The following is a 56026-nucleotide window of genomic DNA, read 5'->3' as shown; positions in this document are numbered from 1 at the left end:
CGTGCACGGCACTCCCTTCGCACTGCGCCGACGGTACGGGTCCGAGCAGGCGCGAGGGTGTCCCCGTCGGGGACACCTGGCGCATCCCGGGACCGGGACTGCGCCAGGATGGAGGAACCACGGCGCCGGACGCGCCGGCAGGGAGGGAGGACGGGTCGTGATCGCGACAGGGACACCGCTCGGCGACTACCTCCGAGCGCGTCGAGCGGCGACCCGCCCCGAGGACGTCGACGTACGGTCGCACACGCGCCGCCGGGTCCCGGGGCTCCGTCGCGACGAGGTCGCCGGGCTCGCGGGGATCAGCCAGGAGTACTACATGCGGCTGGAGCAGGGTCGCGACCGCGCACCGTCCGAACAGGTCCTCCACGCGTTGGCCCGGGCACTGCTGCTCGACGATGCCGGCGTCCAGCACCTGCTGCGGCTCAGCACGGTGCAGCCGCTGGACGTGGCGGCGGCCGAGGCCGCGGTCTCGATCGAGGCGATGTCCGCCATCCTCGACTCCTGGCCGAACACACCCGCGTACATCATCAACTCCCGCCACGAGGTCGTGCTCTCGAACGCCCTCGCGCGGTGGGTGGTCCCGCTCGGGCTCGAGGTCGGCAGGAGCATCCCCGAGGTGGTCTTCACCTTCCCGGAGGTCCGAGCGCTGCCGACCTGGCCGGCGCTCGCCGACCGGACCGCACGCCGCATGCGGTTCTACGGGCACCCGTACGACCCCCGGCTCCACGAGACCGCGGCGAGGCTCGCCGAGGCGGACCCGGTGTTCCGCCGGCTCTGGGAGCGCCACGAGGTCGACCCGTACTACGACGGGGATGTCCGGCCCTCGGTCGACGGGTACGGACAGATCACGCTCCGCCACCAGACGTTCGTGGTCCCGAACACACCGGGGTACCTGCTCTGCGCGTACCACGCCGTGCCGGGGTCCGACAGCGCCGCCGCGCTCGCGGACCTCGCGGACCGCATCGCGGGCGCCGTCGCCCTCAGCTGAGCTCCGCCGATGTCCGCGACACGTCGAAGTTCTGGTCGAACAGGTCGTCGGGGTCCCACCGGGCCTTGAGGTCCCGCAGCCGCGCGAGCGTCGCCGGCGGGAACGCCTCGGCCACGGCGCTCGGTGCGTGATCGGTCTCGAAGCTCAGGTACATGCCGTCCATCCGAGGGTGCACGGACTCCCACGCGTCGTGGAACGCGTCGCCGCCCCGGACCGACACCGCAGTCACCGAGAAGTTCTGGTGCCGGTGCGCGTAGGCGGTCGCCGCCGGGTCGACGTCGTTGATCGCGCCGCCGACCGAGCGGATCTGGACCATGTCCACGCCGGCGCTGCGGAGCAACACCGCGATCCGGTCGGACAGGTCTTGGTCGAGGTGCACGGCCAGCCCGGTGTGGGTGGCAGCACGCTGCTGCCCGGTGTGCGGCGCACCGCTCGTCAGCGGTACCGCCGCGTACGGCGTCACGGCGGCCCGCTGCCCGGCCAGGCCCGGGATCCGCAGGAAGCGTTCGATCTCCGGGGCCGCCGCCGCCAGGTCGTCGCCGGCGTACACGATGGTCGCCTGCGCGAACGGCGTCGGCCCCGCCCCCAGGTAGAGGAAGGCTGACACCGGACGCGCCGCGGTCTCCACCGTCCGGCCCCAGGCTTGCAGGAACGCAGCGAGGTCGATCGGCTGGTACACCGCGGTGGTCTGCACGACGTCGGCGGTCTCCGAGGCCTCGAAGTCGAACGCCGTGACGATCCCGAAGTTCGCGCCGGCGCCACGGATCGCCCAGAACAGGTCTGGTTCCTCGTCGCCGGAGACGCGCCGTGCGGTCCCGTCCGCCGTGACGATCTCCGCGCCTCGCAGGCGGTCGATGGTGAGGCCGTGCGCACGGCCCATCAGGCCGATGCCACCGGTCGTGGCGAGGCCGCCGACCCCGACGTCACCGGAATCGCCGGAGCTGATCGCGAGGCCGTGCGGGGCGAGCGCCCACGCCACGGCGCCCCAGCGCGCGCCGGGCCCGACGCGGACCGACCGGCCGCCCCGGGGCTCGACGGACGCGAGGGCACGGAGGTCGATCACGTCGCCACCGGTGTTGGTGGCGATGCTGCTGATGCCGTGCCCGCCGCTGCGCACCGCGAACGGGCGCCCCGACGCGCGCACGATCGCGAGCGCCTCGGCGACCTCGGTCGTCGTGCGCGGGAGCAGGATCGATCCCGGTCGGCCGGTGCTCGAGTAGACGTGCTGCAGTGCGGCGTACCCGGTGTCGCTGGGTCGGACGATGTCCATGGTTCCTCGGTTCAGCGCACGGTGGACCCGGGACGCGGGCCCTCGGCTCGATCGGTGAAGTACTGCAGGGCGGTGCGGGCGAGCGGGCTGCTCCCGGCGACCAGGTGCGCGACGTGGTCGCCGACCTGGGTCGCGTCGATCCACCGCGGGTCGTCGATCCCGGCGGCCTGCCGGGCGCGGGTCCGGACCACCCCGAGCACGAGCTGCGCGACGCGTGGACCGCGTCCGCCGAGCTCGGCGTCCAGCGTCAGGGAGAGGGACTTCGTCGCCGCGGCGCTCAGCGCGACCCCGGCACTCCCGGGGAACGGGATGTCCGCGCTCATGCCGTTCAACTGCATGAGCACTCCGGTCCCGGTGATCCGCGGCAGGAACGCCCGGAAGACCCGGAAGACACTCGTCAGGTTGCCGTCCAGCAGGCGCTGCCACTCGTCGTCGTCGAGCGCCAGCGCCGGCTTCCGGCCCTGGTCGCCCCAGGATGCGAGCGACACGACCACGCCGTCGAACGCCCCGAACTCCTGCGCCATCGCGGTCACGTCGTCGTCCAGCCCGGGGTTCATCGCGTCGAGCACCCTCGTGTGCAGGGTGCCGGGGAGCCCGGCCGTCGCGAGCCGTGCCGCGACGGCAGCGAGTCGCGCGCCGTCCCGTCCGGTCGCGATCACGGTCGCGCCCGCGGCGAGCATCGACCGGACCACGCCCTCCCCCACGCCGCCGCTGCCGCCGACCACGACGACCGTCCGTCCTGTCAGGTCCGCAGTGGGTGTCGTCCATGTGTCGATGGTGCTCATCGTCCGTGCTCCTCGTGTTCGTCTGCTTCCGGACGTCCGTCGTCCGGTCCGTCGCCGTCCAATCGGCGCATGTGCTCCTCGAGCGCGCGCAGTGCGCCGTCGAGCCCTGCCAGTGCTGCGTCGTCGAGCGCGTCGCCGAACCACGTCGCCGCAGCACGGAGGTGCGACCCGACGGCGGCCCGGTGGGCGGACCGCCCGGAGTCGGTGATCACGATCGACGATCCGCGCGCGTCCCGGAGGCCTCCGCGCCGTTCGACCAGTCCTCGTCGCTCGAGCCGGCGCAGCTGGTGGGCGAGGCGACTGGAGTCCCAGCCGATCGCCGCGGCGCACGTCGTCGGCCGGGCGTCGCCGCCCATGTCGACCAGGTGCGCGAGCACCGTGAACTCCGCCTCCGACAGGTCGGCTCCGTCGCGCAGGTCGGCGCCGACACGGCGGCGCAGCCGCTCCGTCACCACCTGGAGCCGTTGCCACGTGGCCAGTTGTCGCTCGCTCAGTCGCTGTTGCACAGCGGCTACAACTACCTGACGCGTCAGGTATTCCCGTCGCGACCGCAGATCGGACGGGAGGCGCGGGTCGGGCCCGCACCGCGCCTCCCGTCCGCCGTCTCACGCGTCGGCGACCCGACGTCGAGCGGCCGCTCCGATGAACTCACCGAGTTCGAGTTCCAGGGCGAGCAGCTGGTCGTCATCGAGACGCGCAGCACCGGCCGCCGCCCGTGCGCGGTACGACGGGCTCGCCATGCGTTCCTCGAAGGTGCGGTAGGCGGACTCGAGGTCGGCCTTCGGCGGGAGGGTGGCACGGTTGACCATCGCCTTCGCGGTCGCGAGCGCGTCGCCGTCGAAGGAAGCGAGGCGCCCGATGACGCCGGCCACGTACTCGTCGAGCTGGTCGTCGTCGAGCGCACGCGTCACCCACCCCCAGCGCTCGGCGGTGTCTGCGTCGTAGTCCGCGCTGGTCAGGATGACCTCCAGCGCTCGGTCACGTCCGATCTGTCGGGGTAGTCGCTCCGTCCCGCCACCACCAGGGACGACCGCCGTGCCGACCTCGGGCTGTCCGAAGCGGGCGCGCTGCCGGCTCGCGTACCGCAGATCCAGTGCGAGCGCGAGCTCGTTGCCGCCGCCGCGCGTGCGCCCACGGATCACCGCGATCGTGATGTACCGGGCCTCCGACAGCGCGACGACGAGATCGAGCCAGGCCGCACCTCCGGGGAAGTCGTCGATCCGCGCGAGGTCGAAGTGGTTGAGGAAGAAGTCGTCGGTGCTGCTCTCGAAGACGAGCACCTTGAGGTCCGAGTCGCCCGCGAGCCCCGCGACGACGTCGGCCAGGCCGTGAACGGTCGCCCCCGTCATCAGGCCGACGGGTGGATCGGAGACGACCACGCGTCCGACCTCGGGTGACTCGCGGGTGAACTGCACAGCGGGCATCGGATCTCCGTTCGGTTGGTGCCAGCGACCGTACGGAGGCGACGGCCCGGGAGCGTGTCCCGGTCGGGGGCAGGCTGCCGGGCCGCGCGACCGGCGAAGATCTGGTCAGCGGAACGCAGAGGGCGCACCGCGGAGAGGAACACCCATGTCGACCGCCGAGAACACCGAGACCGTCGTGGGCTTCTACACGCAGTCGTTCAACGACGGCGAGCCCGAGGCCGCGGCATCGCGCGCCCTCGGCACGAGCTACGTGCAGCACAACCCCTCGGCCCCTGACGGTGCGGAGGCATTCATCGCCTACGTGCACTCCATGCGCACACGGTTCCCCGGACTCCACGTGGACGTCAAGCGGACCGTCGCCGAGGGCGACCTCGTCGTCACCCACAGTGCGTTCCACCTCGCACCGGGCGACCGCGGCATGGCCGTCGCGGACTTGTGGCGGCTCGAGGACGGACGCATCGTCGAGCACTGGGACGTGATGCAGCAGGTACCGGAGCAAGCGGCCAACGCGAACACGATGTTCTGATCGAGCCGAGCTCCGCCTCCAGGATTCGAACCCGGACCTAACGGCACCAAAGGCCGTCGTGCTGCCATTACACCAAGGCGGAACGCGCACGGAGGCGCCCGGCCATCCTCCCACGACCGACGAGTCCGACGGCGCACTCCTGGGCAGGGTGTCCGCGCCATGGACACGCTCGGCCTCCCGAGAACTGCCTACGGTGCAGGGACGGGGAAGCAGTCCTCGCCGGCCACAGGAACGGAAGCACCATGTCGAACGCGATCGTGATCTCAGCCTTCGGAGGTCCGGAGGTCCTGCAGTGGCGCTCAGTGCAGCCGCCGGTGGTCCGGCCGGGCGAGGTCCTCCTCCGTGTCCGGACGGCGGCGGTCGGCCCGACCGACCTGCACATCCGCGCCGGCAACCTCACGTCGGTCTTCCCGCAGCGCCCCGGCGACGTCCTGGGATTCGAGGCGGCCGGTGTCGTGGAGGAGGTCGGAGCCGGGGCCGATGCGCGCGTCGGGGACGAGGTCGCCGCGCTGTTGCCGGCCCAGGGCGGGTACGGCGAGCTCGTCGCCACCCCGGTCTGGTACCCGAAGCCCGCTTCGGTGCCGTGGGACGCCGCGGCCGCCTTGCCCGCCTCGGCCGACGCCGCCGTCGGCACGATGCGCGCCGTCGGGATCGAGCCCGGAGGGACGCTCGTCGTGCTCGGTGCCGCCGGCGCGGTCGGGAGCATGGTCGTGCAACTGGCGCGGACCCGGGGCATCCGGGTGATCGGCGTCGCGAGGGAACACGACGCCGCGCTCGTCCGCGACCTCGGCGGCGAGTTCGTCGCGTCCGGTCCCGGTGTCTTCGACCACGTCGACACGACGGTGGACGCGGTCATCGACGCGGCCGGTCGCGGCGGCCTGGCCGAGGCGGTGTCCGTGGTCGGTGACCCCGGCAGGGTCGTCACCCTCGTCGGGGGCCCGGAGGTCGCCTCGTCCGGAGCGCTCCTGTCCCACCCGAGCCCCGACCGTGCGCCGGACGCGCTGGCGGTCACGATGCCGTTGCTCGCGTCCGGAGCGCTCCGCCTCAAGCGACGCCTGACGCTGCCGGTCCGGGAAGCCCGCGAGGCGCACCGGCTCCTCGAGTCGGGCGAGACCCGGGACAAGATCGTGCTCGCGTTCGACTGATCCCCGGGCACGGGCCGCGGCGGCTGGCCGTGTAGCCCCTGCTTCCGCCAAGATGGTGGGATGCCGCAGGAGGACGAGGTCGACCGCATCGTCGCGGCGTGGGGTCGCGAGCGCGCCGACCTGGACTTCGGCCCGCTCGAGGTCCTGTCCCGCGTCGACCGGCTCGCCCGACACCTCGACCGTGCACGGCGTGCGGCGTTCGACGCGAGCGACGTCGAGCCGTGGGAGTTCGACGTCCTGTCGGCACTGCGGCGGGCGGGTGAGCCGTACGAGCTGAGCCCGAAGACGCTCCTCCAGCAGACGCTCGTGTCGAGCGGCACGATGACGAACCGGGTGGACCGGTTGGCTGCCCGAGGGCTCGTCGCGCGTCGGACCGACCCGAAGGACGGCCGGGGCATCCTCGTGTCGTTGACCGCCGACGGGCGCACAGCGGTCGACGCCGCGATCGCGGACCTGCTCGCCGCCGAGCGGGCCATCCTCGCGGGGGTGTCCGACACCGAGCAGGACCAGCTGTCGGGGTTGCTCCGACGACTCATCCTCGGGCTCGGCGACTGACCCGACCGCCGAGCGGCTTCATCCGTTCGGCCGAGTCCACGGGCCGGGCTTCGGTCGTCGGGTCGATGTGCGACGAAGCCGGCTCCGGCCACGATGATCGACGTGCCCAGACTCCGCGCCCTCATCCGTCGCCGCCGCTCCACCCTGCTCTTCGTGCTGGTGCTCCTGCTGCTGGCGGCGGGCATCACGGCCACGACCTCGGCCATCGGTGCGCAGCGCCAGGCGAAGGCGGCGGGCGAGCTCTGCACCGCGGACGGCCTGGCCGCCCGCTGGCACCACGGTGCGCTGTTCCTCGACGCGCGATCGGCCCGGACTGGGAAGACGGTCCTGACGCACCGGGGTGACGAGCCGACGCAGACCGGCAGCACGATGAAGGTCGTCACGGCAGCCGCGGCGGTGTCCGCGCTGGGACCCGACCACCGGTTCACGACCCGGGTCGTCGCGGGCACCGATCCGGGCGCGGTCGTGCTGGTCGGCGGCGGTGACCCGACCCTGAGCCGACTGCCGTCCGGTCAGGACAGCGTCTACCCGCACGCACCGCACCTCGACGACCTGGCGCGGCAGGTGCTCGAGGCTCGTGCAGGGCGGCCGGTGACCTCGGTGCAGGTCGACACCAGCCTGTTCGACGGGCCGGCGTGGCACCCGAGCTGGCCGGAGAGCGCCCGGACCAGCGGCAGCGTCTCGAACATCACGTCGCTCATGGTCGACGGCGACCGCGACGACCCGACCGAGTCGTACTCGCTGCGGAGCGCCGGGGCGGTCGCGCGCGCTGCGACGGCGTTCGCGGCACTCCTCGGGCCGGACGTCCGGGTGGACACGACCTCGGTGCCGGCGCCGTCCGGCGCGCAGGTGCTCGGGACCGTGCGGTCGGCGACGGTGTCGGAACTGGTCGGGATGCTGCTCACGGACTCCGACGACACCCTCGCCGAGGTGCTCGCCCGCCACGTCGCCATCGCCGAGGGTGCCGGCCGCTCCTTCGACGCCGTGCAGGCCGGGAGCACGAAGGCCCTGGTGCGCTACGGGGTGCCGACCGGAGGCCTGCGCCTCGTCGACGGCTCGGGCCTCAGCCCGGACAACCGGGTACCCGCCTCGGCACTCACCACGCTGATGCGCGCCGTCGCTGCGAAGCAGGACGGCCTCGGCCCGGTCGACGCCGGACTCGCGGTCGCGGGACGGACGGGCACGCTCGGCGACGACGGCCGCTTCACCGGCGCCGCAGCGGACGCCCGCGGGCACGTCCGCGGCAAGACCGGGACGCTCGACGACATGTACGGCCTGACCGGGGTGACCGACGAGGTCGGCGGGGACCGCATCGTGTTCACGGTCTTCGCCGAGGGCACGAGCGACCCGGGCGCGCGGAAGGAGATCGACGCCCTGGCAGCGGCGTTGTGGCGGTGCGGCGGACACGCTCCGGCGCTGCAGGGGTAGCCTCCGGCCCATGCACGCGATCACCCTGGCCGTCGCCGACGTCGCACGCTCGGCGGAGTTCTACCGCGCCCTGCTCGGGATCGACGGCAGCGGGGTGATCGGCACCGAGTACCCCGCGACCGACACCGAGGCGGGCGGCACCACGGCGATGTTCACGCTCGACGACGGACTCATCGTCAGCGTGTACGGCCGCGACGACATGGCGAAGGACTCCGGGGTCTCCCTGGCGACCGCGCCGAGCAGCGCGATCGGGCACTTCGTGGACAGCCAGGCCGACGCCGAGGCGTTCCTCGACCGCGCGCGGGCCGCCGGCGCGACGATGCTCGCGCCGCCGTACACGCGGCCGTGGGGCATGTGGTCCGGGTTCTTCCAAGACCCAGACGGACACCTGTGGGAGGTCGTCGCGAACCCCGGCGGCGGGGCCCCCGAGGACGCGAAGCCAGCGGAGTAGACCCGCTCAGACCCCGAGCTGCTCCGCGACCTCGAGCCAGCGCTCCTCGAGCTGCTCGACCTCGGATTCCAGACCGGCCAGGCGAGACTGCAGCTCCCCGAGACCCGCGTAGTCCGACTGGTCGTGCGTCGCGAACTGGTCGAGCAGCTGCTTCCGGTCGGCACCGACCTTCGCGATCTTGCGGTCGAGCGCCGACATCTCCTTCTCGGCCGTCCGACGCTCCGCGCCCGACAAGCCCGAGGCGGCCCCGGCCGACGCGCCGGGACCGGCCGCGGCGGTGGACCCGGCCACGGCACCGGCCGAGCCGGTCCCGCCAGCCGTGTCGGGCCTCCCGGCAGACGCGGCGGCAGCCGCTGACGCGGTCCCGCCACCGGTGCCGGCCGCACGGAGCCGCATGTACTCGTCGACGCCGCCCGGCAGGTGCCGCAGGTGCCCGCCGAGCACGGCGTACTGCTGGTCGGTCACGCGCTCGAGCAGGTACCGGTCGTGGCTCACGACGAGGAGGGTGCCGGGCCAGGTGTCGAGCAGGTCCTCCATGGCGGCGAGCATGTCGGTGTCGAGGTCGTTCGTGGGCTCGTCGAGGATCAGCACGTTCGGCTCGTCGAGCAGGATGAGCATGAGCTGCAGGCGACGCTTCTGGCCACCGCTGAGGTCCTTCACCGGCGTGGAGAGCTGCGCCGAGGTGAAGCCGAGCCGCTCGAGCAGCTGGGACGGCGTCATCTCCTTGCCGTCGGCGACGTAGCTCGTCTTCTTGCGGGCGACGACCTCGCGGACGCGGTCGTCGGCGAACTGCGCGAGATCGGCGAGCTGCTGGTCGAGGACGGCGACCTGAACGGTCTTGCCGGTCTTCACGCGGCCGCTCGTCGGCTGCAGGCGTCCGGAAACGAGGCTGAGGAGCGTCGACTTGCCGGCGCCGTTCGGGCCGAGGATGCCGGTGCGCTCCCCCGGCGCGATCCGCCACTCGATGCGGTCGAGGATCTCGGTGCCGTCGAACGAGACGCTCACGTCGAGCAGGTCGACGACGTCCTTGCCGAGGCGCGCGGTCGCGGTCTTCGCGAGGGCGACCGTGTCGCGGATCGGCGGCACGTCGTCGATGAGGGCGTTCGCCGCGTCGATGCGGAACTTCGGCTTGCTCGTGCGGGCCGGGGCGCCGCGGCGGAGCCATGCGAGCTCCTTGCGGGCCAGGTTCTGCCGGCGCTGCTCGCTCGCGGCGGCCTGCCGGTCACGCTCGACGCGCTGGAGGATGTACGCCGCGTAGCCGCCCTCGAACGGGTCGACGACGCCGTCGTGGACCTCCCACGTGTCGGTCGACACCGCGTCGAGGAACCACCGGTCGTGCGTCACGACCACCATGCCGCCCTGGTTCGCGGACCACCGGCGGTTGATGTGCTCGGCGAGCCACTGGATGCCCTCGACGTCGAGGTGGTTCGTCGGCTCGTCGAGGAACAGGACGTCCCAGTCGCCGACGAGCAGGCGCGCGAGGGCGACACGGCGGCGCTGGCCACCGCTCAGCTCGTCCACCGACACGTCCCACGGGATGTCCGACACGAGGCCGCCGATGATGTCGCGGATCTTCGGGTCACCGGCCCACTCGTGCTCTGCGAGGTCCCCCACGACGACGGTGCCGACGGTCTCGCCCGCGGGCAGGATGTCGCGCTGGTCGAGGTACCCGACGGTCAGGCCACGGCGGTGCGTGACGCGGCCGCCGTCCGGTTCGAGGCGCTGGGACAGCAGGGCGAGGAGGGTCGACTTGCCGTCGCCGTTCCGGCCGACCACGCCGATGCGGTCGCCCTCGTCGATGCCGAGGGTGACGTTGTCGAAGACGACCTTGGTGGGGAACTCGAGATGCAGGTTCTCGGCGCCGAGGAGATGAGCCACCTGTCAAGGGTAGGCGGCGTGACCGGGTGGTCGGTGCGGGGGGCGTTCCGCAGCGTGCGAGGTTCCTCGCTCCGTGCGACGGGCTGAGGGTCGCACGGAGGGCGGGACTTCGCACCGTGCGTCCGTCAGCGGTGCGGCGCGGGTCGGGAGGCGCGGGTCAGGTCCCGGTGGTCGGCTCGCCCTCGCCGGCGGCTTCCTTCGCCCGCTTGAGGCGCGCCTGCGCCTCCCAGTACTCGATCTCGCGCTCGAGCTCGGCGAGCTCCTGCTCCGTGCCGCTCACCCGCTTGTCGCCGTGTGCGTTGCGGGCATCGCCGAGCGTGGCGTACCGGTCTTCGTGGCGAGCCGGCTCGAGGTACCGGCCGTGGTTCCGCTCGCCCGGCGCCCAGTCGTGTCCGACGGCGAACCAGACGATGCTGCCGACGACGGGGACGAGGACCACGAGGAGCACCCAGGCGAACTTCGGGAGCCCACGGATCTGGTCGTCGGTCTTCGTCAGGATGTCGATCAGGGCGAAGACCAGCAGGACCACGCCGGCCCCGTACAACAGCACGCTCGTGGTCTCGGATTCTATGGATCGGCTAGGAACCGGCGCTACGCCCCGAACGCGTGCCGCGATTGCGATCCGGCAACGGTCCGCTGCGGGGATCCACAGGGTCGCCGGCGAGGTACCGACGTGCGACGACGACGTCGCGGAACCCGAACCCGACCGCGACGGCGGCGGCGATCGCGGCGGCGAGGTAGAGCGGCCAGAAGAGGATGTTCGAGACCGCGACCGAGGTCAGGAGGACGAGCCCGCCGCCGGTGGACAGCAGGGCGCGGCCGCTGCTCGACTGCACCGCGGTCGCGCGCACCACGTCCACCCGTTCCTCGGGAGCGTCCACACGTCCCCGGATCGCCCGGTCGACGGCGTGCCGCTCACGGCCGGACAGCGACCGGGTCACGGGGAGTCGCTCGGGGTGTCGGCTCGATCGGAACGTCCGGCTCGAGTCGAGGATGACGACCGCGAAGCCGACGCCGACGCCGACGGTCGCCGCCACCCAGCGTCCGTCTGAGTCCGGTGCGAACACGAGTGCAGCGGCGATCAGCGCGAGGACCGCTGCTGCGAACGCGACGGTCAGCGTGGCGATGGGCAGGCGGCGCGGCGGCTGCGAGTCGAGCACGAGCCGTGCGCGTTCCTCGGCCAGCGCCCACCGGGACGCGGCCCGTGCTGCGGTGTCGGTCATCGCCCCCGATGCAACCAGATCGACTGAGGATCCGTCAGAGGGCGGCGACCCACTCGTCGGAGCCGTCGGTGAACCGCTGGTGCTTCCAGATCGGCACCCGCTCCTTCACGAGGTCGACGAGCGCACCGCAGGCAGCGAACGCCTCGGCCCGGTGCGGGGACGACACGGCTGCGGCGAGCGCCACGTCCCCGATGCCGAGCGCGCCCACGCGGTGCAGCACGGCGATGCGGACCTCGGGGTGGGCGTCGGCGATGGTCCGGGCCACCTCGGCGATGACGTCGCCGGCGCTCGGGTGCCGTTCGTACTCGAGCGCGGTCACGCCCTTGCCGCCGTCGTGGTCGCGGACGACCCCGGCGAAGGTGACGACGGCGCCGTCCTGATCGGTGGCGACGACGGCCGAGACCTCGTCGACGGTGATCGAGCGGTCCACGACGTCGGCCACCACGACCCGGTCGCCGACCGTCGCAGCGTCCGTCACGAGGCGCTCCGCGGGGCGTGGCCCTCGCCCGAGACCTGGGCGAGGACGTGGTCGAGCAGGCCGTCGAGGACCGCGAGTCCGTCGGCGACACCGCCGCGGGACCCGGGGAGCGTGACGATCAGGGTGCCGCCGCCGGCGATCCCCGCGATGCCACGACTGAGCAGCGCGGTCGGTCCTGCTCCGGCGAGTCCGCGGCGCCGGATCTCCTCGGTGATGCCGGGGAGCTCGAGGTCGATGAGCGGTGCGATCGCCTCGGGCGTGCGGTCGGTGGGGGTGACGCCGGTCCCGCCCGTGGTGATCACGACCCGGGCGTCCGACAGGAGCTCGGCGGAGACCGTCTCGGCGATCGGGCCGCCGTCGGGCACGATGACCGGCTCGGCCACGGTGAAGGCTCGCTCGCGGAGCCAGCCTGCGATGACGGGACCGGTCCGGTCGAGCGCGGGGTCGACGGACGCCTGGGTCGACACCACCACGACGGCCGCCCGGCCCTTGGTCGGCTGCGAGGTCATCGGTTGCTCCAGTCCCCCGAGCGTCCGCCGTGCTTCTCGAGCACCCGGACGTCCGTGATCGTGGCCGTGCGGTCGACGGCCTTCACCATGTCGTACACGGTCAGGGCCGCGATGCTCGCGCCGGTCAGCGCTTCCATCTCGACGCCGGTCCGTGAGGTCGTCCGCACGGACACCTCGACGAGGACGCGGTCGTCGTCGCCGGTGATGTCAACCTCGACCCCGGCGATCGGCAGCGGGTGGCAGAGCGGGATGAGGTCGGAGGTCTTCTTCACCGCCATGATCGCCGCGATGCGGGCGGTGCCGATCACCTCGCCCTTGGGCAGCGAGCCGTCGAGGATGCGGGCGACGACGTCGGGGCGGGTGACGAGGGTCGCGGTCGCGGTGGCGGACCGCGCGGTGACGTCCTTCTCGGAGACGTCGACCATGTGGGCGGTGCCGTCGGCGCGGACGTGCGAGAGTTCGTTGGCGGCGGGTGCTGGTTCGGTCAACGGAGACTCCAGACGGTCAGCGGGTCACCGGGCGCCACCGTGGCGGTGCCGATCGGGACGTGGACGAGGTGCGTGGCGGTGGCGTAGTGCGCGAGCAGGTGCGAGCTGGGACCCCCGACGAAGTGCACGCGGCCGTCCTCGACCCGGCCGCGCCGGACCTGGTGCTTGCCCTCCGGCGAGGTCGCGGTGTCCGCCGCGGGCAGCACCGCGGCGACGCGGTCGTCGGGGATCCCGGCGTCCGCCGCCAGGAGCGGGCGGAGGAAGACCTCGAACGAGACGAGCGCCGACACGGGGTTGCCGGGGAAGGACACCACGGGGACCGGACGCCCGGCGAGTTCGACGGTACCGAACGCCTGGGGGCCGCCGGGCTGCATCGCGACGGGGGTGACGGCGAGACCCCGCGGTTCGAGGGCCTGCCGCACGACCTCGTACGCCCCGGCGCTGATGCCCCCCGTGGTGACCACGAGGTCGGCCCAGTCCCCCACCGCATCGTCGAGGGCCGCGACGAAGGTCGATTCGTCGTCCGGCACCCGCACCGACCGCGAGGCCACTCCGACCTCGGCGAGCGCCGCCCGCAGTGCGATCCCGTTGGCGTCGCCGATCGTGGCGTCACCGGCGCCCTGGAGTTCGGAGCCGGTGGACACGACGAGGACCCGGAGCTGCCGGACGACGTCGACCGTCGAGACCCCGGCCGCGGCGAGCGTCCCGAGCACCGCGGGTGTCACGGCAGCACCGGCAGGAGCCAGCTCGCCCCCGCTCGACAGGTCGGTGCCCGTCGCCCGGACGAAGGTCCCGGGGGCGAGGTCGTCCGGCACCGTGACCTCGGCCAAGGCCAGCGCCGCGGGGAACGCCCCGAGGTCGGTGGCCTCGACCGGGAACACCGCGTCGGCGCCGAGCGGGATGCGCGCCCCCGTCATGATCGGCGCAGCGGTCCCGGGGTCCAGCGACGGGGGCATCGTCCCCGCCGGGATCGGGGCGACCACCCGCAGCACGCGACCGGCGTCGGCGGCACGGACGGCGAAGCCGTCCATCTGGCTGTTGTCGAACGGTGGGAGCGGCACGGGTGCGACGACGGCACGTGCGAGCACGCGGTGCCCCCGTCCGCCGCCGGCACCGGTGGCGAGGTCGTCGATGTCCCGTGCCTCCGGGACCGCGGAGCGCCTGGCGGACAGGACCGGCGCGACCAGGGCCGTGATCTCGTCACGGTGCTGACCGATCGTTCGCACGTGCGCCTCCGAACAGGTGAGAAGTGTGCCCGCTCCCGGTCCGGCCGGGGGCGGTCCCAGTAGCGTAACGAGCGCGCAGAACGCGCCGAGGACCATTCGGAGGACCTGTGGAGAACGACGTGACCACGACCGGGGCTGTGGACGAGACGCGCATCGGGGTGATCGGCGGTTCGGGCCTCTACGAGCTGTTCGAACCCGGCACCGCGGACGAGATCGACGTCGACACCCCGTTCGGCGCCACGTCGAGCCCGATCAGCATCGGCACGATGGCCGGCAAGCGCGTCGCGTTCCTCACCCGGCACGGCCGCGCGCACTCCGTCGCCCCGCACCGGATCAACCACCGCGCGAACCTGTGGGCACTGCGGTCGCTCGGGGTCCGCGCTGTGGTGTCGTCGAGCGCCGTCGGCGGGCTGCACCCCGACTACGCACCGGGGACCTTCGTCGTGACCGACCAGCTCATCGACCGCACGTGGGGCCGCGCGGACACGTTCTTCGAGGACGCCGTGCAGCACCTCTCCTTCGCAGACCCGTTCGACCCGGTGCTCCGACGCGTCGCGATCGGTGCGATCGAGCGCCTCGACGTGCCGTTCCGCCCGACGGGCACGTGCGTGGTGATCCAGGGGCCGCGGTTCTCGACGCGTGCGGAGTCCGTCTGGATGCGCGAGGCCGGCGGCCACACGATCAACATGACGATGACGCCGGAGGTGCCCCTCGCGGCCGAGCTCGGCATCGGGACGGTGAACCTCTCGTTCGTGACCGACGCCGACGCCGGCCTGGCCCCGTCCGAGGCCGAGGCGGAAGCGCAGGCAGCCGCCGGAACCGGCGAGGCCCCGGTCACGCACGGCATGGTGATGGAGCGCCTGGCCCGTGCGAACGAGGTGATCGTCCGCGCGATCGGCTCGATCGTGGCGGCGATCCCGGACGACTACACCCCGCGCGAGCTCGTCCCGGCCGAGGCGAGCGCGAGCGCCATGACGAGCGCACGGCCTGCAGCAGCGACCACGGGAGCCACCGCGTGACCCGCCTGCTCGTGACCGGCGGCGCCGGCTTCATCGGCTCCGCCATCGTCCGCCGCGCCCGGGCCGAGGGCCACGAGGTGCGCGTGCTCGACTCCCTCCGCGACGACGTGCACGGCGACCCCGCCGAGGTCGTCACCGCCCACCAGCAGCAGGGCATCGAGTTCGTGCACGGCGACGTCCGCGACCGGGTCGCCCTCGACGCGGCCCTCGACGGCGTGGACGTGGTGTGCCACCAGGCCGCCAAGGTCGGCCTCGGCGTCGACTTCCAGGACGCCCCGGACTACGTCTCGACGAACGACGCAGGCACGGCCCACGTCCTCGCCGGCATGGACCGCCACGGCATCGGCCGGCTCGTGGTCGCGAGCTCGATGGTCGTCTACGGCGAGGGGGCGTACACGACCGCCGCCGGCGAGCCCGTGCGCCCACCCGCACGTCGCCGCGCCGACCTCGACGCCGGTGAGTTCGACCCGATCGGGCCGGACGGCACGCCGCTCCTGCCCGGCCTGATCGACGAGTCCGCCGCGCTCGACCCCCGCAACGTGTACGCGCAGACGAAGGTCGCGCAAGAGCACCTCGCGTCGTCGTGGGCGCGCGCCACCGGAGGCCGCGCGATCGCCCTGCGGTACCACAACGTCTACGGGCCGGGCATGCCCGCGAACACGCCGTACGCCGGGGTCGCCTCGCTGTTCCGCTCGGCGCTCGCTCGTGGCGAGGCCCCCCGCGTCTTCGAGGACGGCCGCCAGCGTCGCGACTTCGTGCACGTCGACGACGTCGCCGGCGCGAACGCCGCGTCGATCGCCGCGACGGCGGAGCTCCCGGTGGAGACCTTCCGTGCGTACAACGTCGGCTCCGGCGTCGTGCACACCATCGGCGAGATGGCGGCCGCGATCGCCGGTCCCGAGGGGCCGCGACCGATCGTCACGGGCGAGTACCGCCTCGGGGACGTCCGGCACGTGACGGCGTCGTCGGACCGGATCGCCGCCGAGCTCGGGTGGCGTGCCGAGGTCGACTTCGAGCGCGGTATGCGGGAGTTCGCGACGGCGCCGCTGCGCGCCGCGGTGCAGTAGGCCGCGCCGCCGCCAGCGGGCGCGGCCGCGATCGGGCGCGCCCGCGAGCGGGCGGAATGCGTCGCCCGGGCTGAGCGGTCGAGCGGGCACGACTCGCCGCTCGCGTTCGGCGAGCGGGCGGAACCGGCCGCACAGCGGCCGCGAACGCGACGTTTCGTGCCCGCTCGGCGACCAGGCGGGCGGGCAGGCGACCGGGCGGGCAGGCAGGCGGGCACGCAGGCACGCGGGCCAACGGGCAGGAGCGCGACCGCCTGGAGGCGGGGGGGCCGGGGCCCCCCCCCCCCCCCCCCCCCCCCCCGCCCGCCCCCCCCCCCCCCCCCCCGCCCCCCCCCCCCCCCCCCCCCCCGCCCCCCCCCCCCCGGGGGGCCCCCCCCCCCCCGCGGGGGCGGGCCCCCCCCGGGGGGGGCGGGCGGGCGCCCCCCCCGCCGGGCGGCCACCGGGGCCCCCCCCCCCCCGGGGGGGGGGGGGGGGCGGCCCCCCCCCCCCCCCCCCGCGCCTCCAGGCCGGCACCCCCACCGCGTGACGCGTCCGCCCGACGCCCCACCTGCGTGTCCCCCGATCAGGGGTGGCCCGCCACCGAGAGTGCGCGGAACGTCCATCGGGGGACGCCGATCCTGTACCCCGACCGCTCGTAACGTGTTGTGTCGTAGGCATGGAACGACAGCCGGCCCACGAGACCGACCGCCCCGCCCCGCCGACGCGCGCGGCGGGAGCCGACACCAGTCGTTCCGACGCTCCGCACCGAATGGGCGACATGAACGTCGACGTCATCCTCCCCTGTCTCGACGAGGCCGATGCCCTCCCCGAGGTCCTGGGCCGACTCCCGCGCGGCTACCGCGCGATCGTCGTCGACAACGGCTCGACCGACGGCTCCGCCGACGTCGCCCGGGCCCACGGCGCCCTGGTCGTGACCGAACCGGTGAAGGGCTTCGGCTCGGCCTGCGCCGCCGGGGTCGCCGCCGCCACGGCCGAGTACGTCGCCTTCTGCGACGCCGACGCCTCGATGGACCCGGCCGAGCTCGTCCCGCTCGTCGCCCGCGTGGCCACGGGACACACCGACCTCGCCCTCGGACGCCGCGTGCCGACCACGCCCGGCGCCTGGGCACCGCACGCCCGGTTCGCGAACCGCGTCCTCGCGGTCCTCATGCGTCGCGCGACCGGGTACCGGCTGCGCGACCTCGGCCCGATGCGCGTGATGCGCCGCGCGGACCTGGTCTCCCTCGACCTGCGGGATCGCCGCAGCGGCTACCCGCTCGAGATGGTCCTCGCGGCGCACGCCGCCGGATGGCGCGTCGACGAGTCCGACATCGGGTACGCGCAGCGCATCGGCGACAGCAAGGTCACCGGCACGCTCCGCGGCACCGTCAACGCCGTCAAGGACATGTCGCGTCTGCTGCGCGAGTACCGCCGGGAGGCGCGACCCACCGTCGTCGCACCCGCTCCGGTCCGCCACGTGGCCGGTCCCACCCACTCCGAGGAGGTCCACTCATGACGACCGACATCACCGTCGCGGTGGTCGCGAAGGAGTGCCTGCCCGGCCGGGTCAAGACCCGCCTGACGCCGGCGCTCACCCCCGAGGGTGCCGCGCGGGTCGCCGCCGCGAGCCTCGCGGACACGATGGCGACCGTCCGTGCGCTGCCCGCCGCCCGACGGGTGCTGTTCTACGACGGCACGGTGCTGCCGACCGGCGCCGAGGGCTTCGACGTCATCCACCAGACCACGGGCGGCCTCGACGAGCGGCTCGGTGCACTGTTCGACACCGTCGACGGCCCGACGCTGCTCGTCGGCATGGACACGCCGCAGTTCGGCCCGGCCGACGTCGCGCCGGTGTTCGACGAGCCGCAGCGCGACGCGTGGTTCGGCCCGGCCGAGGACGGCGGCTTCTGGTCCCTCTACCTGCGCGACCCGGACGGCGACCTGCTCCGCGGCGTGCCGATGTCGCAGGACGACACCGGTGCGGTCCAGTTCGCCCGCCTGACCGACGCCGGGCTCGACGCGGGCACTCTCGGGGTCCTGCTCGACGTCGACACCGTGCCGGATGCCGAGCGCGTCGCCGATCTCGTGCCCGACTCCGCGTTCGCCGCCGCACTGCAGGCCGAGACCACGGGGGCACTCCGATGACCATGGAAGCACCCGTCTCCTTCGGGGCCGGCGGTGGCGAACCGTACGCGCGTGCGCTCCGCACCGACGGTCGCATCCGGCTGACGGACACCTCCCGACCGGACCGGGCGGTCACGCTCGACGTCGGCCGCTGGAGCGCCGCGGCGGACCGCATCGACCGGTCGCTCCTCGACGGTGCGGACGGGCCGGTGATCGACATCGGCTGCGGGCCGGGGCGGATGCTCGTCGCCGCGAGCACCCTCGGCATCCCGTCGCTCGGCGTGGACGTCTCCGCCGACGCCGTGGCGATCGCCCGACGCTCCGGCGGGACGGCGATCCAGGGCTCGGTCTTCGACCCGGTCCCCGACGAGGGGCACTGGGACACGGCGCTCGTGATCGACGGGAACATCGGCATCGGCGGCGACCCGGCGGCCCTGCTCGCCCGGTGCCGCGAGATCGTGCGCGTCGGCGGCCGCGTGGTCGTCGAGACCCACGTCGACCGCACCGCCGACCGGGTGTACACCGCCCGCGTGGTGGACGCCGACGGCCACCAGAGCGCGGGCTTCCCGTGGGCCGAGGTGGGCGTCGACGCCCTGCTCGACCACGCCGAGACGGTCGGCCTCGTGGCGAAGCAGAGCTGGACCGCCGAGGGCCGGACCTTCTGCGAGCTGCTCGCCTGAGCATACCTTCTTTTGTGTCATGCAAAAGAAGGAGGTAGTGTGGTGGTCATCAAGCCGACGGCGTCGCGGTCGCCGGCCCGGTGACCGACGACCCTCGGCACGACGACGAGGAGCATCCATGCAGAACCGTCAGAACCCCCTGGGCGGCGCGTACGTGACCGGCCTCGAGAACCGTGACGAACTCGGCGCCTACGCGGTGGACGCCGCCTGGCGACCGATCGGCACCTACACCGGAACCGGGATCGGGCGTGCGCTCGGCCGCTTCGTCGACACGCAGTCCCGTCGGCCCGGCACCGCGACGTCCTCGACGCGCACGGCCACCGGTTCGCTGCGGACCGCGACGGGCTCGTTCCGCACGGCCTGACGCCGTCCCCGTACCGCGAGCGGTCGTCCACCCGGGGTGTCCCCCTTTCTCCCCGGTGCGGACGGCCGCTCGCTCCTCGTCCACAGGCGCGCTCGTCGTCCACAGGCGCGACGTTCCTGGGCGTGCCGACCCGCGCGATGCCAGGATGGACGCATGAACGACCGCGCCGGCACCCCTGCCACTGCAGACGACCTCGTCGACCTCGACGCCCTCATCGCCGCGTACCACGAGCGCGTCCCGGACGTCTCCGTCCCCGAGCAGAAGGTCGTCTTCGGCACCTCGGGCCACCGCGGCTCCTCGCTGGACTCCGCGTTCAACGACACCCACATCGCCGCGATCACGCAGGCGATCGTCGAGTACCGCACGTCGCAGGGCACCGACGGCCCGCTCTTCATCGGCCGTGACACGCACGCGCTGTCCGGCCCCGCCGAACGCACCGCGCTCGAGGTCCTCGCCGCCAACGGCGTGCACGTGCTCGCCGACAGCGAGAACGGCTACGTCCCCACCCCGGCGCTCAGCCACGCGATCATCGCGTACAACCGTGCCGGCAACGCGGACACGGCGGACGGCATCGTCATCACGCCCAGCCACAACCCGCCCCGCGACGGCGGCTTCAAGTACAACCCGCCGCACGGTGGCCCGGCCGACAGCGATGCGACGAGCTGGATCGCCGAGCGCGCGAACGCGATCATCGCCGGCGGCAACGCCGAGGTCCAGCGCACCGAGCATGCCTCGCCCGACCGCTACGACTTCCTCGGCGCCTACGTCGCCGACCTCGAGAACATCATCGACATCGACGCGATCAAGCGTGCCGGCGTGAAGATCGGCGCCGACCCGCTCGGTGGTGCGTCGCTCCCCTACTGGAACCGCATCCGCGACCACTACGGGCTCGACCTCACGGTGGTCAACCCCGACGTCGACCCCACCTGGTCGTTCATGACGCTCGACTGGGACGGCAAGATCCGGATGGACCCGTCGAGCCCGAGCGCGATGGCCTCGGTCGTCGCGCGCAAGGACGACTACGACGTCCTCACCGGCAACGACGCCGACTCCGACCGGCACGGCATCGTCACGCCCGACGGCGGCCTGATGAACCCGAACCACTACCTCGCCGTGGCGATCGAGTACCTCTACGCGCACCGTCCCGCCTGGCGCGACGACGCCGCGATCGGCAAGACCCTCGTGTCGTCGAGCATCATCGACCGCGTGGCCGAGTCCCTCGGTCGTCGCCTGTGGGAGGTCCCGGTCGGCTTCAAGTGGTTCGTCCCGGGCCTGATCGACGGTTCCGTGGCCTTCGGCGGCGAGGAGTCGGCGGGCGCGTCGTTCCTCCGCAAGGACGGCACCGCGTGGACCACCGACAAGGACGGCATCATCCTGGCTCTCCTGGCGTCGGAGATCATCGCGGTCACCGGCAAGACCCCGTCGCAGCTCTACGACGAGCTGACCGAACGCTTCGGCGCCCCGGTCTACCAGCGTGTCGACGCCGCCGCGAGCAAGGAGCAGAAGGCCCGCCTGTCGAAGCTCGACGGTGACGCCATCACCGCCGAGACCCTCGCGGGCGACCCGATCACGGCGAAGCTGTCGAAGGCTCCGGGCAACGACGCAGCCGTCGGCGGCGTGAAGGTCGTCACCGACAAGGCGTGGTTCGCGGCCCGCCCGTCCGGCACCGAGGACGTCTACAAGATCTACGCCGAGAGCTTCGTCGGGCAGGAGCACCTCGAACAGGTGCAGCGCGAAGCCAAGGAGATCGTCGACGCCGCACTCGGGGCCTGAGGTCCCGCGCGGATGGGGTGGTTCGGCCGGAAGCAGGACGATCGGCACGACGAGCCCGCCCCGACGCTCGTGGTGCTCGCGCAACGAGCCTTCGCCGAGCGCGGCATGGAGACCACGGTCGAGGTGCCGGCCGGTGAGCAGGCTCGCCTGGTCGGTACCGACGGCCGGGTCTTCCTGCTCGAGAACCTCGCGGCGCAGGTGCACGGCGAGACCCCGGACGTGCAGGCCGACATGGTCGCCGAGCACTTCGACCGGATGATCCAGGCGTACAGCGAGCCGGCACCCGAGGAGCTCGGCGCCGACGAGCTGCGGCAGCGCATCCGACTGCGGATCCTGCCGGACCCCAGCGCGGACGGCGGCACGGGCCTCGGCGCCGGCCCGTCCGACCCCACCGACCTCGACTACGCCCGACCGTTCGCTCCCGGGTTGGTGCTCGGGCTGTGCGTCGACTACCCGACGATGGTGAGCACGCTGTCGGGTCCGACCCTGCCGCGGCTCGCCCTCGGCATCGACGAACTCTTCGCCTTCGGGCAGCTGGGCACCGACGACGAACCGGTGGACGAGCACGCCGAGATCGCCCCCGGGGTGTTCATCGTGGAGGGCGAGTCCCTGTTCGTCGCGTCGAAGGCGGTCAACCTCCCGGCGCTCTTCGGTGCCGCCGGGTTCGGCACGGTGTTCGCGATCCCGCACCGGCACCTCCTGCTCGCCGCCCCGATCCGTGACGCGTCGAGCATCACCTCGGTGCAGATGCTCGCCGGCCTGGTCGTGCAGGTGCTCACGGACGGCGAGCACGGCCTGCCCGGCGGGGTGCTGAGCCCCCTGCTGTACTTCTCGCGCCACGGCCGGGTCAGCGCGGTGTCCGGCTTCGACGACGAGACGGGCGCGATGCGCATCGAGGTGGACGAGCGGTTCCAAGAAGCCCTCGAACAGGCCGCCGCAGCGTCCTGACGCACCGCTCGCCACGCTCGGGCGTACTGTGACGGCGTCGGGAGCGCTCACGAGGGCGTTCCGACAGGCACCACCGAAACCGGTGCCGGTGCTGCCGATCCACTCAGGAACCCACTCCGGCGCGACCCTTCACCTTGCGGCAGATGTAACTTTGCAGCCAGCGCAAAGTTTCCGGGAGACCCTGCACATGACCCAGACCGCGACCGCACCCGCGGCACCCACCACCTCGTCCAACGCCGTGATGAACCACCGGCAGATCCTGCTGGTCATCTACGGCCTGATGGCGGGGATGTTCCTCGGCGCCCTCGACCAGACGATCGTCGGTACCGCGATCCGCACGATCGGCGACGACCTGCACGGCCTCGACCAGCAGGCCTGGGTGACGACCGGCTACCTCATCGCGTCGACGATCACGACGCCGATCTACGGCAAGCTGTCCGACATCTTCGGCCGGCGGCCGCTGTTCCTCACGGCGATCGGCATCTTCATCGTCGGGTCGTTCGCCGCGTCGTTCTCGACCTCGATGCTCATGCTCGCCGGCTTCCGCGCGCTGCAGGGCCTCGGCGCCGGCGGCCTGATGTCCCTGCCGCTCGCCATCATGGGCGACATGCTCGCCCCGCGCGAGCGCGCCAAGTACCAGGGCTACTTCCTGGCGGTCTTCGGCATCTCGAGCGTCATCGGCCCGCTCGTCGGCGGTGTCTTCGCCGGGGCGGACCAGCTGCTGTTCATCGCCGGGTGGCGCTGGGTGTTCCTGATCAACGTGCCGATCGGCATCATCGCGCTCTTCATGGTGCTGACCTTCCTGCACCTGCCGAAGTTCGGCGACCGCGGCAAGCCCCGGATCGACTGGTGGGGCGCGACGCTCGTCATCGTGACCCTGGTGCCGCTGCTCCTCATCGCCGAGCAGGGCCGCGAGTGGGGCTGGGACTCCCCCGGCGCCTTCGCCTGCTACGCGATCGGTGCGCTCGGGCTCATCGCGTTCATCATCGTCGAACGCGCGATGGGCGACGACGCGATCCTGCCGCTGAAGCTGTTCGGCTCGCGGGTGTTCTCGATGTCGGCGATCCTGTCGGTCCTCGTCGGCTTCGGCATGTTCGGCGCGATGCTCACCATCCCGCTGTACCTGCAGATCGTGAAGGGCGTCACGCCGACCGAGTCCGGGTTCGCGATGCTCCCGATGGTGCTCGGTCTGATGATCTCGTCGATCGCCTCGGGCCAGATCATCTCGCGGACCGGCAACTACCAGGTCTTCCCGATCACCGGCACGGCGTTCACGGCCATCGGGTTCACCGTCCTGACGTTCCTCACCGCCGATCGCCCGCTCTGGTTCCTGATGCTCGGCATGTTCGGCATCGGCCTCGGGCTCGGGCAGCTCATGCAGACCCTGACCCTGGCGGCGCAGAACTCGGTCAGCCCGCGGGACATCGGCGTCGCGACGAGCGCCGCCACGTTCTTCCGCCAGATCGGCGGCACCATGGGCACCGCCGTGCTGCTGTCCGTCCTGTTCACGCTCATGCCGACGAACATCACGACGGCGATGCAGAACGAGGGCGACCTGAAGAGCGCCCTGAACGCCGCACTCACCCCGTCGGTCGCGAACGCGTCGGACAACAAGGGCGTGATGGACCAGATCTGGAACAAGATCGTCGACCCGGTGCAGCAGAACGTCCAGGACAGTCTCGACAAGGGTGCCGCCCAGGCCAAGGAGGCCGCGGACGCCGCCGTCACGAAGCAGGTCACCGCTGCCGTCCAGCAGCAGGTCGCGGCCGGCACGGTCCCCGAGGCCTCGGCGGACACGGTCATCGCCCAGCAGGTCGCCGCCGCGAAGCCCGCCGCCGAGCAGCAGGCACTCGAGACCGCCGCGTCGAAGGCGAACGCCGAGGTCGTGGACGGCACGCTGCAGGTGGACTACTCGAACGCCGACCAGCGCCAGAACGTCGTCGACGAGGTTGCTCCGACGCTCGTCAAGCAGCTCAAGAGCGGTGACTCGAGCGCGAGTTCCTCGACCAGCTCGTCGACGAGCGACACGTCGTTCCTGAACGGCGCGGACAAGCGCCTCACCCGGCCGTTCCTCGTCGGGTTCAGCGACTCCGCCGTGGTCGTCTACTACGTCGGCCTCGCCGTGATCCTGCTCGCCTTCGTGCTCACCTGGTTCTTCCGCGTGCCGCCGCTCCGCAAGGTCTCGGCACTGCAGGAGCAGGCGAACACCGAGCGCGCGGACAACGAGCGGGCGACCGCCGACGCGGACCGCCTGACCGTGGACGCCCAGCACGCAGCCGCCCGGACGGGATCGCTCGTCTCGCCGGACACCGGCTCGATGGCGGTCGTGCCGACCTCGCCGGACGTGGTCTCGCAGCCGCGCTCGGCCGGTTCCGCGGTCGGTGTCGGTGTCGGTGTCGGGCAGTCGACGACCCGGTCGGGCGGAGCAGCCGGCGGTGCCTCCACCGTCTCCCTCGACGGCACCCGCGCACCGCTGCCCGACGCGACCACGCACGGCGCGCACTCCGCCGCCGCGCCGGTCGACGAGCCGCCCACCACCACGGGCGCGATCCGTACCCGAGCCGCGCACGCCGCAACGGACGCGACCACGGACACCACCGGCGGCGACGCTGCGGAGGCGAGCCGCGCCTCCAGGCCCGACGAGCACGGGCACGGGCGTCACTCAGCCGAGTAGCGACGTGGTCAGCCCGTCGATGCGTCCGACGGGCTGACCACGTCGAACGACGCCCCCGGCAGTCGTCGGCGCATCACGTCGACCGCGACCGGGTTGTCGTCCACGAGCACGAACCGCCGGCCGAGCGCGCGGGCCACCGCGCCTGTCGTCCCGCTGCCGGCGAAGAAGTCGAGGATCCAGTCACCCTCGCGGGAGGACGCCTGCACGATGCGGCGGAGCACGCCCTCGGGCTTCTGCGTCGGGTAGCCGGTCTTCTCCTTGCCGGTCGGGGACACGATCGTGTGCCACCACACGTCCGTCGGGAGCTTGCCGCGCTCGCGCTTCTCGGGTGTGACGAGTCCCGGCGCCATGTAGGGCTCACGGTCGACCGCCTCGGAGTCGAACCAGTACCGTGACGGGTCCTTCACGTAGACGAGGATCGTGTCGTGCTTCGTCGGCCACCGTGACCGGGACTTCGCACCGAAGTCGTACGCCCAGACGATCTCGTTGAGGAAGGACTCCCGGCCGAACAGGGCGTCGAGCAGGACCTTGGCGTAGTGCGACTCGCGGTAGTCGAGGTGGAGGTAGAGGGTGCCGTCCTCGGCGAGGAGCCGCCACGCCTCGAGCAGCCGCGGTTCGAGGAACGACCAGTAGTCCTCGAACCGGTCGTCGAAGCGCATGAGGTCGCCGCGGACGCGCTCGTAGGAGCTCCCCCGGAAGCCCGTCACCCGCTCACGTCGGCGATCGGCAGCTGTGGCCTCGTCGCCGACCGTCGGCTCGCGGACCGCGGCGCTCGCGTGCCGACGCTGGTAGCGGCCGGTGTTGAACGGCGGGTCGAGGTACACGAGCGTGAACGAGCCGTCCGCCAGGGTCGGCAGGACGTCGAGGTTGTCGCCGAGGACCACCCGGTCCGGTCCTCGATCGTCGCCGCTGTGCACGGGACCATTCTGGTCCACGCGGCGTCCCGTCCCCGCGGAGCCCGCGGTCCGGGCTCAGCCGCAGGTCACCTGGGAGATCGTCGCGTCGTCCTCCGGCAGCCACGCGCCGCCCGCCCAGACGTCCACCGGTTCACCCGCGCGCAGTGGCGTCGCCACCACGAGGTCGTGCGGACCGGGCAGCGTCGCGACCTCCTCATCCACGGAGAACTGCACGGTCGCCGAGTCGCAGGACGCCTCGGGGGTGACCTCCCACCCGGCGCAACCGTAGTCGACGCAGCCGTCCGGCCACGAGCCGTCGGCGTCCTCGGCGTCGGAGTCGAGCGGGCTCCGGGTCAGCGCCACGGCGTGCTCCGGTGCGGTGGAGCAGGTGACGTCGCGGATGCCGCCCCACTCCTCGGACCCCTGCTCGGTGAGGACGAGCGGTCGCCCGGAGGTCAGCACGACCGTGCGGGTGTCGGTGCGCACGTCGTCACCGCCCTCGGTGGCGGAGAACCCGACCGTGACCCGGGCCGGCCCGTCGCACTCGCTGTCGATCTGCCACGACCAGCAGCCGTCCGCGAAGTCGATCGCTCCGCAGGTCGCATCCCACGTCTCGTCGTCGCCGATGAACGACGCGGTGACCGTGCCGTCGTCCGAGGTCCACGGTGCCTGGTCCCCCGCGTCCGGTGCGTCCTGGTCCGGTGCGTCGTCGTCCGGGCTGCTGTCGTCCGGGACGCTGCCGTCGGGTGCGGTGTCCTGGAGCCCGTACGCGAGCGTCTGTCCGTCGCTCTGCAGCGCACGGACGACCGGGTCGACGGCCGTCGTCGCGCCGACGACGAGCAGGAGCGCGGCGGCACCGGCCGTCACGGCGACGACCGTACGGGTGCGGTGGCGCAACGGCGAACGCTTCGGTGCTGTGTCCGCCACGGCGAACGGCCGCACGGTGGGCAGCCCCCACGCCGCCGCCTCCCAGGCAGCCACGGCTGCGTCCTCGTCGAGCTCCGGGAACGCCGCCCGTGCCCGCGCCGGGACCTCCGTCCGCCGCCACACCGCCGCATCGTCCCGGATCGAGGCCGCGGTCCGGTCAGCGAGCTCGCCCGCCCGCGCGGAGCACACCACCAGCACCGCGATCCCGGCCACGAGCGGCAGGAGTCCGACCACGGCCAGACCACCGAGCGCCGCGACGACGATGACCGCGGCGAGCGCGAGGAGCGCCACCACGAGGCCGATCCACTGGGCGACGCGGAGGCGGCGGGCTGTGGCCGGCACGAAGCCCCGGAACGACCGCGGGACCGGGGCCCAGAAGCGCCAGTCCTCGGGTGCGGGCGGGATCCCCGGTGCGGGCGACCACCCCGGTGCGGGCTCGGCGGCCTGGTGCAGTTCCACCCACTCATCGAAGGGTGTCGGCCACCCGGGAGGCGTCCGGAAGCGGAACGGCGGGGTCGTCTCGTGCTGCACGATCAGACCCTAGCCCGGCGTCCAGCGCGCACACAGGCCCTTCTTCGGGAGGGGCGTAGCGTCTGCTCCATGGCGACACCCGAGGTCCGGAACGACACCGACAAGCAGCAGTACTCCCTCGTCGAGGACGGCGAGGTGATCGGCTTCGCGGCGTACGAGGTCGACGGCGACGAGATCCGCTTCGTCCACACCGAGGTGGACCCCGCGCACCGCGGCGGTGGTCACGCCTCGATCCTCGTCGAGCACGCGCTGGACGACGTCCGCTCGGGGTCCTCGCGTCGGGTCGTCCCGCAGTGCAGCTACGTCGCGGCTTGGATCGAGCGGCACCCGGACTACCAGGAGCTCACGACCCGCTGACGCGGCCCGCGCGTTGCCGGCTCCCGCCAGGACGAGTCGTCAGTACGACCGGTCGTGCGTCCCGGCCCGCACCGCGTGTCGACCGGCGCTGCGCACCGCCGGCACCTTGATGAGGACACTCCCGCTGAGCAGGTCGTGGTCGTCGTCCGCCGGCGTCGGTGCCTCCTTCGGGAGGCGCGACTGCCGTTCGTACTCCGCTTGCGTCTCGTGACGGGTCGGCGCGAACACCTCGTCCATCATCGAGACCACACCGCCGGATCCGCCGCTGCGCGTGGCCTTGTTCGACAGGTCGATCCACCCCACGCGATCGGCGATCCACATCACGACGGCCGCGGCGGCCACCGCCCCCAGGAGGATCAACCAGTTCACGCACACGACGCTACGTCGGCGATCGGACGGGGACATCCGCCGCGCGGAGGATTCTCACGATCCACATGGCTCGTTCTTCAGGACGACACCCACACTGGTCCTGCGGCCGCCCGGAACCCCCCTCTCCGGGCGGCCGACCACGTGCGGCAGGAACCCCACAGTGCCCCCGACCGCCCGGGCGGCCGACCACGTGCGGACCGGGCGGCCGGACGCGTTCCAGCGCTGCGTGCCAGGATGGCTACGTGCTCGACGACGCAGACCGGGACCTCATGCGGGCGTTCGCCCGCTACATCGAGAAGGCGAACGAACTCGCCGCCGCCGAACAGCAGGCGGTGACCACACCGATCGGTGAACGGATCGGCGCCCACCTCGGCGTCGACCCGCAGTCCGTCCCCGTGGTGACCGAGGAGTTCCCCGACCACCGCCTCGTCGACGCCGACATCGCCCTCGAGGAGCTCGCCGGCACCGACCCCGACGCCCTCGTCGGCATCGCGGGCGACGACAGCCGGTTCCACAGCTCGGTCAGCGAGTTCATCGCGAACCCCCACATGCGGTGGGCGCCCGGCCCCGTGAGCTACGCCACCCGGGCCACCGGTGCCGACACCACCCGTCGGGTCGTGTCGTTCGGCCTCCGGTTCCTCACCTTCGACGGCGCTCCGGTCGCGGTCGTGCAGCGGTCCGCCAAACAGGAGTACGGCCGTGGCCGCGCCAGCCTCGAGATCCTCTCCCCCGACCAGGACGCCGCCACCGCGTTCCTCCTCCGCCTCCGTGCCCTGATGATCGAGCGGAGCGTCCTGCGCGGGCAGGTCCTCTCGTTCGTGCAGTCCGAGTACGGGTCCGATGCCGGGGCGACGTTCCTCCGCCGACCCGAGGTCGACGCCGACGACGTCGTCCTCGGCGCGGGCGTGCTCGACGAGGTGGTCGACCACGTCGTGGGGATCGGCGAGCAGCGTGCGGCCCTCCTCGCGGCCGGACAGCACCTCAAGCGCGGTGTGCTCCTCTACGGCCCTCCCGGGACGGGCAAGACGCTCACGATCCGGCACCTCCTCACTCGGACGACCGGGGTCACCGCGATCCTGCTCACCGGCTCGAGCATCGCGGCGATCGGTGCCGCGGCCGAGATCGCCCGGACGTTCCAGCCGTCACTCGTCGTGATGGAGGACATCGACCTCGTCGCGATGGAACGCCACAGCTCCCCGCAGCCGCTGCTGTTCGAGGTGCTCGACGCCCTCGACGGGCTCGACGGCGACGCGGACGTCGCCTTCGTGATGACCACGAACCGGGTGTCCGTGCTCGAACGCGCCCTCGCGGACCGTCCCGGCCGGGTCGACCTCGCCGTGGAGATCCCGCTCCCCGCCCTGCCCGAGCGCGTCCGGCTCTTCCGCCGGTACGCCGGTTCACTGCCCTTCTCCGAGGCCGCCCTCGCCGAGGCGGCCGAGCGTGCCGAGGGCACGACGGGCTCCTTCGCCAAGGAGCTCATGCGTCGGAGCGTCCTCGGTGCGGCCCTGCGCGGTGCCGAGCCCGCCGACGTCGACCTGCGTGCAGCGCTCGACTCGCTGCTCACCGAGCGGAGCGCCCTGACCCGGAAGCTGCTCGGCACGCGCTCCGACGACGACACCGACGACATCGACGAGCCCGACGACGACGAGGAGGACGACGCCGAGCACGAGGTCACCTTCAGTGGCTCGTACGTCGCGCCCGTGAACCAGGCCTTCCTCCGCCCGGGCCAGTCGTCGGGAGGCATCGACCTCGTCCTCCGCGCCCCCGCCGACGACGACGACGCCGACGACGACGACGACGATCAGCCCAGGTCGTAGGTCCGCTGTCCGGCTTCGAACCCCTTCGGCACGACGCCCACGTACCAGTACGTCACCACGTCACCACGCCGGACCGCCTCCGGCGCATCGCTGAGCGGTCGCGCCCGGAGCGTCAGTCCGCCGGGCTCCGGCACGGTGATCGACATCCGCGTCGTGGCCCCGCACGGAGCGTCCGTCCGCCCGAGCACGTCCGCGACGTCGGCCCCGGCCGTCGCGCGGAAGTACTCGCCGTCGACACCGTTGCACGCGAGCAGCAGGTCCCAGTCGCCGGCCGGGACGTTCTCGAGGGTCACCATGCCCTCGCCGGAACCCCCGGCCCCACCGCGACCGTGCTCGGGGTCGGTGATCGCTGTCTCCATCAGCGACGTCCACCGCTGCAGCCCGGACTGTGCGTCGCTCGAGGCGTCGTCCGGCGCACCGTCCGAGCACCCCGCGAGGGCGGTCGCGACGAGGCCGACTCCGACGAGTACCGACAACGGACGGGGTGATCTGCGCACCTGCCGACCCTAGGGGGTGCCGCGCGTGGTCGACAGCCGCCCGATCAGGGGACGCGCTCGAGCCACTCCCGCGTCGCGAACTTCGACGCCACGAGCTCCTGCGCCCGCCGCCGCTCGTCCGCGGTCACGTGCCCCTCGTGCGCCCCGTACAGCTTCGTGAAGGTCGCGATGAGCCGGTCGATGATCTCCGCACGGGTGAGGCCGGTCTGCGAGCGCAGCGGATCGACCCGCTTCGCAGCCGAGGTCGTCCCCTTGTCGCTCATCTTCTCGCGACCGATGCGGAGCACCTGCACCATCTTCTCGCCGTCCATGTCGTAGCTCATGGTGGCGTGGTGCAGGAGCGATCCGGTGCCGAGCCGCTTCTGTGCTGCGCCGCCGATCTTGCCCTTGGTCGACGAGATGTCGTTGAGCGGCTGGTAGTAGGCCTCGATGCCGAGGGACTTCAGCGCCTCGATCACCCACTCGTCGAGGTAGGCGTACGAGTCGGCGAAGGTCATGCCCTGCACGAGGTCGGTCGGCACGTACAGCGAGTACGAGATGATCGCGCCCGCGTCCATGAACATCGCGCCGCCGCCGGAGATCCGACGGACGACCTCGACGCCGTACTTCGCGGCACCCTCGGGGTCGACCTCGTTCTTGAGGGACTGGAACGACCCGATGACGACCGCTGGCTGGTCCCACTCCCAGATGCGCAGGGTCGGGCCGCGGCGTCCGGCCCCGACCTCTTCCGTGAGGACCTGGTCGAGCGCGAGGTGCTCGTTCGGGCTGATCGGCCCCTCGTGGATGATCTCCCAGTCGTACTCACGCCAGGTCGACGCTCGCGAGAGGGCACGGCGGACGGCGACCCCGACGGACTCGGGCGTGAAGCCGAGCAGGACGGCGTCCTCCGGCAGGGCGGCACGCACGGCGGCGGCGATGCCCGCGGCATCGGTCGTGGCCGGCAGACCGTCCACGGCGGCGTCGATGAGCGGCAGCGCGTCGTCCGGTTCGAGGAAGAAGTCCCCGGCGAGACGGAACTGGTCGATCACCCCGTCGACGACCTCGAGGTCGACGACGACCAGCTTGCCTCCCGGGACCTTGTACTCACCGTGCACACCACGAGCCTACGCCGCGTCGGACGGGAGGCGCGGGGCGGCGCCGCTCCGCGCCTCCTGGCCGTCAGCCGGTACCGTCTCAGGACGTGCGCGCGACCGCCCGGTCCAGCCACGCGACCAGGTCCGCGACGACCTCGTCGCGGTTGGTCTCGTTGTAGACCTCGTGCCGCGCCCCCTCGTACACCCGCACGGTGACGTCGGAGAGGCCCCCGCGCCGCCGGTACGCCTGCGCGAGGCGCTCGACCGACCGCGGGCCGCCGAGCGAATCCTCGGAGCCGACCTGCAGCAGCATCGGCAGGTCGTGCGCGATGCCCCGACGCGGGACCCCGAGGAGCCGGAGGGCGTCCCGCAGCCCGAAGAGGCCGATGACGTCTGCCTCGACCGCGAGCGGGTCGGCCGCGACGGCCTCGATGACCGCCCGGTCCCGGGTGAGCCACTCGAACTTCGTCGGCCCCGAGCCCGCGTGCCGGGCGTTCAGGTCGCCGCTGTTCATCCACCCCGGCAACCGGTACGCGCTCGCGGAGAGGACGACCCCGTCGTAGGAGCCGGACGACGTGTTCACGATCCGCTGGGCCATGAGCGAGCCCCACGAGTGGCCGAGCAGCACGAGCGGGACGCCGGGGGTGTCCTCGCGCGCGACGGCGCTCATCTGCTCGACGGCCGCGATCGCGGCCCGCAGGCCCCCGGGGCCGAGCCGTCCGAGCTTGGCGTGGTCGCCGTCCCACTGCGCGAGGCCGGTCCGACCGTGCCCGCGGTGGTCGTTCGCGTGCACGGTCCAGCCCGCGCGGACGAGGTCCTGCGCGAGCGGCTCGTAGCGGAGTCCGTGCTCGCCGACCCCGTGCGCGATCTGCACGATGCCCTTCGGACGCGCCGCACGCCAGGTCGAGTAGACGATCTCGACGCCGTGCGCGTCGGTGAACGAGGCGTCGCCTCGCGCTGCGGAGAAGGTTGGCACGTGAGCATCCTCGCAGACGGGTCGGACGCAGCCAGGTGGCCGCCGGTGTTCACCCGGCGTTCACGCAGCGGGTTCGGAGCAGGCCTAGCGTCTCGCGCATGGACGTCCTCGTCACCGTCGTGCTGGTGATAGTGGTGGCCCTCGTGTTCGACTTCACGAACGGCTTCCACGACACCGCGAACGCCATGGCCACCTCGGTCGCCACGGGTGCCCTCAAGCCCCGCACCGCCGTGCTCATCTCCGCCGTCCTCAACGTGGTCGGCGCGTTCCTGTCCACCGAGGTCGCGAAGACCGTCTCGCAGGGCATCATCCGCGAGGGGCAGGACGGCATCCACATCTCGCCGACCATGATCTTCGCGGGACTCGTCGGCGCCGTCCTCTGGAACCTCGCCACCTGGTACTTCGGCCTCCCGTCGTCCTCGACGCACGCGCTGTTCGGCGGGCTCATCGGCGCGTCGATCATCGGCGCGGGCCTGAACTCGGTCGACTGGGCGACGGTCGTCTCGAAGGTCGTCCTGCCGGCCCTGCTCTCCCCGGTCATCGCGGGCGTCATCGCCCTCGTCGCGACGTACATCGCCTACACGCTGACGAAGAACGCGACCACCCACGGTGCGGCGACGGGCTTCCGGCACGGCCAGACGATCTCGGCGTCGCTCGTGTCGCTCGCCCACGGGACGAACGACGCGCAGAAGACGATGGGCGTCATCACGCTCACGCTCATCGCCGCGAACTACCAGTCCGCCGGCACCGGACCGGCGCTCTGGGTGATCCTGGCGTGCGGCCTCGCGATCGGCCTCGGCACCTACATGGGCGGCTGGCGGATCATGCAGACCGTCGGCAAGAAGATCTCCGACGTGCAGTCCCCGCAGGGCTTCGCGGCGGAGACCAGCTCGGCGGCGACGATCCTCGTGTCCTCGCACCTCGGCTTCGCGCTCTCGACCACCCACGTCACGAGCGGCTCGGTGATCGGCTCCGGCCTCGGCAAGAAGCTCGCCGACGTGCACTGGTCGGTCGTCGGTCGCATCGTCGTCGCGTGGGTGATCACGCTGCCCGCGGCCGCGGTCGTCGGTGCCCTCGCCACCTGGGTCGCGTCGACGTCGACCATCGGGCTCGTCCTGGTCGCGGTGCTCGCCCTGGCCGCAGGCCTCACGTTCTACGCCCTCGCCAAGCGGCGCCCGGTCTCGCACGAGGACATCACCGCGGACGAGGCCGAGCGCGAGCCCGTCGCGGCCCGGAACTGAAGGGGACGACGATGGACATCGACTTCACCAGCATCGGCACCGTCGCGGGGGTCGGCTTCGTGGCCGCGGTCGGCGTGGTGCTCCTCTACACGCTCGGGCTGCGGCTGCTCGGCACCGGCCAACCGATCGACGCCGGCGGCGAGCACACCCAGTACGCGCAGGAGACCCCGCGGTCCGGCCACACGCCCCCGCTCGCGCTGGCGGGTGCCGGGCTGTGCTTCGCGGTCTGCATCGCTGCCGTGCTCTTCGGCATCTGGATGACGATCCCGCAGTTCCACTGAGCGCCGCGCGGGCGCGCGGGCGCGCGGGCGCGCGCGCTTGGTGAGCAGAAAAGGTCGGGTCCGCACGCTGGACCCGACCGTTTCTGCTCACCATGCGTGACGGGAGGCGCGGCTCGCGTGGGCAGACCCGCTCACGCCCGCCGCGCCTCCCGTCCGACGGCCCGGGGCGCGCGGACGCCCGCGCACCCCGCAGGCGCGCCCAGGCGCGCGCTCGGTGAGCAGAAATGGTCGGGTCCGCACGCCGGACCCGACCATTTCTGCTCACCATGCGTGACGGGAGGCGCGGCTCGCGTGGGCAGACCCGCTCACGCCCGTCGCGCCTCCCGTCCGACGGCGCGGGGCGCGCGAACGCCCGCGCACCCCGCAGGCGCGCCCAGGCGCGCACTCGGTGAGCAGAAATGGTCGGGTCCGCACGCCGGACCCGACCATTTCTGCTCACCATGCGGCGCCCGCGCGCGCGCCGGCGCGCGCGCCGGCGCACGGACGCAGCGCCTCAGTGGGCGCTGTAGCCGCCGTCGACCAGGTGGTAGCTGCCGCTGATGAAGGACGCCTTGTCGCTGAGCAGGAACAGCACCAGGGCCGCGACCTCGGCATCGGTGCCGAGTCGCTGCGCCGCGTGCTCGGCCTCGAGCGCGGTGAGCGCCTCGGGCGAGAGCGACGCGCGCACGAGCGGCGTGTCGATGAAGCCCGGGCCGACCGCGTTCGTCCGGACGCCCTGCGCCGTGTACTCGAGGGCGGCGACCTTCGTCAGGCCGACCAGCGCGTGCTTCGACGCCACGTAGGCGGCGTTCTGCGCGATGCCGACCGAGCCGAGCACCGACGACATGTTCACGATCGCGCCACCGCCGGCGGCGACCATCGCGGGGATCTCGTAGCGGAGGCCGTAGAACACCCCGTCGAGGTCCACCGCACGCACGCGGTCCCACGCGGCGACGTCGTACTCGCCGATGGACTGCGGTGCGGCGCCGATGCCGGCGTTGTTCACGGCGAGGTGCAGGGCTCCGTACGTGTCCACGGCGAACTGCACCATGCGCTCGTTGTCGGCGGCGACGGCCGAGTTGGCCTCGAACGCACTCGCGGTCCCGCCGGCTTCCTCGATCGACGTCACGACCCGCTGTGCGGAGTCGAGCTTGATGTCGGTGACGACGACCGTCGCGCCCGCAGCGGCGAGCTCCTTCGCGACGGCCTCGCCGATGCCGCTGCCGCCACCGGTGACGATGGCGACCTTGCCCTCGAACTCGGACATGATTCCTTCTCTCTGGACAACACCTGTTGTTCAACAGCACGATACACCCGAAAACCAGTTCGTTCGCTGAACTAATTTGCTAGGCTAACGACCTGTGACCGACGCCACCGACCTCCGCATCGCGGTGAACCGCCTCTCCCGCACGCTCCGTGCGCAGAAGGCCGACACCACCGTCAGCGATGCCCAGTTCTCCGCGCTCGCCCGACTGCACCGCGACGGCCCGATGACCCTCGCCGAACTCAGCCGGCAGGACGGCGTCACCCCACCGTCGATGACGAAGACGATCGCCGTCCTCGTCGAGCGCGGCCTCGTCTCGAAGGGCGACCACGGCGACGACCGCCGCAAGGTCCTGCTCGGGGCGACCGGTGCCGGTGCCGCGTTCGTCGAGGAGACCCGTCGTCGTCGGGACGGCTGGCTCACCCCGCGGCTCGCCGAGCTCACCGACGCAGAACGGCGGACCCTCGCGGACGCCACCGAGATCATGAGGAGGCTGGCCCAGCAGTGACCGCCATGTTCCGCTCCCTGTCCGGCCGCAACTACCGCGTCTGGTTCGCCGGCGCCCTGGTGTCCAACGTCGGCACCTGGATGCAGCGCACCGCCCAGGACTGGATCGTCCTGACGAAGCTGTCCGACAACGACGCCATCACGGTCGGCATCACGATGGCCCTGCAGTTCGGTCCGCAGCTGCTCCTCCTGCCCCTGACCGGGCTCGCCGCCGACCGGTTCGACCGGCGCAAGATGCTCATGCTGACGCAGGGGTTGATGGGCGCCCTCGGCCTGGGGCTCGGCATCATGGTGTTGACCGACACCGCCACGATCTGGTCGCTCTACGGGTTCGCCCTCGCGCTCGGCATCGTCGCCGCGTTCGACACCCCGATCCGCCAGGCCTTCGTGTCCGACGTCGTGCAGGGCGAGAACGTCGCCAACGCCGTGGCGCTCAACTCGGCCTCCTTCAACGCTGCCAGGCTGATCGGCCCCGCGGTCGCCGGTGTGCTCATCGCGGCGATCGGCTCCGGCTGGGTGTTCGTCATCAACGCCGCCTCGTTCCTGGCCGTGCTCATCGCGCTCCGCTTCGTCGACCCCGCACAGCTCGCCGAGCGGATCCGACCGAAGCGCGGCAAGGGGCAGATCCTCGCGGGCTTCCAGTACGTGCGGACGCGGCCGGACATCATCGTCGTGCTCTGCATGATCTTCGTCGTCGGGACCTTCGGCGTGAACTTCCCGATCTTCACCTCGACCATGGCCCGCGTCGAGTTCCACAAGGGGGCGGGCGAGTTCGGCCTGCTCAACTCGGTCATGGCGATCGGCTCGGTCGCCGGCGCCCTGCTGTCCGCACGCCGCGACCGCCCGCGGATGCGCACGCTCGTCGTCGCCTCCGCCGGGTTCGGCCTGGCATGCGTCGCGGCCGCCGTCGCCCCGACGTACTGGTCGTTCGCGATCGTCCTGGTGTTCGTCGGGCTCGCGTCGCTGACGTTCATGACGACCGCGAACGCCCTCGTCCAGACCACCACGAAGCCCGCGATGCGCGGACGGGTGATGGCCCTCTACATGGCGATCTTCGCGGGCGGCACCCCCATCGGCGCCCCCATCGTCGGCGCCGTCGCCGACGCGTGGGGTCCACGCTGGGCCATCGCCGTCGGCGCGGCATCGGGGTTCGTTGCCCTGGCGATCGCGCTCGTGTGGCTCATCCGGTACGAGCGCTTCCGGGTGCGGTACGACGCGGACACGCGGCTGCACCTGGCGATCACGCACGCGGTGCCGGTCGTGGGGACCCGCGCGTCGCGCGCGGCGCTGCGGCAGGACCTGGAGCGCGACGAGGCGGTCGCGGACCGGTCCAGCGCGGTCTGACGTGACCGCCTGACGGACGGGAGGCGCGGGTCGGCCCCGCACCGCGCCTCCCGTCCGTCGTCACGTCGGTCCAGGGCGCAGTCGGGCACGCGAGTTCGGGCGCGGCTGAGCGCGCGCGTTCAGCACGGCTCAGCGCGCGGGTTCGGGCGCGGCGAAGACGCGTTCGTCAAGGGCCTGCACCACCAGGTCCGCCGCCGCCGCGAGCCGCTCCCCCGCGGCGCGGGCTGCCAGCACCGCGCCGTCGTCGGACACCGACTCGAGGCCCGCCCGGGTGTCCGCGAACGCACGCACCTCGTCGGCGATGCACGACGGCGCCACGTCGGCGAGGCACTCGTCCGCCCGCCGCGCGAGGAACCGCAGCGACCGCGGACTGTGCTCGTCCAGGAGCAGGAACGCCGCGGCGTCCTCCGGCCCGGGCGTGTGGTGGTCGCGGCCGCGCTGGAACGCCTCGCCGGCGCCGCACGCCCGGAGCGCCGTCGTCCAGGACGCACCCGACTCCGGGTCGAGCAGCCCCGACGCGAGCAGGCGCGCCGTGGCCGAACACCGCTGCAGCGCACGGCCGAGCGTGAAGAACTCCCAGACCTCGTCGTGACTCGCATCGGCCTCGACGACCCCGATCGCCAGGGCGCTGCGCTCCCGCACCCACGCCAGGAACCCGTGGGCGCGATCAGGTGCGACCTTGCGGGGCATCCGCGACCGGGTGACGTTGAGGCAGTCCCACAGTTCGGTGGAGACGACCTCACGGGCACGCCGGGCGTTGTCCCGCGCGACCGCGACGGCCGATGCGATGGACGCCGGTTCGTGCCGGTCGAGGGCGAGGGAGTCGATCGTCGAGGCCCGGTCCGGGTCGTTCGCCGGTCCCGCGGCCCCCACGACCGCCCGGAGCTCGGCGGCGACCGCCCGGTCGTGCTCGACCCCGGCGGGCTCACCGCGGGCGACGTACACGTCGAGCATGCGCGCGACGACCTCGGCCCGTTCCACGGCGCTCCCGACGTGGAACACGCTCCCCGCGAGTCGGCTCAGCACGTCGGCTCCTGCATGCCGTGAACCTACTGACCGGGGATTGCGAGGGTGTTTCGTCGCCGCGTCACGGGTGTTGCGGCTCGGCGCGGACCCCGCTGGTGCGCCCGTGCGCCGGGTCCGATCCTGGACGTCCGGCGTGCGTCCCCGGTCCACTCTCCGCGCTCGCTAGACAATCTAACTAGAGCGTCTAGCATTGTGACCATGAGTACCGAGGTGACGACGAGCGCCGCGGGGTTCTGGTACGGCGAGGATTCCCGGGTCGACGCGGTGGACGTGCTGAACGCACTCCGCAGGTACCGGAGCGCCGAGAGCGCGGCACAGCGACGCGCGCGTGAGGCACTGGGCATCGGCGAGAACGCCCTGCTCGCCCTCCGCGCACTCCTCGACGCGGAAGAGGCCGGCCGCACGGTCAACGCGAAGGACCTCGCCGAACACCTCGACATCACCCCGGCGTCGACGTCGGCACTCGTCGACCGGCTCGTGCGGAGCGGGCACGTCGAACGCCACCCGGACCCGAACGACCGTCGCGGCGTCATCCTCACCGCGTCCGGTGGCTCGATGCGCCAGGTGCTCCGGGTGATCGACCAGCTCGACTCCCGCGCGGTCGAGGCGACCGAGCACCTGTCGACCGACGACATGGCCGTCATCGTGTCGTTCCTCGACGAGATGGTCCGCGTCGTGGACGGCGTCGACGTCGCCGGTCGTGGGCACCGCGTCAGCCGGTCCGCGTAGCCTGCTGGCATGGCAGACACGGGCACCGACGGCACCGCGACTCCCGTGCCGCACGACCCCGAGGACGACATGCCCCTGGCGGAGCTCGACGCCCGGGCCCGCGCGGACGCCGCACTCCGTCGGATCCAGGCCGGGGCCGATCCCGCGCGCGAGGCGTTCGACCTCGCCAACACGATGAACGACGAGACCGTGGGTCGCCTGACGAACGCGCTCCGACGGTTCCTCGGACGGGACGGGCGCCGCACGGCCCCGCGTGACGACCTGCGCTAGAACGCCGTGCCGACGGCAGCGATGTCGTCGCCGCCGTGTCCCGCAGCGCTGGCGTCGGCGTAGACCCGGCCCAGTGCGTCGAGCAGGACCGTCGACACCCCCGTGCTGCGCGCGGCGTCGGTGATGAGGCCGATGTCCTTCCGGAGACCGTCGAGCGCGAACTGCGCCGGGAACGATCCCTCGATGATCGACCCGCCCTTGGCGTGCGCGTAGGCCGAGTCGCTGGCGCTGCCGTCGATCGCCTCGAGGAAGAGCGCCGGGTCCAGCCCGAGCGACTTCGCGACCGCGAGCGACTGCCCGGTCGCGGCCGTGATCGACGCGATCCAGGCGTTCGCCGCGAGCTTGAGCGCGGTCCCGGCACCGACCTGGTCCCCCGCACGCACGGTCTTCGCGCCGATCGCGTCGAGCACCGGGTCGATGCGGTCGAGCACGTCCGAGGGTCCGGCGGCGAGCATCGTCAGGGTGCCCTGTTCAGCGGGTGCCTTCGTGCCGAGCATCATCGCCTCGACGAGGGTGATCCCGTACTTCGCGGCGAGCTGCACGACGGTCTCGGTGCCGGCGACGCCGATCGTGGAGCACTGCACCCACACGGCGTCGGTCGGGGCCTCGCCCGCGGAGGCCTCGAGGACGTCCACCACCGCGTCCGTGTCGAAGAGCGTGAGCAGCACGACCTCGGCATCGGCCACCGCTGCACCGGGGTCGTCCGCCACGGTCGCACCCTGCTCACCCAGCGGAGCGGCCTTGTCGGCGCTCCGGTTCCACACGGTCACCGTGTGGCCCTCGCGGAGCAGCGACCCAGCCACCCCGGCACCCATCGCCCCGGTCCCCAGTACCGTCACCCGCACGCGCGTCTCCGTCCCTGCGCCGCACCGTGCGGTCGCCCGTTCGACGGTACGCGCCGTCGGTCAGAGCAGTCCGCGGTCCCGGAGCCACACCGCCGGGTCGACCGCCACCCCACCGTGGAGGACCTCGAAGTGCAGGTGCGACCCGGTCGAGACGCCGGTGTTCCCCACGGCGCCGATGCGCTGCCCCGCCGTCACGGTCTGACCCACCCGGACACCGATCTGGGAGAGGTGCCCGTACCGGGTCTGGGAGCCGTCGGCGTGCTGCAGCAGGACCTGGTTGCCGTACCCGCCGACGACCCCGGCGGACACCACGCGTCCGGACATCGCCGCGACGACGGCCGTCCCCTCGCGCGCGGCGAAGTCGAGCCCCTGGTGGTTCGTCGAACACGCACCGCAGCCGCTGACCCACCGGGAGCCGAAGCCGCCCGCTGCCGGGATCGTCCCCGCGACGGGCCTGGCCGCCGAGGCGCCGGGAGCTGGCTCGGACGTCGGAGCCGCTGCCGCCCGACGCTCGGGTGCCCGGCCGATCGCGAAGCCGTCCCGCTCGGCGCGGGCGGTCGACGTCGCCGAGGTCGTGTACTCCTGCACGTCGAGCGCGGGGAGCACCGACGTCGCGCTCGCTGCGGTCGCCGTCTGCGGTGTGGCGACGGTGACGAACAGGCACGCGGCGACGGCGGTCGCGGTGAGCGGGACGGCCCGCGCGGACGCGAAGGCGGAGCCGATCGAGCGGAGCGGCAGCGTGATCGCCTGGGTGACGGCATGCCCGAGGGCAGTGGGGCGGATCGCGGGCTGGTCCGTGCGCAGCGTCCGTCGCGACGGCAGGGGTTGGGGGTTCCCTGCGCTGGTGGAGACCGGGGCGGCGGGAGGGGACACCGCCGCCCCGGTGGTCGAGTGGGTGACGGCTCCGGTCGTCACGGTCGGGGACACGACCGGGACGGCCGGCGGGGCCGACGCAGCCCGGCGGGCCGACGGTCTGGCTGCCGGCGGGGTCGACGGCTCGGACGCCGGGGGTGTCGGCGCCGGCGACGCCGCGGGGACGTCGGGATGCCGGAGGCTGGCGGCGCCCGGAACGTCGGCGCCCGGCGTCTCGATGCTCGGAGCGGCGTCGCGCAGCGGCGTGGCGCCGGTGCCGGTGCCGGTGCCGGTCACGGAGGTCGGGTCCGCCGCCGCACGTTCTTCCGCACGGCGAGCACGACGGGTGGGGAGCGGCTCGACCCCGGCCGGGGCGTTCGCCGCGTGGCGAGCGGCGCCCCGCGGGCGCATCGGCAGGCGGTCCGTCGTCGTGGACATCGGCTTCGTCGAGGGCCGGCTCAGGCGCGGACGACGCCGTCGCGGGCGATGCGGTCGAGCTCGGTCACGACGGCGTCCACCACGGCGCGGGTGATCGCGTCAGCGACGGCCTCGACCAGGACGAGCTGCTCCGGAGCCACCGCGTGGGCGGTCGTCGCGGCGACCACGCGCGTCGGGATGGCCTCGATCGCGGCGACGAGCGACGCCGGGACGAACACGGGGCCCTGCGGCTCGGCCGGGGCGGTCATCGGCGAGGTCGGCGCGGGGGCGAACGTGGCCCGGGAGATGGTCGGCGCGCTCGGAGCTGCCGGTGCCGCCGGAGCGGGGTCGGCCGTTCGGCACGGCGGGCGATGGAGTCGAAGAGCGGCGTGGAGGACATGCTGCTTGCCTTCCGATCAGGTGGTCGGGCGTCCCGTTCTCGGGCGGGACGCGGTCGGAGTGTGCCCCTGGGCACGACTCCATTCAACCACCAGTATTTCAGATGTGCAATAGCATGTTTCGTGTATGCGCTCGTCAGTCGGGCTCGACCGCAGCCGTCGGGTCGTCGCGTCGGAGGACCTGCCGCACCCGTTCGACGATCGTCGCCGGCGGGTTGTTGTAGGCGTTCGCGGGTTCCTGTCCGCTGAGCTCCTGGATCGCCGCCATCACTGCGTCCGTCGCGTGGCGACGAGCCCGGCCGGACGAGGCCTCTCCGAAGCCGGAGAGGTCGAGCGGCGTCCCGAACTCGACCGTGACCTTCGCGAGCTTCGGGACGCGCGACCCCACCGGCTGGACGTCCTGGGTGCCGGTGAGGGCGACGGGCACCACGGGTGCACCACTCGTCAGGGCCAGCCAGGCCACTCCGGTGCGGCCCCGGTAGAGGCGGCCGTCGAGGGACCGGGTGCCCTCGGGGTAGATCGCGAACGCATCGCCGGCCCGGAGCCGCTCGAGCCCGAGGTCGAGGGCCTCCTGCGCCGCCGAGCCCGCACCCCGCTCGACACCGATCGCGCCGATGCCCTCGAAGAAGCCCCGCGTCACCGAGCCCCGGAAGCCCTTACCCGTGAAGTACTCCTTCTTCGCGAGGAAGAACACCTTCCGCGGGGCGAGGAGGCCGATCGTCGGGGAGTCGATGAACGAGCGGTGGTTGCTCGCGAGGATCACCGGGCCACGCTTCGGGATGTTCTTCCGACCGATGATCCGCGGCCGCCAGATCATGCGAGCGAGCGGCGCCACGAAGGCACGGCTCAGCGTGGTGTACTTCGACGATCCGGACACACGGGCCTCCTCGTGACGGGAGTCTCCGAGTGTAGTGATCACGACCCCGATCGCATGCCCGCCACGGAATGTGTCGCGATCACTCGGCCGCGGCGACGACGCCGAGCACCGCACGGCCGTAGCGCTCGAGCTTCGCCCCGCCGACGCCGGAGATCTCGGCGAGCTGGTCTTCGTCCGACGGCTTCACCGCCGCGATGCCCCGCAGCGTCGCGTCGTTGAAGACCACGTACGCCGGGACGCCCTGTTCGCGGGCCTGGGCCGCACGCCAGGCGCGCAGGGCCTCGAACAGCCCGAGGGCTTCTTGCGGCATGTCCGTCACGACGGTCCGGCGGTTGCGGGAGGCCCGGGGTGCCTTCACCGGGTCGCGCCGCATCCGGACCTGCACGCGGCCGCCGAGGACGTCGGCGCTCGTCGGGCTCAGGACGACCGTGCCGAACCCGTCGCCGGACACTGCCGCGTAGCCCTGCGCGAGGAGCTGTCGGGCGACGGTGCGCCACTCTGCCTCGCCCAGGTCGCTGCCGATGCCGAACGTGGCGAGGGACTCGTGCCGGAGCTCCTGCACGCGGGGCGACTGCTTGCCGACGAGGATGTCCACGAGGTGCGAGACGCCGTACCGCTGGCCGCGCTCACGGTCGAGCCGGACCACGGTGGAGAGGAACTTCTGCGCCGGGACCGTGCCGTCCCACGACTCGGGCGGGGCGATGCACGTGTCGCAGTTGCCGCACGCTGTGCTCTCCTGCCCGAAGTACGCGAGCAGCCGGACGCGCCGGCACTCGATGGTCTCGCACAGGGCGAGCATCGCGTCGAGGTGCGCGCTGAGCTGCCGACGGTGCGCGGCGTCGCCCTCGGACTGGTCGATCATCCGGCGCTGCTGCACGACGTCGTTCAGGCCGTACGCCAGCCAGGCGGTCGATGGGAGCCCGTCGCGCCCGGCACGACCGGTCTCCTGGTAGTAGCCCTCGACCGACTTCGGCAGGTCGAGGTGTGCCACGAACCGGACGTCCGGCTTGTCGATCCCCATGCCGAACGCGATGGTGGCGACCATCACGACGCCGTCCTCGCGCAGGAAGGCGGACTGGTTCCGTTCCCGCACCTTGGCGTCGAGACCGGCGTGGTAGGGCAGCGCCGGGATCCCCTGCTCGGACAGCGCGGCCGCGGTGCGCTCGACCGAGTTGCGGGAGAGGCAGTACACGATGCCCGCGTCGCCGCTGTGCTCGGTGCGGATGAAGGTGAGGAGCTGCTGCAGCGCCCCGGTCTTCGGTTCGATGCGGTACTGGATGTTCGGCCGGTCGAAGTCGGCGACGAAGTGCGCGGCGTCGTCGAGGCCGAGGCGGGCGGAGATCTCGCGGTGGGTCTGCGGCGTCGCGGTGGCGGTCAGGGCGATGCGCGGCACGGTCGGCCAGCGCTCGTGCAGGACGCTCAGTTCGAGGTAGTCCGGCCGGAAGTCGTGGCCCCACTGGGCGACGCAGTGCGCCTCGTCGATGGCGAACAGGGCGATCTGCGCGCGGTCGAGCAGTGCGCGCGTGGACTCGAGCCGGAGCCGCTCGGGCGCGAGGTAGAGCATGTCGACCTCGCCCGAGACCACGGCGCGTTCGACTCGGGCACGTTCGTCCGGCCCCTGCGTGGAGTTGAGGAACGCGGCCTTGACGCCGTTCGCCGCGAGGGCGTCGACCTGGTCCTGCATGAGCGCGATGAGCGGCGACACGACCACGCCGACGCCGTCCCGCACGAGCGCCGGCACCTGGTAGCAGAGCGACTTGCCACCGCCGGTCGGCATGAGGACGAGTGCGTCGCCCCCGGTGACGATCTGGTCGATGATCGAGGCCTGTTCGCCCCGGAAGTCGTCGTACCCCCACACGCGGTGCAGGACGTCGAGCGCGGCGGCTCGGGAAGCAGACACGGCGGCGGGCGCGGGCGTGGTGCTCATGCCACGAGCCTACGGCCGACCGGCGACACCCACGGCGTTGTCCACAGGTGCTGCGTCCGCCCCGTCGGCCGAGCCGGCCGTCTCGTCGAGGTGGGCCGGGGCGCTCGCCCAGCCCGTGCCTCCTGGACCGAACCAGCGCCCGCCACCCGCCCAGACCGGTGTCGGACCACGGAACCGCGGTGCGGCCGCGCCCGCGAACCGGCGGTCGAGGTGGCGCCACCGCGCGAGCACCTCGACCATGCCCCAGTAGAGCAGCGAGGTACCGAGCGTGACGAGCCAGCCGCCGATGGTCCCGTTGGCGTCCTGCGACGAGAGGTCGATCCTCGACCAGCCCGGCGCCTGCAGCACGAAGATCATGATGTTGTTGAAGGCGTGCTGCAGCACGGTCGCCTCGAGGCCGCCGGTCCGCAGCACGATGATCGCGGCGATGAGGCCGAACGACCCGACGTCGAGGATGCCCCAGACGTTGTAGCCGTTCGGGATGTGCAGCAGGGCGAACACGACGGTCGACACCGCGACGGCGAGGACCGTGCCCACGATGCGGACCGGGATCCACGAGCCGATGGTCTGCATGAGGAAGCCGCGGAAGATGTACTCCTCCGCTGCGCCCTGGAACGGCACGAGCACGATGACGAGCACGAGCGTCGTGGTCAGCGTGCCGAGGGACACCGTCGACTGGCCGATCGCGGCGTGGTTCCAGGCGAAGCCACCGTCCGTCGTGATCATCCCGCCGTCCCAGAAGAGCCCGGTCTGCACGACGAACATGATCGCCGCGACGACGAGCGTCGGGATGAGGCACCAGGCCGTCCAGCCCCAGCGCACCCGGAACCGCGTGGACGACAGGATCCCGGCGGGACCGACGCGCGCGATCTTCACCGCGAGCAGGATGCCCGGCAGCAGGACCACGAGGGACACGAGCGACAGCGACAGCACCACCGGGTCGGTGGGGTCGAGCGCCCCGCTCGCGAGGTCGTTCTGCAAGTCGATGAGCGCCTGTGGCCCCTGGGTCGCGCCGATCGGCACGAAGTACGCGACGGCGATGATCACCTGCGAGACGAAGTACCAGCCGGCGAGGAATGCCAGCGCCACGAGCGGGCGCCACCACCTCCAGCGTGCGTCGACGCGGGGCAGGCGGTGGTAGGGAACGCTCACGCCACGCAGGCTACCGGGCCGGGCAGGATGGGAGCCGTGCTCACCGTCCTCCTCGGCCTGTCCGGCGCGCTCGTCTACGGGTTCGCCGACTTCCTCGGCGGCCTCGCGTCACGTCGTGTCCGTGCGGTGACCGTCGCCGCCGTCGCCGCGGCGGTCGGGATCGTGCCCCTGCTGGTCGGGCTCGTCGTGGTCGGGGGTGCGTTCGGTGCGGAGTCCGTCCTGTGGGGCGCGGTCGCGGGGGCGTCCGGAGGCGTCGGCGTCCTCCTCCTCTACCGCGCGCTGGCGATCGGCCCGATGAGCGTGCTCTCGCCGCTGACCGCCGTCTTCGCCGCCGTCGTGCCCGTCCTGGTGGCGGTGCTGCGCGGGACGGCGCTGTCCGGCCTCGCGGTCGTCGCGCTGGTCGTCGCGGTGGTCGCGGTGGTCCTGGTGGCGGCGGTGCGGGACACGTCGGGTGCGCGGGTGACCGCGGTGGGGCTCGTGACGGCGGCCGTCGCAGGGTGCGGCTTCGGCGGGATCGTGCTCGCGTACGACATGACGCCCTCGGACGCGGGGGTGGCGCCGTTGGTCGTGTCGCGGGTGCTGCAGGCGGTGCTGCTCGGGACGGCGGCGGTCGTGGTGCCGCGGCGGGCCGCGGTCGCGGGGCGGGCCGCGGGGCGGGCCGCGGGGCGGGGCCCGGGAGGCGCGGCAGACCCCGCGAGGTCGGCCGACGCTCCGGGGTCTGCCGCGCCTCCCGGCATCCGTGGTGGCGGACGCTGGCCGGCCCGCCTGGTGTGGACGGTGGTCGCCTGCGGCGTCCTCGACGCCGCAGCGAACGTGTTCATCCAAGCGGGGCTGCACTCGAGTGAGGACCCGGCGACCCTGCCCGTGGTGAGCGTGCTCAACGCGCTGTACCCGATCGGGACGGTCGTGCTCGCCGGGATCGTGCTCCGGGAGCGGCTGACGGCCGTGCAGTGGGCCGGGATCGTGCTGGCGTTCGGCGCCGCGGTGGGGCTGGCGCTCGCGTAGGTCGGGCGCAGCGCCGCACTGGGCGAGTCTCGCCTGCGCGGACAGTTTCGTGCTCGCAGAGCCGCGAAACTGTCCGCGGAGCCGAGACTCGGGGCGGCCGGAGCGGGCGTCAGGCGTCGGGGATGAGCCGCTTGCCGAGCGAGACCGTGCGGTCGTCGGTGTAGCCGAGTGCCTCGTAGAAGCCGATGACCTGCTCGTTGCCGGCCCGGACCTGCAGGTTGAGCTTCGGGGAGCCGAGGTCCGTCAGCAGTCGCTCGAACTCCGCCATGAACGCGCGCCCGAGCCCCGAGCCCTGCAGGTCCGGCTGCACCGCCAGGTAGTTCACCCAGCCGCGGTGCCCGTCGAACCCGGCCATGCCCGCTCCGACGACCGGGTGGGCGGGGTCCTCGGCGTCCTCGGCGACCAGGAACAGCTCGGGCTGCACGGTCAGCTTCCGGGCGATGTCGCGGCGGGGGTCGTTCCACGGCCGGACGAGACCGCAGGCCTGCCACAGGGCGACGACGGCTTCGGTGTCGGCCGGGTCGAACCGGCGGAGGAGGTGCTGCATCACTTCACCGTAACGGTGCTGTGGACAACCTCGTCACGGGGTCGTCGTCGTGATCTGATAGACCTGTCCGACCACCCCATCCGGATCAGGAGCCCCGTGACCGCACACGAGACACTCCCGTCGCGCCGAGACCGCCGCGACGGCGCGGCCGGTGCTGCACGACGGGCACCGCGTCGCCGCCAGACCGTGGGTGGCGCCATCGTCTCGCTCATCGCCGAGCTGCTCATCATCGCGGGCGCCGGCACCGGGCTGTACGTGGTGTGGACGGCGTGGTGGACGGACGTCGTCGCGGTCAACGAGCAGACGAAGCTCGTCGACGGCCTCGGGCAGAAGGACGTCTCGGGGACCGGCACCGAGCACCGCGGGCCCGCTCCCGTGCTCGCCGAGCCGCCGAACGTCACCGACGTCTTCGGCACGATGCAGATCCCCCGGTTCGGCAAGGACTACGAGCGCCCGATCGGCGAGGGCACCGACCGTGAGAAGGTCCTCAACACGATCGGCCTCGGGCACTACCAGGACACCGCGATGCCGGGCGCCGAGGGCAACTTCGCCGTCGCCGGGCACCGGGTGACCTACGGCAAGCCGCTCAACCAGATCGCCGAGCTCAAGACCGGCGACGACGTCGTGGTGCGTGTGACCGATGCGAAGACGAAGTTCGACGTCTGGTACGTCTACAAGGTCACCGACTCGCAGATCGTCACGCCCGACCACGTCGAGACCATCGCCCCGGTGCCGAACAAGCCCGGGGTCGAGCCGACGGCCGACGACCGCTGGCTGACCCTGACCGCGTGCCACCCGATGTGGTCGGCGAAGGAGCGGTACGTCACGCACGCCAAGCTCGACTACTGGATGCCCGCGTCGGAGGGCACCCCGAAGGAACTCTCGGAGACGTCGAAGTGATCTTCCCGTTCGTCTGGCGCATCCTGCCCGGCCCCGCGGCGCTCAAGGTGATCGAGTTGCTCGTGCTCCTCGCGGCGATCGTGTGGGTCCTGTTCACGTTCGTGTTCCCGTGGGTCGCTGCGGACATCCTGCCGCCGCCGGACGGCACGGTGGACGTGTCGCCGTCGCCCTGACGCGCGGGGTTGCGCAGCGTCCTGGATCCGCACCGTGCGAGGTTTCGCTGACGGTGGGACGTCGGGGGCCTCGCACCGAGCGCGGGACCCCGCACGGTGGCGGGGGCGGGGGCGGGTGCGTGCGCGGGGGCGCGTTCGTGCGCGGGCGCGGGCACGGGCACGGGCACGGGCGCGGGCGCGGGCACGGGCGCGGGCGCGGGCTCGTCAGACCGTGGTCGTCACCCGGGATCCGCCGTCGGACGTGCGCCGCACGGCGATGCGCTCCGGGATCCGCTGCTTGAGCTCCTCGACGTGGCTGACGATCCCGACCTGACGGCCGCCCGCCGTCAGGCGCGACAACTGCCCGATCACGTCGTCGAGCGTCTCGGGGTCGAGCGTGCCGAACCCCTCGTCGACGAACAGCGTGCCGAGGGAGACCCCGCCCGCCTCGGCCTGGACGACGTCGGCGAGACCGAGCGCGAGGCACAGCGACACCGTGAAGGTCTCGCCGCCGGACAGGCTGCGGGGGTCGCGCACGGTGTCGGTCGTCTGGTCGTGCACGGCGAGCGCGAGGCCCGTGCGCCGTGCACGTGAGCCGGACTCCCGCTCGTCGGAGGTCTCGAGCGTGAACCGGCCCGCGAGCATCGCCCGCAACCGGTCGTTGGCTGCGGCGACGACGTCCTCGAACCGGCGCATGAGCACGTAGGTGCCGAGGGTGATCCCGGTGGGGTTGGCTGCTGCGACCCCTGCCGCGACGTCGGCGAGCCGCACCACGGCCCGGCTGCGCGCAGAGGTGTCGTCGCGGGCACGAACCGCGGCGTCCAGCTCGGCTGCGCACCGTTCGGACGCGACGGCCTGGTCGACCGCCGACGTGGCAGCGCGGACGGCTGCCTCGGCCGCGGCTGCGGTGGCGTCCCGTGCTGCGCGGGCTCCGTCGAGGTCGAGCGCTGCCGGGTCGTCGTCGGCCGCAGCGACGACCGCCGGTTCGGCGAGTCCCGCGTCGACGACCGCCCGTGCCTGGTCGGCCCGGGCGACCTCGGCCCGGAGTGCTTCGGCGTCCGCTCGGTCGAGGACCCCGGCGCGGGCGGAGGCGACGTCGTCGAACCCCTGCTCGGCGAGGACCCGGTCCACCTCGGCCGCACGTTCGCGGACGTCTGCTGCTGCCGAGTCCGCGCGGCTGTCGGCCTGGAGCACTGCGTCGAGTCGACCGACGAGCGCGTCGAGCGACTCGACCCCCTGGCGCAGGGTCTCCGGCGCACCGTCGAGGTGTTCGGCCACGCGTTCGATCGCGGCCGACACCGCCGACTCGTCCTGCTCGAGGCGCTCGGCATCTGCTGCGGCTGCTCCGGCGAGTACGGCGCGTTCGGCGTCGACCTCGTTCCGCTGCCGTTCGAGGGTGCGCGTTCCCTCGTCGTGTGCGGCCCGCTGCTGTTCGAGGTCGCGCACGCGGACGGCCGCGTCGTGCGCCGCCGTGACGGCTGCGTCGGCCGCAGCCGCGAGGGCGTCGACGGTGTCGTCGTCGACGTCACCGAGGACCTGCACGAGCCGGGTGAGTTCGGCCCGTTCGAGTGCGAGGGCCGTCGCGGCGTCACCGAGGGCGCGCTCGGCACGCCGGGCACGTTCGGCCGCGGCCTCGATCGCTTCGGTCGTGGGGTGGTCGTCCTGCGGTGTCGCGACGACCGGGTGCTCCGTCGCCCCGCACACCGGGCACGGGTCGCCCGGCAGGAGTGCGGCGCCGAGCTCTCCGGCGAGTCCGGCGATGCGGCGCTCCCGCAACTGCTGCTCGACCCGCACGAGCTCGTGGGCGGTGGCGCGGGCGGCGACGACGGTCTGCTCGGCACCCTGCACGCGCCGTTCGGACGCGGCCCGGGCGACGAGGTCGGCCCGGAGTGCACGCACACGCTCGACCTCGAGCCGCGCGGCCTCGGACCCGGCGGCCAGCGCAGCGGCGGCCCGGGCGTCCTCGACGATGCGGGCGCGTTCGCCGGGGCGGGCATCGAGCGCGGTGTCGAGCTCGGCGAGGCGTTCGGTGAGCAGGGTTCCGCGAGCGACGGCGTCGGTGATCGCCCGACGCCTGCCGGGGAGCGCTCGCTCGAGGTCGATGCGGTGCCGGACCGCGGCGAGGCACTCGGTCACGGCGGTCCGCTGGTGGGCGAGGGCGTCTCGGTCGGTCGTCACGCCGTGCAGTGCGCGGAGGGCGTCCGCCGCCGCGGTGGCGTGGTCGGAGCGGGCGCGTGCGGCGTCGAGCCCGTCGGCGACGACCGCGACGCGGGCAGCGCGTTCGCCCGACGCCAGGCGCACGCGGGCCGCGGCGACCCCGTCGGCACCCGCGTCGAGTTCCGCACGACGTGCGACGAGGACGGCGCGGCGGTCGAGTGCGGCTGCACGAGCAGTGACCGACTGCTCGTGCGCCGCCGCAGAAGCGGCCGCGTGCGACGCGGTGGCGCGAGCGGACTCGGCAGCGTCGGCGGTCGCTCGGAGTGCCGCGACGGTCGCGGGGACGTCGGACTCGTCCGGCTCGTCGACACCCGCAGCCTGGGCGAACCGGTTCAGGGCGTCGCGGACCCGGGCGTCGGCGCCCTCGACCTCGGCCAGGACGGCGCGACGGCGGACAGCGAGTTCGTCGGCCGTCCGGTCGTAGACCTGCGTGCCGAACAACGACTGCAGCAGCTTGCGGCGGTCTTCGCCGGGAGACCGCAGGAACCGGGCGAACTCGCCCTGGGGCAGGACGACGGTCTGCAGGAACTGCGCCTTGTCGAGGCCGATGATCCGGGCAATCTCGACCGCGACCTCGGGGATGCGCGAGGACATCGGCTCACCGGCCACGTCGGCCGGCCCGGCGAGGCGGAACAACTGCGCGGAGGCCTGCTGCTTCACGGTGCCGGTCCCCCGCTGCTTCGGGCGCTGGTACTGCGGCGTGCGTCGGATGCGGTAGACACCGGCACCGGTCTCGAACACGAGCTCGACGAAGGGCTCCACCGAGGGGTCGGCGTGCTGGCTGTGCAACCGGTCGTCGCTCGCGTCGGCACCGGCCAGTCCGCCGTAGAGGGCGAACACCACGGCGTCGATGATCGTCGACTTGCCGGAACCCGTCGGCCCTTCGAGCAGGAACACCCCGGAGGCGGCGAGCGCGGCGAAGTCGATCGACACGAGGTCCGGGTAGGGGCCGATCGCGCGGAGTTCGAGCCGATGCAGGTACATCAGCGGTCCCCCTCACGCTGGAGGGCCAGGGCAGCAGCTTCGTACGCCTCGGTCAGGATCGCGCGGTCGTCGTCGTCCGGCACGGTGCCGGTGGCGAACGACACGAAGTCGGCTGCCACCTCGACCGGGTCGGACGTCGCCGTGACCGCATGGGCGGCGGCACGCTCGGAGCGGTCGGCCGGCTCGTGCGTGATGGCGAGGGCGTGGGGGAAGTGGTCCTTCACCCGGGCGTACATCCGTTCCGGGTGGACGGTGTCCGTCACGGCGACGCGGACCCAGGCGTCCGCCGCCGACCGGTGCGCCCCGGACTCGATCTCGTCGATCGTGGCCCGGACGTCGACGAGCCGCCGCGGCACGGGCGCCGGCACGAGCTCGGCCGTCACCTGCCCGGAGTCGTCGAGGTCGACGACCGTGACGGACTTCTGCTGGTGCCGCTCGCCGAACGAGAACGCGAGCGGCGAGCCCGCATACCGCACGCGGTCGCCGTCCCCCACGCGCTGCGGCCCGTGCAGGTGCCCGAGCGCGACGTAGTCGATGCCGTCGAACACGGCACGCGCCACCCGGTCGACCCCGCCGACGCGGATGTCCTGCTCACTGTCGCTCGGTTCGGTCCCGCCGACGAACGCGTGGGCCACGACGACGCTGCGCGTACCGGGTCGCTGGGCGAGATCGGCGCGGACGCGGTCCATCGCCGCACCGACGACGGCCTGGTGCGAGCGGGCGAGCGGCTCGTCGGGCACCGCCGCGAGGGCGTACCGGGTGAGGTCGGGGTGCAGGTACGGGATGCCGTACACCGCGACGGGCCCGTCGGCGTCGTCGATGAGGACCGGGGTGGCGATGCCTGCGGGTTCGGCGAGGATCCGCACCCGCGGGTCCATCACGCCGGCACCGAAGCCGAGTCGTGCGGCGGAGTCGTGGTTGCCCGGGGTGATGACGACCGTGGCCGTCTCGGCCAGCCGTTCGAGCACCCGGGACAGCATCCGGACGGCGTCGACCGGCGGGATGGCACGGTCGTAGACGTCCCCGGCGACGACGACGAGGTCGACCGCACGCGCCCGTGCCTGGTCGACGAGCCAGTCGAGGAAGGCCGCCTGGTGCTCGAGCAGGTCGGCACCCAGCAGTGTGCGGCCGAGGTGCCAGTCGCCGGTGTGCAGGATGCGCATGCGGTCACGGTAGCGCCGGCCGGGGACATCGCCGGGTGCCCCGCGGCGACCTGTGGAGAACTCAGGGCGCGCAGGTCGCGGAGGAGATGCCGAGCAGTGACGTGACCTTCACCTTGACGGTCGGGGTGCTCAGTGCGGTCCAGGTCCCCCCGAGGTTCGTGCGGAGGTTCACCGTGTACGTCGTCCCCAGGTCGAGCAGGCCGCCACCGCTGTAGGGCAGCGACCGCTCGGTCCCCGCGACCGTCGCGACCTGTGTGGTCTGGTAGACGAGGTCGAACGAGTTGGGCGTGACGCCGGTGTACGTCCACGCGATGGTGACGGTGTTGCTGTTCAGCTGCGTGCACGTGAGGGTCGCGACGCTCGTCGCGGTCGCGGCGCCGAACGAGGTGGACGTGACGGTGGTCCGCGACCACGGCCCGGCGACGGCCTCTGCCGGCAGGAGGAACCCGGCCCCGCCCGCGAGCACGAGGACGGCGGCGGCGCCGCCGAGACGGCGGAACCGACGCGCTCGGCGGTCCGCGCGGCGGCGGGTACGGCGGCTCACGACGACGGTGGGGGCCGTGGCGACGCGCGGGACGGAGTCGACCCCCGCCTCCTGGCCGTCACCGGCACCGGCGCTGTCACCCACGCCGACGCCCACGCCGATACCGCCACCGTCACGGACACGCACGCCGCCAGCGCCACCGTCCGGCCCGCCACCCCCGTCGCGCGCCGCATCGTCGTCCGACGAGCGCCCCGCCGGACCGACCAACCGCCGCAGCGATCCGTCGACCGTGCAGAGCGCGAGCACCGCGACCAGACCGAGTGCCAGCATCCCGACCTTGCCCCACTCCCCCGCGCGGAGCCAGACGATCGGCGCACCGACGAACGGGACCCGCAGGAACGCGACTCCGTGGACGGCCGAGGGTTCGACGGGCGTGGAGTCCTGCCGGGGGTTGGCATCGCCCTTCGTGACGATCGTGCCGCGCGGACCGTCCTCGACGTAGCGGTGCATGCGGAGGTGCCCGGGCTGGTCCGGGTCGTCGACGAGCAGGACCTTGCCCATCCGGACGTCACCGGCCGACACCGGGCGGGAGACCACGACGTCGCCGGGGGTGAGCCGCGGCTCCATCGATCCGGTCATCACCGTCGTCGGCTGCCAACCGATGACGGCGGGAGCAGCCGCCCAGAGCGCGAGCCCGAGCAAGGTCGCGACGACGCCGCGGGCGATCGTGGCCACGACGATGCGCCCCCAGTCGACGGCGTCACGGAGCACGTCGTGCGGCGTGGGACCGCCGTGCACTTCGATGCTGACCATGACTGCCTTCGACCGGGGGCGCGTTGTCGGACGGTGACGGACGGGCCCGCATCGGGCTCGGTCCCGGACGTCACGCGGAGGACACGGGAGCGTCGATCACGCTCCCGTGTCGCCGGCTCAGCTGTTCTGGGCTTCCCAGGTGAAGCCGAGGGCCGCGGTGCCGCCCTGCACGGTGTTCGGTGCGGTGCTCGAGACGGTGTAGGTGAAGCGGTAGACGCGCGACTCCGAGCCGCTGCCGGTCGGGGCCCAGCTGCCGACACCCGTGGCGAAGTTGGTCGAGGCCGTGCCGAAGCCCGCGACGGTACCGCTGTAGAGCGTGCCGTTGGTCGACGCCGCGGTGAAGCCGGTGCAGGAGCCGAAGCCGCCGCCCGTGCCCTGCTCGACGGTGAGGTTGATGTTCGACGCGAGGGCGTTCGTCGTGGCCGCGTTCGTGCCGTAGAGCTTCACGGTCGAGGGCAGCGTGCCGGTCGAGGTGACCGTGATGCAGTTCGCACCGGTCGAGCCGGGCTTGAGGCCGGTCGCGTTGAACAGCGCGGTGTTGTTGTCGTCGTCGGTGAGCGCGACGCTGCCGGCCGTCCAGTTGCTGGTCGGGTTGACCGTGGTGGCCGAGAAGGCCGAGTAGGACGCGGTCGAGACGACGACACCCGAGGCCACGAGAGCGGCGGGGATGGCGATCCAGGCGGCGAGACGCGCAGCGCGCGGGGTGACACGGGACATGACGGAGCTCCTGATCCAAAGGGGCGCCGGGGTTCCGCGGTGGTTGGTCGCGACGGCGCCGTGGTTGCTACGACGATCAAGCTACTTGAGCGCCGTGTGGCTCACAAGGGAAGCTACACCCCCACAGTTGGGGGTACTTCAATCGGTGAGATACTTGTTCAATGAGCAGCACGACGGCATACCCGTGCCGTCCCGCCGATCGCGCAGGCGATCACCCTCCCGAGAAGAGCCGCCCGATGACGGACACCACCACCGCGCTCGCGCGACCCCTCGACGCCGCGCAGCTCCCCCCTGCCCCCGTGTCGCCGACCGTCAGCATCCCCGAGGTCGACCCGGACGGCGACGTCGCGACGCTGATGACGGCGTTCCGCGTGCTGCAGATGCAGCACGCGCGCGTCCTGCACCACGAGAGCTCCACCCGCGGGCTGAACGCCACGGACGCCCGGTTCGTGTTCTTCCTCGCGTCCGCCGACGGCGAGGGGATCACGCCGAAGCAGGCCGGCGAGTACCTCGAGCTCTCCACGGGTGCCATGACGAGCCTGATCGACCGGCTCGAGAAGCGCGACCACATCGAGCGTCGCCCGAACCCCGACGACCGCCGCAGCATCCTCCTCCACCTCACCCCGTCCGGGTCCGAGGTGGCGCGCGAGATCGGCGCCGTCTACTCGTCGGCGTTCCGCGAGGTCATCTCCCCCGGCGACCGCGCCGGCCTCGCCGACGCCTTCGACCGGCTCGGCGCTGCGCTCGAACGCCACTCGCGATCGGTCTCCGTCGCGGGGACGATCGCCGGCCTGCAGCCGTGACGAACGGTGTCGGACACCGCGCGTAGCGTTGCCGGCATGACCCCCTCAGAACTCCTCATCGAAGCGTTCTCCCGCGTCCCCGCCACGGTCGAGCGCGCCGTCAGCGGGCTGTCGGAGGACCAGCTGGCCGCACGTCCGGCCGCCGGTGCGAACACCCTCGCCTGGCTCGCGTGGCACATCGCGCGCGGGCAGGACGCCCAGATCGCGGACCTCGCGGGCACCGAGCAGGTGTGGACGGCGGACGGCTGGGTGGAGCGGTTCGGACTGCCGTTCCCCGCCGAGGCGCTCGGCTACGGCATGTCGCGGGACGACGTCGGACGCGTCCGTGCCTCGGCGGACCTGCTGGTCGGCTACCTCCGCGCGGTGCACGACCGCACGGTCGCCTACGTCGGCACGCTCGCGCCGGCGGACTTCGACCCGGTGGTCGACGACGCGTGGGACCCGCCCGTCACGCGGGGCGCGCGACTCGTCAGCATCCTCGACGACTGCACGCAGCACGCCGGGCAGGCCGGGTACGTGCGCGGGTTGCTCTTCTTCAACCGCTGACGCGGTCGTGACGGACGGGAGGCGCGGGGGCCGCGGGGCCCCCCCCCCCCCCCCCGGGGGGGGGGGGGGCGGGGGCCCCCCACCCCCCCCGCCCGGTCCCAGGCCCCGGGATCTGTGGCAGGCCCTTTTGAACAAAGTTAAGCC

At 72.9% G+C, this 56026-nt stretch carries 59 protein-coding genes, 1 tRNA gene and 1 pseudogene (1 of these 61 cut by a window edge); 28 read left to right on the top strand and 33 right to left on the bottom strand.

What is annotated here, in order from left to right:
- Positions 1-7, bottom strand: partial view of an MBL fold metallo-hydrolase gene (locus ACIPKM_RS04815; RefSeq protein WP_071295122.1) — the 5' end (the start) only. 1334 nt of this gene lie to the left of the window's left edge; the window shows 7 of its 1341 coding nt (coding positions 1-7); its start codon is at positions 5-7; its stop codon lies beyond the left edge, outside the window.
- Between the two features lie 150 nt (positions 8-157).
- Between ACIPKM_RS04815 and ACIPKM_RS04810 the strand changes: the two genes are divergently transcribed.
- On the top strand, positions 158-988 hold the full coding sequence (locus ACIPKM_RS04810) for a helix-turn-helix domain-containing protein (RefSeq protein WP_402736280.1): 831 nt from the start codon (positions 158-160) through the stop codon (positions 986-988).
- On the opposite strand, the gene ACIPKM_RS04805 is transcribed toward ACIPKM_RS04810, so the two are convergent.
- From ACIPKM_RS04805 to ACIPKM_RS04790, 4 genes are all read right to left on the bottom strand, one after another.
- Positions 981-2258 (bottom strand): FAD-dependent oxidoreductase, encoded by a 1278-nt coding sequence (locus ACIPKM_RS04805; RefSeq protein ID WP_336697674.1) that lies wholly within the window; start codon positions 2256-2258, stop codon positions 981-983. The genes ACIPKM_RS04810 and ACIPKM_RS04805 overlap by 8 nt on opposite strands.
- 11 nt (positions 2259-2269) lie before the next feature.
- A complete protein-coding gene (locus ACIPKM_RS04800) occupies positions 2270-3043 on the bottom strand; it encodes an SDR family oxidoreductase (protein WP_071295120.1) in 774 nt (257 codons plus the stop codon).
- On the bottom strand, positions 3040-3549 hold the full coding sequence (locus ACIPKM_RS04795) for a MarR family winged helix-turn-helix transcriptional regulator (RefSeq protein ID WP_083403257.1): 510 nt from the start codon (positions 3547-3549) through the stop codon (positions 3040-3042). The genes ACIPKM_RS04800 and ACIPKM_RS04795 overlap by 4 nt, the downstream gene beginning before the upstream one ends.
- 99 nt (positions 3550-3648) lie before the next feature.
- Entirely contained in the window at positions 3649-4467 is an 819-nt protein-coding gene (locus ACIPKM_RS04790; RefSeq protein WP_071295118.1) for an enoyl-CoA hydratase/isomerase family protein, read from the bottom strand.
- 145 nt (positions 4468-4612) lie between these two features.
- Between ACIPKM_RS04790 and ACIPKM_RS04785 the strand changes: the two genes are divergently transcribed.
- On the top strand, positions 4613-4993 hold the full coding sequence (locus tag ACIPKM_RS04785) for an ester cyclase (RefSeq protein ID WP_071295117.1): 381 nt from the start codon (positions 4613-4615) through the stop codon (positions 4991-4993).
- A gap of 10 nt (positions 4994-5003) precedes the next feature.
- On the opposite strand, the gene ACIPKM_RS04780 is transcribed toward ACIPKM_RS04785, so the two are convergent.
- A tRNA-Gln gene (locus tag ACIPKM_RS04780) sits at positions 5004-5075 on the bottom strand.
- Positions 5076-5235: 160 nt separating this feature from the next.
- On the opposite strand from ACIPKM_RS04780, the gene ACIPKM_RS04775 reads away from it, so the two are divergent.
- From ACIPKM_RS04775 to ACIPKM_RS04760, 4 genes are all read left to right on the top strand, one after another.
- The gene (locus tag ACIPKM_RS04775; protein WP_071295080.1) at positions 5236-6138 is read left to right on the top strand and encodes an NADP-dependent oxidoreductase; all 903 of its coding nucleotides are present in this window, start codon (positions 5236-5238) and stop codon (positions 6136-6138) included.
- Between the two features lie 60 nt (positions 6139-6198).
- Positions 6199-6693 (top strand): MarR family winged helix-turn-helix transcriptional regulator, encoded by a 495-nt coding sequence (locus tag ACIPKM_RS04770; protein ID WP_402736279.1) that lies wholly within the window; start codon positions 6199-6201, stop codon positions 6691-6693.
- Positions 6694-6795: 102 nt separating this feature from the next.
- Positions 6796-8121 (top strand): D-alanyl-D-alanine carboxypeptidase/D-alanyl-D-alanine-endopeptidase, encoded by a 1326-nt coding sequence (locus ACIPKM_RS04765; protein ID WP_402736278.1) that lies wholly within the window; start codon positions 6796-6798, stop codon positions 8119-8121.
- Between the two features lie 10 nt (positions 8122-8131).
- Positions 8132-8572, top strand: a complete 441-nt coding sequence (locus ACIPKM_RS04760; protein WP_402736277.1) for a VOC family protein — start codon at positions 8132-8134, stop codon at positions 8570-8572.
- Positions 8573-8578: 6 nt separating this feature from the next.
- Here ACIPKM_RS04760 and ACIPKM_RS04755 read toward each other — a convergent pair whose 3' ends face one another.
- The 8 genes and pseudogenes from ACIPKM_RS04755 to glp form a co-directional block, all read right to left on the bottom strand.
- Complete coding sequence (locus ACIPKM_RS04755) at positions 8579-9925, bottom strand: ABC-F family ATP-binding cassette domain-containing protein (RefSeq protein ID WP_402736354.1); 1347 nt, start codon at positions 9923-9925, stop codon at positions 8579-8581.
- Positions 9926-9981: 56 nt separating this feature from the next.
- Positions 9982-10348, bottom strand: a pseudogene (locus ACIPKM_RS04750) (ATP-binding cassette domain-containing protein); the annotation flags it as partial.
- 259 nt (positions 10349-10607) lie between these two features.
- A complete protein-coding gene (locus ACIPKM_RS04745) occupies positions 10608-11000 on the bottom strand; it encodes a PLDc N-terminal domain-containing protein (protein WP_402736276.1) in 393 nt (130 codons plus the stop codon).
- Positions 11001-11028: 28 nt separating this feature from the next.
- Entirely contained in the window at positions 11029-11673 is a 645-nt protein-coding gene (locus ACIPKM_RS04740) for a hypothetical protein (RefSeq protein WP_402736275.1), read from the bottom strand.
- A gap of 34 nt (positions 11674-11707) precedes the next feature.
- A complete protein-coding gene (locus ACIPKM_RS04735; protein WP_402736274.1) occupies positions 11708-12151 on the bottom strand; it encodes a molybdenum cofactor biosynthesis protein MoaE in 444 nt (147 codons plus the stop codon).
- Positions 12148-12660, bottom strand: coding sequence for a molybdopterin-binding protein (locus tag ACIPKM_RS04730; protein ID WP_261645783.1), 513 nt, complete (start codon positions 12658-12660; stop codon positions 12148-12150). Before ACIPKM_RS04730 ends, ACIPKM_RS04735 begins: the two co-directional genes overlap by 4 nt.
- Entirely contained in the window at positions 12657-13148 is a 492-nt protein-coding gene (gene moaC, locus ACIPKM_RS04725; RefSeq protein WP_309889233.1) for a cyclic pyranopterin monophosphate synthase MoaC, read from the bottom strand. The genes ACIPKM_RS04730 and moaC overlap by 4 nt, the downstream gene beginning before the upstream one ends.
- Complete coding sequence (gene glp / locus ACIPKM_RS04720) at positions 13145-14374, bottom strand: gephyrin-like molybdotransferase Glp (protein WP_402736273.1); 1230 nt, start codon at positions 14372-14374, stop codon at positions 13145-13147. Before glp ends, moaC begins: the two co-directional genes overlap by 4 nt.
- Before the next feature lie 119 nt (positions 14375-14493).
- Here glp and ACIPKM_RS04715 point away from each other — a divergent pair, with 119 nt between their 5' ends.
- From ACIPKM_RS04715 to ACIPKM_RS04675, 9 genes are all read left to right on the top strand, one after another.
- Positions 14494-15393 carry an MTAP family purine nucleoside phosphorylase gene (locus ACIPKM_RS04715; protein ID WP_254789371.1) on the top strand — a complete coding sequence of 300 codons (900 nt, stop codon included), beginning with the start codon at positions 14494-14496 and terminating at the stop codon, positions 15391-15393.
- Complete coding sequence (locus tag ACIPKM_RS04710; protein WP_402736272.1) at positions 15390-16460, top strand: NAD-dependent epimerase/dehydratase family protein; 1071 nt, start codon at positions 15390-15392, stop codon at positions 16458-16460. The genes ACIPKM_RS04715 and ACIPKM_RS04710 overlap by 4 nt, the downstream gene beginning before the upstream one ends.
- A 745-nt stretch (positions 16461-17205) precedes the next feature.
- On the top strand, positions 17206-17952 hold the full coding sequence (locus ACIPKM_RS04705) for a glycosyltransferase family 2 protein (protein ID WP_071295069.1): 747 nt from the start codon (positions 17206-17208) through the stop codon (positions 17950-17952).
- A complete protein-coding gene (locus ACIPKM_RS04700) occupies positions 17949-18581 on the top strand; it encodes a DUF2064 domain-containing protein (protein WP_402736271.1) in 633 nt (210 codons plus the stop codon). The genes ACIPKM_RS04705 and ACIPKM_RS04700 overlap by 4 nt, the downstream gene beginning before the upstream one ends.
- A complete protein-coding gene (locus ACIPKM_RS04695) occupies positions 18578-19240 on the top strand; it encodes a methyltransferase domain-containing protein (protein WP_402717273.1) in 663 nt (220 codons plus the stop codon). The genes ACIPKM_RS04700 and ACIPKM_RS04695 overlap by 4 nt, the downstream gene beginning before the upstream one ends.
- 118 nt (positions 19241-19358) lie before the next feature.
- A complete protein-coding gene (locus ACIPKM_RS04690; RefSeq protein ID WP_071295066.1) occupies positions 19359-19604 on the top strand; it encodes a hypothetical protein in 246 nt (81 codons plus the stop codon).
- A 153-nt stretch (positions 19605-19757) separates the two neighbouring features.
- A complete protein-coding gene (gene pgm / locus ACIPKM_RS04685) occupies positions 19758-21377 on the top strand; it encodes a phosphoglucomutase (alpha-D-glucose-1,6-bisphosphate-dependent) (protein ID WP_071295065.1) in 1620 nt (539 codons plus the stop codon).
- Positions 21378-21389: 12 nt separating this feature from the next.
- Entirely contained in the window at positions 21390-22325 is a 936-nt protein-coding gene (locus ACIPKM_RS04680; protein WP_402736270.1) for a hypothetical protein, read from the top strand.
- A 187-nt stretch (positions 22326-22512) separates the two neighbouring features.
- Entirely contained in the window at positions 22513-24999 is a 2487-nt protein-coding gene (locus tag ACIPKM_RS04675) for an MDR family MFS transporter (protein ID WP_402736269.1), read from the top strand.
- Between the two features lie 8 nt (positions 25000-25007).
- Here the strand turns inward: ACIPKM_RS04675 and ACIPKM_RS04670 are convergent, their stop codons facing one another.
- On the bottom strand, positions 25008-25916 hold the full coding sequence (locus ACIPKM_RS04670) for a DNA-methyltransferase (RefSeq protein ID WP_402736268.1): 909 nt from the start codon (positions 25914-25916) through the stop codon (positions 25008-25010).
- A 54-nt stretch (positions 25917-25970) separates the two neighbouring features.
- A complete protein-coding gene (locus ACIPKM_RS04665; protein ID WP_402736267.1) occupies positions 25971-27353 on the bottom strand; it encodes a hypothetical protein in 1383 nt (460 codons plus the stop codon).
- Positions 27354-27422: 69 nt separating this feature from the next.
- Between ACIPKM_RS04665 and ACIPKM_RS04660 the strand changes: the two genes are divergently transcribed.
- Entirely contained in the window at positions 27423-27710 is a 288-nt protein-coding gene (locus ACIPKM_RS04660; protein ID WP_070416961.1) for a GNAT family N-acetyltransferase, read from the top strand.
- A gap of 39 nt (positions 27711-27749) precedes the next feature.
- On the opposite strand, the gene ACIPKM_RS04655 is transcribed toward ACIPKM_RS04660, so the two are convergent.
- Positions 27750-28079: a hypothetical protein gene (locus tag ACIPKM_RS04655; RefSeq protein WP_402736266.1), complete on the bottom strand. Its 330-nt coding sequence runs from the start codon at positions 28077-28079 to the stop codon at positions 27750-27752.
- Between the two features lie 242 nt (positions 28080-28321).
- Here ACIPKM_RS04655 and ACIPKM_RS04650 point away from each other — a divergent pair, with 242 nt between their 5' ends.
- Positions 28322-29896, top strand: coding sequence for an AAA family ATPase (locus ACIPKM_RS04650; protein ID WP_402736265.1), 1575 nt, complete (start codon positions 28322-28324; stop codon positions 29894-29896).
- On the opposite strand, the gene ACIPKM_RS04645 is transcribed toward ACIPKM_RS04650, so the two are convergent.
- From ACIPKM_RS04645 to ACIPKM_RS04635, 3 genes are all read right to left on the bottom strand, one after another.
- Positions 29881-30393, bottom strand: coding sequence for a hypothetical protein (locus ACIPKM_RS04645; protein ID WP_336697794.1), 513 nt, complete (start codon positions 30391-30393; stop codon positions 29881-29883). The two genes, ACIPKM_RS04650 and ACIPKM_RS04645, sit on opposite strands and share 16 nt — an antisense overlap.
- A gap of 44 nt (positions 30394-30437) precedes the next feature.
- A complete protein-coding gene (locus ACIPKM_RS04640) occupies positions 30438-31487 on the bottom strand; it encodes a biotin/lipoate A/B protein ligase family protein (RefSeq protein WP_070416964.1) in 1050 nt (349 codons plus the stop codon).
- A gap of 79 nt (positions 31488-31566) precedes the next feature.
- Positions 31567-32442, bottom strand: a complete 876-nt coding sequence (locus ACIPKM_RS04635; protein ID WP_071295057.1) for an alpha/beta fold hydrolase — start codon at positions 32440-32442, stop codon at positions 31567-31569.
- A gap of 98 nt (positions 32443-32540) precedes the next feature.
- Between ACIPKM_RS04635 and ACIPKM_RS04630 the strand changes: the two genes are divergently transcribed.
- The gene (locus ACIPKM_RS04630) at positions 32541-33683 is read left to right on the top strand and encodes an inorganic phosphate transporter (protein ID WP_092384522.1); all 1143 of its coding nucleotides are present in this window, start codon (positions 32541-32543) and stop codon (positions 33681-33683) included.
- Between the two features lie 11 nt (positions 33684-33694).
- Positions 33695-33964, top strand: coding sequence for a hypothetical protein (locus ACIPKM_RS04625; RefSeq protein WP_402736264.1), 270 nt, complete (start codon positions 33695-33697; stop codon positions 33962-33964).
- Between the two features lie 493 nt (positions 33965-34457).
- Here the strand turns inward: ACIPKM_RS04625 and ACIPKM_RS04620 are convergent, their stop codons facing one another.
- The gene (locus ACIPKM_RS04620; protein ID WP_071295054.1) at positions 34458-35210 is read right to left on the bottom strand and encodes an SDR family NAD(P)-dependent oxidoreductase; all 753 of its coding nucleotides are present in this window, start codon (positions 35208-35210) and stop codon (positions 34458-34460) included.
- Positions 35211-35304: 94 nt separating this feature from the next.
- Between ACIPKM_RS04620 and ACIPKM_RS04615 the strand changes: the two genes are divergently transcribed.
- Both ACIPKM_RS04615 and ACIPKM_RS04610 read left to right on the top strand, forming a co-directional pair.
- Positions 35305-35715: a MarR family winged helix-turn-helix transcriptional regulator gene (locus ACIPKM_RS04615; protein WP_070416969.1), complete on the top strand. Its 411-nt coding sequence runs from the start codon at positions 35305-35307 to the stop codon at positions 35713-35715.
- Complete coding sequence (locus ACIPKM_RS04610) at positions 35712-37058, top strand: MFS transporter (RefSeq protein WP_402736263.1); 1347 nt, start codon at positions 35712-35714, stop codon at positions 37056-37058. The genes ACIPKM_RS04615 and ACIPKM_RS04610 overlap by 4 nt, the downstream gene beginning before the upstream one ends.
- 129 nt (positions 37059-37187) lie before the next feature.
- On the opposite strand, the gene ACIPKM_RS04605 is transcribed toward ACIPKM_RS04610, so the two are convergent.
- On the bottom strand, positions 37188-38084 hold the full coding sequence (locus ACIPKM_RS04605) for an alpha-E domain-containing protein (RefSeq protein WP_402736262.1): 897 nt from the start codon (positions 38082-38084) through the stop codon (positions 37188-37190).
- 198 nt (positions 38085-38282) lie between these two features.
- Between ACIPKM_RS04605 and ACIPKM_RS04600 the strand changes: the two genes are divergently transcribed.
- Complete coding sequence (locus tag ACIPKM_RS04600) at positions 38283-38813, top strand: MarR family winged helix-turn-helix transcriptional regulator (RefSeq protein WP_070419236.1); 531 nt, start codon at positions 38283-38285, stop codon at positions 38811-38813.
- A 9-nt stretch (positions 38814-38822) separates the two neighbouring features.
- On the top strand, positions 38823-39083 hold the full coding sequence (locus ACIPKM_RS04595; protein ID WP_402736261.1) for a hypothetical protein: 261 nt from the start codon (positions 38823-38825) through the stop codon (positions 39081-39083).
- Here ACIPKM_RS04595 and ACIPKM_RS04590 read toward each other — a convergent pair.
- The 6 genes from ACIPKM_RS04590 to ACIPKM_RS04565 form a co-directional block, all read right to left on the bottom strand.
- The gene (locus ACIPKM_RS04590) at positions 39080-39928 is read right to left on the bottom strand and encodes an NAD(P)-dependent oxidoreductase (protein ID WP_402736260.1); all 849 of its coding nucleotides are present in this window, start codon (positions 39926-39928) and stop codon (positions 39080-39082) included. The genes ACIPKM_RS04595 and ACIPKM_RS04590 overlap by 4 nt on opposite strands.
- Before the next feature lie 60 nt (positions 39929-39988).
- On the bottom strand, positions 39989-41218 hold the full coding sequence (locus tag ACIPKM_RS04585; RefSeq protein WP_402736259.1) for a M23 family metallopeptidase: 1230 nt from the start codon (positions 41216-41218) through the stop codon (positions 39989-39991).
- A gap of 20 nt (positions 41219-41238) precedes the next feature.
- Positions 41239-41466 carry a hypothetical protein gene (locus ACIPKM_RS04580; RefSeq protein WP_402736258.1) on the bottom strand — a complete coding sequence of 76 codons (228 nt, stop codon included), beginning with the start codon at positions 41464-41466 and terminating at the stop codon, positions 41239-41241.
- 265 nt (positions 41467-41731) lie between these two features.
- On the bottom strand, positions 41732-42472 hold the full coding sequence (locus ACIPKM_RS04575) for a 1-acyl-sn-glycerol-3-phosphate acyltransferase (RefSeq protein WP_070416975.1): 741 nt from the start codon (positions 42470-42472) through the stop codon (positions 41732-41734).
- Positions 42473-42551: 79 nt separating this feature from the next.
- Positions 42552-44399, bottom strand: a complete 1848-nt coding sequence (gene recQ, locus ACIPKM_RS04570) for a DNA helicase RecQ (RefSeq protein WP_402736257.1) — start codon at positions 44397-44399, stop codon at positions 42552-42554.
- Between the two features lie 9 nt (positions 44400-44408).
- The gene (locus tag ACIPKM_RS04565) at positions 44409-45551 is read right to left on the bottom strand and encodes a lysostaphin resistance A-like protein (RefSeq protein WP_402736256.1); all 1143 of its coding nucleotides are present in this window, start codon (positions 45549-45551) and stop codon (positions 44409-44411) included.
- 36 nt (positions 45552-45587) lie between these two features.
- Here ACIPKM_RS04565 and ACIPKM_RS04560 point away from each other — a divergent pair, with 36 nt between their 5' ends.
- Positions 45588-46556, top strand: coding sequence for an EamA family transporter (locus ACIPKM_RS04560; RefSeq protein ID WP_402736255.1), 969 nt, complete (start codon positions 45588-45590; stop codon positions 46554-46556).
- A gap of 109 nt (positions 46557-46665) precedes the next feature.
- On the opposite strand, the gene ACIPKM_RS04555 is transcribed toward ACIPKM_RS04560, so the two are convergent.
- Positions 46666-47103 carry a GNAT family acetyltransferase gene (locus tag ACIPKM_RS04555; RefSeq protein ID WP_402736254.1) on the bottom strand — a complete coding sequence of 146 codons (438 nt, stop codon included), beginning with the start codon at positions 47101-47103 and terminating at the stop codon, positions 46666-46668.
- A 96-nt stretch (positions 47104-47199) separates the two neighbouring features.
- Between ACIPKM_RS04555 and ACIPKM_RS04550 the strand changes: the two genes are divergently transcribed.
- Positions 47200-48003 (top strand): class E sortase, encoded by an 804-nt coding sequence (locus ACIPKM_RS04550; protein WP_229087447.1) that lies wholly within the window; start codon positions 47200-47202, stop codon positions 48001-48003.
- Positions 48000-48176, top strand: coding sequence for a hypothetical protein (locus ACIPKM_RS04545; protein WP_156794771.1), 177 nt, complete (start codon positions 48000-48002; stop codon positions 48174-48176). Before ACIPKM_RS04550 ends, ACIPKM_RS04545 begins: the two co-directional genes overlap by 4 nt.
- A gap of 204 nt (positions 48177-48380) precedes the next feature.
- Here ACIPKM_RS04545 and ACIPKM_RS04540 read toward each other — a convergent pair whose 3' ends face one another.
- From ACIPKM_RS04540 to ACIPKM_RS04525, 4 genes are all read right to left on the bottom strand, one after another.
- Positions 48381-51356 carry an AAA family ATPase gene (locus ACIPKM_RS04540; protein ID WP_402736253.1) on the bottom strand — a complete coding sequence of 992 codons (2976 nt, stop codon included), beginning with the start codon at positions 51354-51356 and terminating at the stop codon, positions 48381-48383.
- A complete protein-coding gene (locus tag ACIPKM_RS04535; protein WP_071295045.1) occupies positions 51356-52519 on the bottom strand; it encodes an exonuclease SbcCD subunit D in 1164 nt (387 codons plus the stop codon). The genes ACIPKM_RS04540 and ACIPKM_RS04535 overlap by 1 nt, the downstream gene beginning before the upstream one ends.
- 61 nt (positions 52520-52580) lie before the next feature.
- Positions 52581-53816: a S24/S26 family peptidase gene (locus ACIPKM_RS04530; protein WP_071295044.1), complete on the bottom strand. Its 1236-nt coding sequence runs from the start codon at positions 53814-53816 to the stop codon at positions 52581-52583.
- Positions 53817-53933: 117 nt separating this feature from the next.
- Complete coding sequence (locus ACIPKM_RS04525) at positions 53934-54533, bottom strand: hypothetical protein (protein ID WP_070416983.1); 600 nt, start codon at positions 54531-54533, stop codon at positions 53934-53936.
- Between the two features lie 236 nt (positions 54534-54769).
- On the opposite strand from ACIPKM_RS04525, the gene ACIPKM_RS04520 reads away from it, so the two are divergent.
- The gene (locus ACIPKM_RS04520; RefSeq protein ID WP_070416984.1) at positions 54770-55336 is read left to right on the top strand and encodes a MarR family winged helix-turn-helix transcriptional regulator; all 567 of its coding nucleotides are present in this window, start codon (positions 54770-54772) and stop codon (positions 55334-55336) included.
- A 36-nt stretch (positions 55337-55372) separates the two neighbouring features.
- Complete coding sequence (locus ACIPKM_RS04515; RefSeq protein ID WP_071295043.1) at positions 55373-55882, top strand: DinB family protein; 510 nt, start codon at positions 55373-55375, stop codon at positions 55880-55882.
- The last annotated feature ends 144 nt before the right edge of the window (positions 55883-56026 follow it).

The organism is Curtobacterium sp. NPDC086286, from assembly GCF_044746255.1.
GTDB lineage: Bacteria > Actinomycetota > Actinomycetes > Actinomycetales > Microbacteriaceae > Curtobacterium.
This window is presented reverse-complemented; position numbering and strand designations above follow the sequence as displayed.

Bases quoted from the DNA above. Each gene is read 5' to 3' on its own strand.
- ACIPKM_RS04680 (WP_402736270.1), top strand. From the start codon at position 21,390: ATGGGGTGGTTCGGCCGGAAGCAGGACGATCGGCACGACGAGCCCGCC.
- ACIPKM_RS04700 (WP_402736271.1), top strand. From the start codon at position 17,949: ATGACGACCGACATCACCGTCGCGGTGGTCGCGAAGGAGTGCCTGCCC.
- ACIPKM_RS04585 (WP_402736259.1), bottom strand. From the start codon at position 41,218: ATGTCCACGACGACGGACCGCCTGCCGATGCGCCCGCGGGGCGCCGCT.
- ACIPKM_RS04790 (WP_071295118.1), bottom strand. From the start codon at position 4,467: ATGCCCGCTGTGCAGTTCACCCGCGAGTCACCCGAGGTCGGACGCGTG.
- ACIPKM_RS04770 (WP_402736279.1), top strand. From the start codon at position 6,199: ATGCCGCAGGAGGACGAGGTCGACCGCATCGTCGCGGCGTGGGGTCGC.
- ACIPKM_RS04595 (WP_402736261.1), top strand. From the start codon at position 38,823: ATGGCAGACACGGGCACCGACGGCACCGCGACTCCCGTGCCGCACGAC.
- ACIPKM_RS04540 (WP_402736253.1), bottom strand. From the start codon at position 51,356: ATGTACCTGCATCGGCTCGAACTCCGCGCGATCGGCCCCTACCCGGAC.
- ACIPKM_RS04800 (WP_071295120.1), bottom strand. From the start codon at position 3,043: ATGAGCACCATCGACACATGGACGACACCCACTGCGGACCTGACAGGA.
- ACIPKM_RS04630 (WP_092384522.1), top strand. From the start codon at position 32,541: ATGGACGTCCTCGTCACCGTCGTGCTGGTGATAGTGGTGGCCCTCGTG.
- ACIPKM_RS04675 (WP_402736269.1), top strand. From the start codon at position 22,513: ATGACCCAGACCGCGACCGCACCCGCGGCACCCACCACCTCGTCCAAC.
- ACIPKM_RS04760 (WP_402736277.1), top strand. From the start codon at position 8,132: ATGCACGCGATCACCCTGGCCGTCGCCGACGTCGCACGCTCGGCGGAG.
- ACIPKM_RS04620 (WP_071295054.1), bottom strand. From the start codon at position 35,210: ATGTCCGAGTTCGAGGGCAAGGTCGCCATCGTCACCGGTGGCGGCAGC.
- ACIPKM_RS04705 (WP_071295069.1), top strand. From the start codon at position 17,206: ATGGGCGACATGAACGTCGACGTCATCCTCCCCTGTCTCGACGAGGCC.
- ACIPKM_RS04580 (WP_402736258.1), bottom strand. From the start codon at position 41,466: ATGACCGCCCCGGCCGAGCCGCAGGGCCCCGTGTTCGTCCCGGCGTCG.
- ACIPKM_RS04555 (WP_402736254.1), bottom strand. From the start codon at position 47,103: ATGCAGCACCTCCTCCGCCGGTTCGACCCGGCCGACACCGAAGCCGTC.
- ACIPKM_RS04535 (WP_071295045.1), bottom strand. From the start codon at position 52,519: ATGCGCATCCTGCACACCGGCGACTGGCACCTCGGCCGCACACTGCTG.
- ACIPKM_RS04690 (WP_071295066.1), top strand. From the start codon at position 19,359: ATGCAGAACCGTCAGAACCCCCTGGGCGGCGCGTACGTGACCGGCCTC.
- ACIPKM_RS04520 (WP_070416984.1), top strand. From the start codon at position 54,770: ATGACGGACACCACCACCGCGCTCGCGCGACCCCTCGACGCCGCGCAG.
- ACIPKM_RS04775 (WP_071295080.1), top strand. From the start codon at position 5,236: ATGTCGAACGCGATCGTGATCTCAGCCTTCGGAGGTCCGGAGGTCCTG.
- recQ (WP_402736257.1), bottom strand. From the start codon at position 44,399: ATGAGCACCACGCCCGCGCCCGCCGCCGTGTCTGCTTCCCGAGCCGCC.
- ACIPKM_RS04755 (WP_402736354.1), bottom strand. From the start codon at position 9,925: ATGGTGGTCGTGACGCACGACCGGTGGTTCCTCGACGCGGTGTCGACC.
- ACIPKM_RS04730 (WP_261645783.1), bottom strand. From the start codon at position 12,660: ATGACCTCGCAGCCGACCAAGGGCCGGGCGGCCGTCGTGGTGGTGTCG.
- ACIPKM_RS04600 (WP_070419236.1), top strand. From the start codon at position 38,283: ATGAGTACCGAGGTGACGACGAGCGCCGCGGGGTTCTGGTACGGCGAG.
- ACIPKM_RS04740 (WP_402736275.1), bottom strand. From the start codon at position 11,673: ATGACCGACACCGCAGCACGGGCCGCGTCCCGGTGGGCGCTGGCCGAG.
- ACIPKM_RS04660 (WP_070416961.1), top strand. From the start codon at position 27,423: ATGGCGACACCCGAGGTCCGGAACGACACCGACAAGCAGCAGTACTCC.
- ACIPKM_RS04525 (WP_070416983.1), bottom strand. From the start codon at position 54,533: ATGTCCCGTGTCACCCCGCGCGCTGCGCGTCTCGCCGCCTGGATCGCC.
- ACIPKM_RS04515 (WP_071295043.1), top strand. From the start codon at position 55,373: ATGACCCCCTCAGAACTCCTCATCGAAGCGTTCTCCCGCGTCCCCGCC.
- ACIPKM_RS04530 (WP_071295044.1), bottom strand. From the start codon at position 53,816: ATGGTCAGCATCGAAGTGCACGGCGGTCCCACGCCGCACGACGTGCTC.
- ACIPKM_RS04625 (WP_402736264.1), top strand. From the start codon at position 33,695: ATGGACATCGACTTCACCAGCATCGGCACCGTCGCGGGGGTCGGCTTC.
- ACIPKM_RS04785 (WP_071295117.1), top strand. From the start codon at position 4,613: ATGTCGACCGCCGAGAACACCGAGACCGTCGTGGGCTTCTACACGCAG.
- pgm (WP_071295065.1), top strand. From the start codon at position 19,758: ATGAACGACCGCGCCGGCACCCCTGCCACTGCAGACGACCTCGTCGAC.
- ACIPKM_RS04805 (WP_336697674.1), bottom strand. From the start codon at position 2,258: ATGGACATCGTCCGACCCAGCGACACCGGGTACGCCGCACTGCAGCAC.
- ACIPKM_RS04695 (WP_402717273.1), top strand. From the start codon at position 18,578: ATGACCATGGAAGCACCCGTCTCCTTCGGGGCCGGCGGTGGCGAACCG.